Origin of the sequence: Delftia sp. WSY_10, from assembly GCF_043104705.1 — a bacterium.
Classification (GTDB): Bacteria; Pseudomonadota; Gammaproteobacteria; order Burkholderiales; family Burkholderiaceae_C; genus Comamonas; species Comamonas tsuruhatensis.
Map to the genome: position 1 here is coordinate 1 of NZ_JBICKY010000056.1, position 56,687 is coordinate 56,687.

Consider the following 56,687-nt stretch of genomic DNA (forward strand, 5'->3'; position numbering starts at 1 on the left):
TGGGAAGACCATTTCTATCCCGAGATCATCGACCCGGACACGGGCGAGGTGCTGCCCGACGGCAGCGAGGGGGAGCTGGTCTTCACGTCGCTGTCCAAGGAAGCCATGCCCATCATTCGTTACCGCACGCGGGACCTGACGCGGCTGCTGGCGCCGACCTCGCGCAGCTTCCGGCGCATGGGCAAGATCGTGGGGCGCAGCGACGACATGATGATCATCCGCGGCGTCAACGTCTTTCCGACTCAGATCGAGGAAATCGTGCTGGCCAATGCCAGCCTCACGGGCCTGTACCAGATGCACATCAGCCGTGAAGGCCTGCTGGACACCGTCGAGGTGCACTGCGAGCTGCAGCCGCAGCGGCGCGGCCTGGGCGATGCCGAGCGCGGCGAGATCGCGCAGTGGGTGCAGCAGCGCATCAAGACCCTGGTGGGCATTTCCACGGCGGTGCGCGTCTTCGATCCCGACACCATCGAGCGCACGCAGACCGGCAAGGCCCGGCGCGTGTACGACAGGCGGCCGCGCTGAGGCACCGCCGGCCGTCGTCAACCATTTCATTGAAGGAGATCGCACATGTACACCCAGGCCATGGACACCATGGGCAAGGAAGCGGGCGATGGCGGCAAGGCCGTGCGCTCGGCCGACGAAATGCGCCTGCAGCAGCGCTTTGACGAGCGCATCGATGCCGGCGAATTCATCGAGGCCAAGGACTGGATGCCCGACAACTACCGCAAGACGCTGCTGCGCCAGATCAGCCAGCACGCGCACAGCGAGATCGTCGGCATGCTGCCCGAGGGCAACTGGATCAGCCGCGCGCCCACGCTCAAGCGCAAGGCCATCCTGCTGGCCAAGGTGCAGGACGAGGGCGGCCATGGCCTGTACCTCTACGCCGCCGCCGAGACGCTGGGCAGCAGCCGCGACCAGATGCTGCACGCGCTGCACACGGGCAAGGCCAAGTACAGCTCCATCTTCAACTACCCCACGCTGACCTGGGCCGACATGGGCACCATCGGCTGGCTGGTGGATGGCGCGGCCATCATGAACCAGGTGCCCATCTGCCGCTGCTCCTATGCACCCTATGCGCGTGCCATGGTGCGTATCTGCCGCGAGGAGAGCTTTCACCAGCGCCAGGGCTACGAGGCGCTGCTGACCATGATGCAGCAGGGCACCGAGGCGCAGAAGGCCATGGTGCAGGACGCCGTCAACCGCTGGTGGTGGCCGTCCATCATGATGTTCGGCCCGCCCGACGACCAGTCGCCCAACAGCGCGCAGTCCATGCGCTGGGGCATCAAGCGCATCTCCAACGACGCGCTGCGCCAGAAGTTCATCGACGCCACGGTGGACCAGGCCAAGGTGCTGGGCGTCACCCTGCCCGACCCCGACCTGAAATGGAACGAGGCCCGCCAGGCCCATGACCATGGCCCCATCGACTGGGACGAGTTCTGGCGCGTGATCGCCGGAGACGGCCCCTGCAACCGCGAGCGCCTGGGCGCACGCGTCAAGGCCTGGGACGAAGGCGCCTGGGTGCGCGAAGCCGCGCTGGCCCATGCCCGCAAGCAGACACAGAGAAACCAGACCCGCAAGGAGGCCGCATGACCACCGCCGAACAGAACATCACCAACGAATGGCCGCTGTGGGAAGTCTTCGTCCGCAGCAAGGCCGGCCTGGACCACAAGCACTGCGGCAGCCTGCATGCGGCCGACCCGCAGATGGCGCTGCAGATGGCGCGCGATGTCTACACGCGGCGCCAGGAGGGCGTGAGCGTCTGGGTGGTGCGCTCGGACCAGATCGTGGCCAGCGACCCCGGCGACAAGGACATGTTCTTCGACCCGGCCCAGGACAAGGTCTACCGCCATCCGACCTTCTACCAGCTGCCGCCCTCGGTGGACCACATGTGAGCGGGGAGCTGCCATGAACGCCTCCGCCTCCTCCATCGCCATCGACGCCCGCCCCGAGGTGCAGTACCTGCTGCGCCTGGGCGATACCTGCCTGATCCTGGCCCAGCGCCTGGGCCAGTGGTGCGGCCACGCGCCCATCCTCGAAGAGGACATCGCCATGACCAACATGGCGCTGGACCTGGTCGGCCAGGCGCGTGCGCTGCTCACGCGCGCCGGCCAGCTCGAAGGCCGCGCGCACGACGAGGACCAGCTCGCCTTTCTGCGCGACGAGCGCGACTACTTCAACGCCACGCTGGCCGAGCTGCCGCGCGGCGACTTCGCCTTCACCGTGCTGCGCAACGCCATGGCCGCCACCTGGCTGCGCCTGATGTGGGAACGCCTGGTGCACTCCAGCGACGCCGAGCTGGCCGCCATCGCCGCCAAGGCGCTCAAGGAGGCGCGCTACCACGAGCAGCACGCGGGCGACTGGGTGGTGCGTCTGGGCGACGGCACCGAGGAATCGCGCCAGCGCATGGAGGCGGCGCTGGCCCAGCTGTGGCGCTATGCGGCCGAGCTGTTCACCGACGACGCCACGGACGCCGCCGCACGCGCCAGCGGCCTGGGCCCGGCCTGGTCCGAACTGCGCGAGCCCTGGCAGGCCGAAATGGCCGCCCTGCTGCAGGAGGCCACGCTGGACATGCCGGCTGAATCCGCCTTCCGCAGTACGGGCCGCAACGGCGTTCACAGCGAGCACATGGGCTTCATCCTGGCCGAGATGCAGCATCTGCAGCGCGCCTATCCGGGCGGGGTGTGGTGATGGCTGCCGCACGGCTTGTGGCCGTCACATCCGCCTCGGCCGAGCGCGAGCGCCTGGCCTGGGCCGCGCTGCAGGACGTGCCCGACCCCGAGGTGCCCGTGATCTCGGTCTGCGAGCTGGGCATCGTGCGCGAGGTCCATGCCCTGCCCGAAGGCCAGGGCATGGAGATCGTGCTCACGCCCACCTACTCGGGCTGCCCGGCCACCGAGGTCATAGAGCGCAGCGTGCTCGAGGCCATCGAGGCCGCCGGCCTGGGCCCTGCGCGTGCCGTGCTGCGCCGCGCCCCGGCCTGGACCACGGACTGGATCAGCGACGACGGCCGGCGCAAGCTGCGCGAATACGGCATCGCGCCGCCCGGGCGCTGTGGCGACGCCGGCCTGCCGGAGGGCACTTCGCCCATCCGCCTGGTGCGCCGCCGCCAGGGCATTGCCGCGCCCGAGCCCGTTGCCTGCCCGCACTGCGGCAGCGTGCACACCGAGCGGCTGTCGGCCTTCGGCGCCACGGCCTGCAAGGCCCTGCACCGCTGCCTGGACTGCCGCGAACCCTTCGAACACTTCAAGCCGATATGACCACGACCACGATGTTCCACCCGCTGCGCGTGCGCAGCATTGCGCCCGACACGGCCGAGGCCGTGGTCGTCTCCTTCGACGTGCCGCCCGCGCTGCGCGAGGTCTTCGGCTTCACCCAGGGCCAGTACCTGACGCTGCGCCACCAGATCGACGGCCAGGACCTGCGCCGCAGCTACTCCATCTGCGCAGGCGTGGATGACGGCGAGCTGCGCGTGGGCGTGCGCAAGGTGCGCGGCGGCCAGTTCTCCAACTGGATCAACGAGCATCTGCGCCCCGGCGACACGCTGCAGGTCATGGCGCCCCAGGGCCGCTTCTTCGTGCCCATCGAGCCCGGGGCCGCGCGCCACCATGTGGGCATCGCCGGCGGCAGCGGCATCACGCCCATCCTGTCCATCATGAAGACCGTGCTGGCGCGCGAGCCCGCCAGCCGCTTCACGCTGATCTACGGCAACCGCCAGCTGCAGTCCACCATGTTCAAGGAGGAGATCGAGGACCTCAAGAACCGCTACATGTCGCGGCTGTCGCTGCAGCATGTGTTCTCGGACGAGCACACCGACCTGCCGCTGAACATGGGTGTGATGGACCGAGCCAAGATCGCCGAATTCCTGCAGGGCGTGGTGCCGGCCGCGCACATCGACCATGTCTACATCTGCGGACCCTTCCAGATGAACGACGAGGCCGAGGCCGCCCTGCTGGCCGCCGGCGTGCCCGAGGAGCGCATCCACATCGAGCGCTTCGGCGTGGCCCTGCCGGCCGCAGGCCAGGGCACGGTGGGCGCCGTGGTGCACGAGGCCCAGCCCGGCGACGCCGCCACCGCCCGCATCACCCTGGTGCGCGACGGCCTCTCGCGCGAGATCCCCTTCACGCGCGGCCAGGCCAGCATCCTGGACGCGGCCTCCTCGGCCGGGCTGGAAGTGCCCTATTCCTGCACCTCGGGCGTCTGCGGCACCTGCCGCGCCAAGGTGGTCGAGGGCGAGGTGCGCATGGAGCGCAACTTCGCCCTCGACAAGAACGAGGTCGCCTGCGGCTTTGTCCTGACCTGCCAGGCGCATCCGCTGACCGAGCGCGTGGTGCTGTCGTTCGATGAGCGTTGAGGGCGCCTGCGTTCTGGCGCAGGGCAGGAAGACTCAGGGAAACAGTGTCGAAAGCATGTGCTTTGGCACTGGCAGCCCATCAGATGCTTCGATGAAATGCAGACCCTTGGATGCGGGCTGTATGGACTGAAACGCGGAAGGAAAGCGCGGCAGCTGCACATGGTGCTTGCTCTTGCATTCCTCGCAGGCGTGGAACTGCGGCTGGAAGACTTTGTTTTTATGGCTTCCCACGGGACCGTTGGCATCCCAGACGGCCAGCGATGCCTCGGTGGAAACCGGCTTGCACAGGTTCTTCCAGTCCAGTGCCCCGTGCACGACCATGTAGAAGCCAATCAGGTTGGAAACCAGGTCTTCCTGGCTGAATCCACTGTCTGTGAGGAGCGACATGGATGCCTGCAGGCTCTCGAAGCCCATGGAAACCTCCATGAATATGGCCAGGGCCACGGAGCGCTTCGCTGAAAGAGACAGGCCTTTCTTGACGAGATAGAACTTGGCAAATTCCTGGGTCAGGCCAAAGCGCCCCATGGATTGCTTGTATTGAATCAGATGGCTGTCGGAGTGACCGGGAATCCCGATGCCGCGCTCATGCAGTATGTCTTTCCAGAGATAGGCCGCACTGGCGTAGCGATTGCGGTGGCTCTCGACCGATTGGAGGTGGCCCAGGTCAATCCATCCGCAGTTGCAGGTATAGATGAGTCTTCGGGGTATGTGGGATCTGCTGGACATGTTCAGTCGTAATGGGTGAGCGTGACCTTGCACAGGCCTGTTGCGATTGCCTGGGTGACCGCCAGTACGGCAACTTCGCCGGCCGATGACGCGTATTGCGCGTATTGGACAAGGCGCTCTCCCTCGGGGACAAACGATGCGGCGGCATTTCCGGCATCGATGGATCTCTGGTGGAAATCCTTCTGGCGCAGGTAGCTGGTGAGGGCCGCAGTGGCCTCGGTGATGTCCTTGGCGCTGGTCTCGAAGGTCATCTCGGACTGCGGTGGCTTGTTGCCATCACCGACGGAGCCGAAGTAGGTGGGCTGCGCCATCGTCCCTGTCGCTGGCGCATTGCGTATCAGGGAAGAGATGCCTACGTAATATCTGAGCGATCCCCGCTCAGGCGAGTAGTCCTCCTGGGAGATGAGAAACCCATACACGGCCAACCAGGATGCGGATGCGGCAAAGACCAGGAGGACAAGGCCCAAGATAACGGATCTGAGTCGCATGGAAGAGATGGAACGGGTTCGGGGAGGTGACGGCGGTCCAGATCCTAAATGAGCGGGCTGAAATCTTTATTTCAAAAGAGTAACTCTTTGAAATAGAGAATTTACTGAATGACCCATTCGATATTTGGCGGATTTCTCTTTGCGAAAGAGCAGACCGCGTCTGCCTCAGGAAAGCAAGCGGTCTGCCAGCGCTGGAAAACCATGCCCGGGGCAGGTTTCCTACTCGATGCCGATATCCAGCCGTGACACCAGTGCCCGGCCGTGTTCGTTCAGGCCCGTCACCTCGACCGTGCTGCCGTGCTTGCGCAGGCGCTGGCAGACCTTGTCCAGCGCATTGACGGCCGTGATGTCCCAGAAATGGGCGTTGGTCAGTTCGATGCGCACCGGCCGGCCTTCGATGTCCCGCACGTCGAAGGCATCGACCAGCAGGTCGGCCGAGGCAAAGAAGACCTGGCCCGAGACGCGGTAGGTCAGGCCTGCGCCGTCCTGCGTCTTCTCGACGGACAGCAGCCTTGAGACCTTGAAGGTGAAGAACACCCCGCTGAGCAGCACGCCGACGCCCACGCCGGCGGCCAGGTTGTCCGTGGCCACGGTGACCACCACGGTGGCCAGCATCACGGCGCTGGACAGCTTGGGGTGCCTGAGCAGGGCGCGCGCCGATCCCCAGTCCAGCGTGGAGGCCGACACCATCACCATGATGGCCACCAGCGCCGCCACCGGCACCTGGGATACCCAGGGCTTGAGCAGCACCATCAGGATGAGCAGGAAGGCGCCCGCGAACAGCGTGGACAGCCGGCCGCGGCCGCCGTAGCGCACATTGCCCACGGTCTGGCCGATCATGGCGCAGCCGGCAATGCCGCCGAACAGGCTGGCCGCGATGTTGGCCACGCCGATGCCGCTGCACTCGCGGTTCTTGGAGCTGGGCGTGTCCGTGAGTTCATCGACCACGCTGGCCGTCATCATGGACTCCAGCAATCCCACCATGGCGATCGCCAGCGCGGGCAGGGCGATCAGGCGCAGCGTCTCCAGCGACCACGGCACCTGCGGCATCCCGAAGCTGGGCAGGCCGTCCGGCAGCAGGCCCAGGTCGGCGACCGTCTTCAGGGGCAGGTCCAGCCAATTCGCCGCCACCGTCAGCACCACGATGCAGACCAGGGGCGAAGGCACCGCCGTGGTCAGCCGGGGCAGGCCGTAGATGATCAGCAGGCCGGCGCCCACCATGGCCCAGGTGGCGGCATTGGCGCCGATCAGGTGCGGCATCTGGGCCGAGAAGATCAGGATGGCCAGCGCATTGACGAAGCCCGTGCGCACCGAGCCGGACACATAGCGCATCAGCACGCCCAGGCGCAGCAGGCCGAACAGGATCTGCACGGCTCCCGCAAGAATGCCGGCCGCAAAAAGGTACTGCACGCCATGCGCATGCACCAGCGGAGCGGCCACCAGGGCGACCGAGCCCGCAGCCGCCGACACCATGGCCGGGCGCGCGCCCGTGAAGGCGATGACGATGCTGATGATGAAGGAGGCGAACAGGCCGACGGCGGGATCGACCCCGGCCACGAAGGAGAAGGCGATGACCTCGGGGATCAGCGCAAAGGTGGCCACGGCGCCGGCCATGAGCTCGCGCGGAATGCTGGGCGCCCACTCGGCGCGAAAGGGATGGGGGTGTTTCGACATGGAAATGGCCGACCCCGCCGCGCTGGGTGTGACAAGGCGGGGCAGGATTTTGTAGACGGGAATGAACATGCCGGGCGTCGGGCGATGCCCGAAACAACCTGGCGGCTTGTACGGTTCGGCCGTGCTACGGCGGCGCCAGGCGGGTGCAGCCCGAGCGCCGGCTCTGCGAGCCGCGCGCGATGCGGGCCAGCGTGAAGCTGTGAAGGCGTGCGGCATCGCGGCTGCGCGCATGGCGAGCCCCGGGTTGACGGTGCCGGTGGACTGAAATCACGGGCGCGATTGTACGAGGGGGTGCTGCCTGCCGCGGGATGGGCCCCTGGCCGCAATCAGTCGTAGTGCGCCATGGTGGCGCGGTAGCGCACAGGGCCTTGCTCGGCCGACGAGGCCTGCACCACTTCCACGTAGACGACTTGGCCCGAAGACGCCGTGTACCTGGCATGGCGAACGCGCCGCCCCATGCCGTAGGAGGGGCCGGGCGTTTCGTCGTCCGCAGTCCGGGAATAGCCTTTGCCGAGCAGGTAGGCATCGAAGGCGTGCGTGGCGGGGCCAATGCTTGCGAACTCCACGTCATAGGACACCAGGCCGTGTGGCGGCTTGTTGCCGTCGCCCACGGTGCCGAAGTACTCCGCCTTGCCCAGCGCGCCCACCAGCGGCGCATGGCGCACCAGGGACGAGATGCCGATGTAGTAGGTGAAGCTGCCGGGCTCGGGCGTGTAGTCCTCCTGCGAGATCAGGCATAGGGTTGCAGCCAGCCAGCCGAACACGGCTAGCGGCAGGCACAGGACAAGACTCCACAACAGGGTTCTGGCACGCGGCAGGAGCATGGGATTTGTCGTCGGGCGCCTGGAAAAACAAAACCCGCTTTCCGGGGAAAGCGGGTCTGGATGCTCAAGAACCTTGATGGTCCGAATCAGAACGGAATGTCGTCATCCATGTCGTCAAAGCCCGAGGCCGCGCGCTGCGGCGGGGGTGCCATGGGTGCGGGAGCGGGGCGCTGGGCAGGGGCCTGGCGCGGTGCGGGCGCTGCCATGGGGGCAGGGGCCGGGCGGCGCTGTTGCTGCTGGGGAGGGGCGTCGTAGCCGCTGTCGCCATAGCCTTCATCGCCATAGCCGCCGCCTTGCTGGCCACCGCCGCCGCCTTGGCGGCTGCCCAGCATCTGCATGGTGTCGGCGCGGATTTCGGTGGCGTAGCGTTCCTGGCCGGAGGCCTGGTCGGTCCACTTGCGCGTGCGCAGGCTGCCTTCGACATAGACCTGGCTGCCCTTGCGCAGGTACTGGCCCACGATTTCGGCCAGGCGGCCGTTGAAGACCACGCGGTGCCACTCGGTGGCTTCCTTGTTCTCGCCCGTGTTCTTGTCGCGCCAGCGGTCGGTGGTGGCGATGGTCACGTTGGCCACCTGATCGCCACTCGGGAAGGTGCGCATTTCGGGGTCGCGCCCGAGGTTGCCGACGATGATGACCTTGTTGACGGATGCCATGAGTGAAATACCTTTACAGAGAGAAGTGGCCCGGGCATAGAAGGATGGATCCCGGGCCAGACGCGCCATTGTGCCGCAAGCCGTCCGCCGTTGGCAGGGGGCGGATATGCCGGTGCAGCGGCTGGCTGCAGCAGTTTGTAACCGTCGGAAAACTGCCGTTCAGCCGTGGCGGCCCACGGGGCGCAGCGGCCAGGTGACGACCAGCCACAGCACGGCCAGGACGCTCGTCAGGGTGAACAGGCCCGGCATGCCGGCCCATTTGGCGACGGCGCCGCCCAGCGCGCCGCCTGCGAACAGGCCCAGCGATTGCAGCGTGTTGTAGGCGCCCAGCGCCGCGCCGCGCAGCGGGGCCGGGGCCATGCGAGAGACCAGGCTGGGCTGGGTGGCCTCCAGCGCGTTGAAGCCGCAGAAGAACACGAACATCAGCACGGCCATGGCCCACAGCGGCGGCTGCGCGCCGCCGGCCGCCAGCAGGCCCAGGCCGATCTGCACGAGGGTGATCAGGGCGATGGCGCCCAGCAGGGCCGCGCGCAGGCGCCCGCGCCGCTCCATGGCGAACAGGCCGCCCATGGCGGCGAAGGACAGCACCACGGCCGGCAGGTAGACATGCCAGTGCGCCTGCTTGTCCAGGCCTGCCTGCACCAGCATGGCGGGCACGGCCACCCACATGGACATCTGCACGGTGTGCAGCACGAAGACACCCAGGTTCAGGCGCACCAGGTCGCCATGGCGCCACAGCTCGGCCATGCGGCCGCGCGGCTGGTCGGCGTGGCGCGCGGGCTCGGGAGGGACGACCCAGAGCACGACGGCAATGCCCGCCAGCGCCAGGGCGCAGGTCAGGCCGAAGATGCCGGGCAGCCCGCCCCAGGCCGCCAGCAGGGGGCTGAGCACCAGGGCCAGCGCAAACATGAGGCCGATGCTGCCGCCCACCATGGCCATGGCCTTGGTGCGCACGCTGTCGCGCGTGAGGTCGGCCAGCAGCGCGGTCACGGCGGCCGAGACGGCGCCCGCGCCCTGCAGGCCCCGGCCCCACATCAGGCCCAGCAGCGAGTCGGCCGTGGCCGCCAGCAGGCTGCCCGCGGCAAAGACCAGCAGCCCGGCGACGATGACGCGCTTGCGCCCGAACCGGTCCGAAGCCAGGCCCAGGGGCAGCTGGAACACGGCCTGGGTGAGCCCGTACAGGCCCATGGCCAGGCCGATCATGGCCGGATCATCCCCGCCCGGGTATTTGCGCGCCTCCAGCGCGAACACCGGCAGCACCAGGAACAGGCCCAGCATGCGCAGCGCAAAGATCAGCGCCAGGCTGGCGCTGGATCGGCGTTCCTGCGAGGTCATGCGGCCCGATGCGGCCGAGGAGGGGGCTGGCGCCTGGGCGCCGTGGACGGGTGTGGGGGAATCGAGCACGGGGTGCACTGTTGTGGGGGCAAGCAATCCGCCATTCTCGCCCATAGGCCGGCGCTGCGGGGTGGCTGGGTTATGCAAGGCAGTGCAAGACAGTTTTGTGAAGGGGCGCCGCGGCAGACCCTGCCGCCCCGCAGACCGAGCCGCCATGCGGTGGCACGGGTTCTGACCTATCATGGCGGGTTCGCCTTCGCAGGGGTTTTCCCGATGCCTGGTTCCCACACGATTTCCGAAGACGGCGGCCTGGACCGGGCCGCCGACTCCCGCTCCCAGCCCGACGGCCGCTACCTTGGCCTGGCGCTGGCGCAGTCACGCATCGCCATCCGCGGTGCGCGCACGCACAACCTCAAGAACATCGACCTGGATATTCCGCGCAACCGGCTGGTGGTGATCACCGGGCTGTCGGGCTCGGGCAAGTCCAGCCTGGCCTTCGACACCCTGTACGCCGAGGGCCAGCGCCGCTATGTGGAGAGCCTGTCGGCCTATGCGCGCCAGTTCCTGGGGCGGCTGGACAAGCCCGATGTGGACCTGATCGAGGGCCTGTCGCCCGCCATCAGCATCGAGCAGAAGGCCACCAGCCACAACCCGCGTTCCACCGTGGGCACGGTGACCGAGATCAACGACTACCTGCGCCTGCTGTTCGCACGCGCCGGCACGCCCTACTGCCCCGACCACAACCTGCCGCTGCAGTCCCAGACCATCAGCCAGATGGTGGATGCGGCCCTGGCCCTGCCCGAGGACACGCGCCTCATGGTGCTGGGGCCGCTGGCGCGCAACAAGAAGGGCGAGTTCGCCGAGCTGTTCGCGCAGATGCAGGCCCAGGGCTATGTGCGCTTTCGCATCGACGGCAAGATCCACGAGTCCCATTCCCTGCCCGCGCTGGAGAAGAACGAGCGCCACGACATCGACGTGGTGATCGACCGCCTCAAGGTGCGTGCCGACGCCCAGCAGCGCCTGGCCGAGAGCTTCGAGGCCGCCCTGCGCGCGGGCGGCGCCGACGCCGGCGGCCGCGTGATCGCCCTGGAGATGGACAGCGGCAAGGAGCACCTCTTCAGCGCCAAGTTCGCCTGCCCGCTGTGCAGCTATTCGCTGCCCGAGCTGGAGCCGCGCCTGTTCTCGTTCAACTCGCCCATGGGCGCCTGCCCGGGCTGCGACGGCCTGGGCTGCACGGAGTCCTTCGATCCCGAGCGCGTGGTGGCCTTTCCCACGCTGAGCCTGGCCAGCGGCGCCGTCAAGGGCTGGGACCGGCGCAACGGCTACTACTTCTCCATGCTGGAGAGCGTGGCGCGCCACTATGGCGTCGATGTGGAGCTGCCCTTCGAGGAGCTGCCCGAGAAGGTGCGCAACGTGATGCTGTGGGGCTCGGGCGAGGAGGAAATGCCCTTCACCTATGTCTTCGACAGCGGTGCGCGCAAGGGCGAGACCCTGGTCAAGAGCCATCCCTTCGAGGGCATCATCCCCAACATCACGCGGCGCTGGCGCGAGACCGAGTCCAGCGTGGTGCGCGACGACCTGGCGCGGCTGCGCAGCGTCGCCGTCTGCCCCGACTGCGGCGGCACGCGGCTGCGCCGCGAGGCGCGCTTCGTGCGCATCGGCGAGGGCGAGCAGGCCCGCGCCATCTACGAGGTGGGCCATGCCACGCTGGCCGAGGCCCATGCCTGGTGCGCGTCCCTGCAGCTGTCGGGCGCCAAGGCCGAGATCGCGGGCAAGGTGGTGCGCGAGATCGCCTCGCGCCTGCTGTTCCTCAACGACGTGGGCCTGAGCTACCTGAGCCTGGAGCGCGGGGCCGACACACTGTCCGGCGGCGAGGCCCAGCGCATCCGCCTGGCCAGCCAGATCGGCAGCGGCCTGACGGGCGTGATGTATGTGCTGGACGAGCCCAGCATCGGACTGCACCAGCGCGACAACGACAAGCTCATCGGCACGCTGCAGCATCTGCGCGACATCGGCAACAGCGTCATCGTGGTCGAGCACGACGAGGACATGATGCGCGCGGCCGACCAGATCATCGACCTGGGGCCGGGCGCGGGCGTGCATGGCGGCCGCGTCATGGCCCAGGGCAGCTACGAAGAGGTGCGCGCCAACCCCGATTCGCCCACGGGCCGCTACCTGGCGGGCACCCAGCGCATCGAAGTGCCTGCGCGGCGCACGCCCTGGCAGCCCGTGGTCGAGGCGCCGGCCGAGGGCGAGGTCCGGTCTCCTGCCAAGGGCTTCCCCGCACGCACGGGCCAGCATCCGGCCGAGGCCGGTGCGGCTGCGCCGCAACTGCAGGCCCTGCGCGTGGTGGGTGCACGCGGCCACAACCTCAAGGGCGTGACGGCGGATTTTCCCGTGGGCCTGCTGACCTGCGTGACCGGCGTCTCGGGCTCGGGCAAGAGCACCCTGGTCAACGACACGCTCTATACCGAGGCCGCGCGCCAGATCCACCGTGCCGGCGGCGAGGCCGCGCCGCACGACGACATCATCGGCATGGGCTATTTCGACAAGGTCATCAATGTGGACCAGTCGCCCATAGGCCGCACGCCGCGCAGCAACCCGGCCACCTACACGGGCCTGTTCACGCCCATCCGCGACCTGATGGCCGAGACCAACACCGCCAAGGAGCGCGGCTACGGCCCCGGGCGCTTCTCCTTCAACGTGGCCGGCGGCCGCTGCGAGGCCTGCCAGGGCGACGGCGTGGTCAAGGTGGAGATGCACTTCCTGCCCGATGTCTACGTGCCCTGCGACATCTGCAACGGCCAGCGCTACAACCGCGAGACGCTGGAGGTGCAGTGGAAGGGCCGCAACATCTCCCAGATCCTGGAGATGACGGTGGAGGACGCCCATGCCTTCTTCAAGGACGTGCCCACCATCGCCCGCAAGCTGCAGACCCTGCTGGATGTGGGCCTGTCCTATATCCGGCTGGGCCAGAGCGCGACCACGCTGTCGGGCGGCGAGGCGCAGCGCGTCAAGCTGGCCCAGGAGCTGTCCAAGCGCGACACGGGGCGCACGCTCTACATCCTGGACGAGCCCACGACGGGCCTGCACTTCGCCGACATCGCCCTGCTGCTCAAGGTGCTGCAGCAGCTGCGCGATGCGGGCAACACCATCGTGGTCATCGAACACAACCTGGACGTGATCAAGACGGCCGACTGGATCATCGACATGGGCCCCGAAGGCGGCTCGGGCGGCGGCCAGGTGGTGGCCACGGGCACGCCCGAGGACGTGGCGGCCAACCCGGCCAGCCATACGGGGCGCTACCTGCGGCCCTATCTGGAGGCAGCGTCGGTGTCGGCTCCTGCAGCGGCCAAGGCTGGTCGCCGGAAAGCACAGTGAGGCCGGCCATGGACAGCAGCATCCTTGATTTCGTGGTGGTGGGCGCGGGCATGGCCGGTGCCTCGGTGGCCTGGCAGCTGGCGCGCGATGGCGGCGCCTCGGTGCTGGTGCTGGAGCGCGAATCCCAGCCCGGCTACCACAGCACGGGCCGCTCGGCCGCGCTGTATGAGGAGCACTATGGCCCGCTGCAGGTCCAGGCGCTGACGCGCGCCAGCCGCGCCTTCTACGAGCAGCCGCCGCAAGGCTTTGTGCAGGCGCCCATCCTGGCGCCGCGCGGCGTGCTCTATGTGGGCACGGCCGCGCAGAAGGACCTGCTCGATGCCGCCCATGCCGAGGCGCTCCTGCACTCGCCCCAGGCGCGGCGCCTGGGCCCCGATGAACTCAAGGCCCTGGTGCCCTGCCTGAACACCGCGCTGCTGGTCGATGGCTTTGCGGACGACGGCGCGCGCGACATCGACGTGCATGGCCTGCACCAGGGATTCCTGCGCGGCCTGCGCCAGTGCGGCGGCGAGCTGCGCTGCAGCGCCGAGGTCCGCGCGCTGGCGCAGGACGGCGGTGTCTGGACCGTGGACCTGGCCGACGGCAGCCAGGTGCGCGCGCGCTGCGTGGTCAACGCGGCCGGCGCCTGGGCCGATGCGCTGGGCGCACTGGCGGGCGCAGCGCCCATCGGCCTGGTGCCCAAGCGGCGCAGTGCCTTCACCTTTGCCGTGCCCGAAGGCATGGACGCCGCGCACTGGCCCGCCGTGATCAGCGCCGACGAGGGCTTTTACTTCAAGCCCGATGCAGGCCAGCTGCTGGGCTCGCCCGCCAACGCCGACCCCGTGGCGCCGCAGGACGTGGCGCCCGAGGAACTGGACGTGGCCACGGGCATCTGGCGCATCGAGGAAGTGACCACGCTGCAGATTCGCCGCCCCTCCCACACCTGGGCCGGGCTGCGCAGCTTCGTGGCCGACGGCGAGATGGCCATTGGCTGGGATGCCTCGCCTGCGCCGCTGCCGGGCTTTTTCTGGGTGGCCGCCCAGGGCGGCTACGGCATACAGAGCGCCTTCGGCTACAGCCTGCTGGCGCGCAACCTGCTGCGCGGCGAGCCGCCGGATGCGCGCCTGGCCGCGCAGGGCGTGCAGCCTGAACGGCTGTCGCCTGCGCGCTGCCAGCGCGGCTGAGGTTCGGTTGAAGCGTGCCGCTCAGAGCGGCGAGCGCCGCGCAAAGCGCACCACGGTCACGCCCGCGCGCGCCTGGCGCACCGAGGGCATGACCAGCACGCAGTCGCCATAGGGCGTGATCACCGGCTCGCCATCGTTGTCGCCGATCACCGTGCCGGCCTTCTCGAAGCGCTCCAGCCCCGTGAACGGCGCCGTGAAGCGAAAGCCGCTGCTCTTGGCCACCACGGGCGCCGTGACTTCCAGAGCCCACTGGGCCGGTGCGTCGGCCTGCTTCCAGCCGGGCAGGGCGGCGTGCAGCGCGCCGTTGTCGAAGATGGCGGCCACTTCGAGGAAACGCAGGCATTGGTCGTGCGCCACGTCGCGGCTGGCCAGATCGCCGTGGAAGCCGCATTCGATCAGCAGCGAGCGCGAGTCGCCGGCCTCGGCGTCGGGCAGGCCGAAGCGCCCGTAGTCGCGCAGCCGCGTGCCGTCCTTGTGACCGGCATCCACGACGATGTTCGCCGGCGCGCCCATCTGGCGTGCCAGATCGCGGTTGCGCGGCTGCATGCCGGTCAGCAGCAGCGGGGCCGAGGGCTCGTGCATGGAGTGCAGGTCCAGCAGCCAGTCGGCCTGCTGCACGAAGGGGCGCAGCGCGGCGGCGCGGCGGCGCTCGCGGGTATTGCCCTCGTCGATGCGTGCGTCTATCCACTGGCGGTTCATGTCCTCGTCCACGAAGCGCGAGGCATCGTGGCTGGCCGCGTCGAAGCGGTCGAAGGCATCGAGGTTGGCCAGCACCAGGGTCAGGCGGCCGTTGTCCAGCGCCAGGCCGTTGTGCAGGGCCTGAAGCAGCCCGGACACGGCCCAGGCGCCGCAGATCTCGTTGCCGTGCACCAGCGCGGAAATCATCACGTGGCGGCCCGGGCGTCCCGAGTCGAATTGCCACACGCCCTCGGTACCGGTATTGCCCGCGCGCCAGGCGCTCAGGTCGGGCAGGGGAAGGTCAAATCGCAAAGCGTCCATGGCTGGCTCAGTTCTCGATGTGGGCAAACTGGACGATTTTTGTGTACTTGGCGATCTCGGCGTTGATGTACTTGCCGGCATCCGTCTTGGGATCGGCCACGACCGAGCCCGACTCTTCCATCTTCTTGCGGAACTCGGGCGAGGCCATGGTCTCGTCCAGCGCCTTCTTGACCTTGGCGGCCACGGGTGCGGGCAGGCCCTTGGGCGCCATCAGCGCGAACCAGACGTTGATGTCCACGTTCTTGTACTGGGGCAGCTCGGACAGGGCCGGGATGTCGGGCGTGATGGCCGAGCGCTTGGCCTCCGTCGTGCCCAGGGCGATGACCTTGCCCGCGCGGATCTGGGGCAGGCCCGAGGACAGCACGAACATGCCGAACTCGATGTTGTTGCCCACCAGGTCCGTGGTCAGGGGCGCCACGCCGCGGTAGGGGATGTGGGTCATGTGCAGCTTGCCCTGCTCCTTGATCATTTCACCGGCCAGGTGCAGTGCCGTGCCCACGCCCGAGCTGCCGTAGCTGAACTTGCCCGGGTTCTTGGCCACCAGGGCGCTGAACTCGGCGGCGGTCTTGACGCCGGCCTTCTGCGAGGCCACCAGCACCATGGGCTGGGAGCCGATCATGCCGATGGGCGTGAAGTCGCCGATGGAGTACTTGATGCTCTTGTTGATCAGCCGCGCGATGGCCAGCTCGTTGTTGGCGCCCACGAACAGCGTGTAGCCGTCGGGCGTGGCCTTGACGGCCTTTTGTGCGCCGATGGCGCCGCCTGCGCCGCCCAGGTTTTCCACCACCACGGGCTGGCCCAGGCGCGAGGCCAGGCCATCGGCCACGAAGCGGCCCACCAGGTCGGTGCTGCCGCCAGCGGGGTAGCCCACGATCATGGTGATGGCGCGGTTGGGGTAGCTGGCGGCGTCGTCGGCGAAGGCGCTGCCGGTGGCGGCGATCAGCAGGCCGCAGGCCAGGGCGGTGCGGCGCAGGAGGGAGTTGCTGGGCATGGGGTTATTCCTGAAATGTATGGGATTGATTGTGCGAAGGACTACCCAGGCATTTGGTGCTGATTCGGCACGAGGCGGAGCCATTGCAGCACCAAAACCCGCTTGTTCCACAGCGCGGTGCGGGTTTGCACCAGGAGGGCGCATGCATGCACCCGTCAGGCGCCCGTGATGTCGCTCCAGAACTGCTCGGCCGCGGGGCCCAGGTGGCGCTTGGGACGGTACAGGCGCACGTCGAAGTGCACTTCCAGGCCCGGGTCGCCGGCCACGGCCAGGCGGCCGGCCTGGCAGTCGCCGCGCACCATGGACCACGGCATCCAGGCCAGGCCCAGGCCGCGCAGCACGTATTCGTAGTGGGCGTCGGCCGAGTCGCAGTCCACGCAGCGGCGCAGGCGCGGCGCCAGCGGATGCCGGGCCAGGTGGTCTTCCACCAGCCGGCCCAGGGCCATGCTGTGGGAGAAGGCGAGGTAGGGCACGGGAGCGACGGGCTGGTGGCTGGCCGACAGCTCGTACAGCGGGCGGCCCTGGGCATCGGCGCGGGCCACGGGCACCAGCCTGTCCTGCATCACCGTCAGGTAGCTGAACTGGCGGCCGTCCAGGCGCACGCCAATGGCGGCGTGGTGGTAGACCAGCGTGAAGCTGACTTCGCCGCGCTGCAGCATGGCCACGGTCTCGTCCAGCGTGCGCGTGACCACGCGCAGCTCAGCCGTCTGCAGCACGCTGCCGTGGCGGGTCAGCCAGTCGGCCACGATGGTGCGCGCCAGCGTGCGCCCCGTGGCCAGGGTGATCACGCGGGCCTGGCGCCCGGCCACGGCCTGCAGTTCATCATGCGACTGGGCCAGCGTGCGCACCAGTTGCTCGGCCGTATCGCGGAAGGCTTCGCCGGCCGGCGTCAGCCGCACGGGGCCGCCGCCGGGCTCGACCAGGGGCGTGCCGGCCCAGGCCTCCAGCGCGCGGATGCGCCGCCCGAAGGCCGGATGGGTGACATGGCGCAGCTCGGCCGCGCGCGTGAAGCTGCGCTCCTGGGCCAGCAGCAGGAAGTCTTCCAGCCATTTGCCTTGCATGGCCGGGCTTCCCTGCCGTCTCAGGCAGCGGCTGCGTCTTGCAGCGTCTGGCGCGTGGCCTGGGCGGCGGTGCGCGCGGCGGCAGCGAAGTCGTCGCCCTGCGATGCATAGAGCACCGCACGCGAGGAATTGATGATGATGGGGCCGCCGCCGATGCGCGCCGCCTTGACCGTGGCCACGGCATCGCCCCCCTGGGCACCCACGCCGGGAATCAGCAGCGGCAGCGAGGGCGCGAATTCACGCACGCGTTCGATCTCCTGCGGGCGCGTGGCGCCCACCACCAGGCCGAGCTGGCCGTTGGTGTTCCAGGGGCCTTGCGCCAGGCGCGCCACATGCTCGAACAGGTGGGGCTGGCCCGGCAGGTCGGCCAGGCGCTGGGCCTGCAGGTCGTCACCGCCGGGGTTGGAGGTGCGGCACAGCAGGAAGGCGCCCTTGCCCTCGTACTGCAGGTAGGGCGTGATGGAGTCGAAGCCCATGAAGGGCGACAGGGTCACGGCGTCGGCGCCATAGCGCTCGAAGGCTTCCTTGGCGTACTGCTCGGCGGTGGAGCCGATGTCGCCGCGCTTGGCGTCCAGGATGATGGGTACATGGGGCGCGACGGCGCGCATGTGGGCCATGAGCTTTTCCAGCTGGTCTTCGGCGCGGTGGGCCGCGAAGTAGGCGATCTGGGGCTTGAAGGAGTTCACCAGGTCGGCCGTGGCCTCGACGATGGCGGCGCAGAATTCGTAGATTTTGCTTGCATCGCCGCGCATGGCCGCAGGAAAGCGGCTGGGTTCGGGGTCCAGGCCCACGCACAGCATGGATTGGTTCTGGGCGGTGGCATTGCGCAGCATGTCGAGAAAGGTCATGGGGCGCGATTTTAGCGATCGGCCCTTCCCGGGGCCTGTCGCCGGGCATCCAGCGGGTTTGGCGGCCCATGGGCACAATCGGCGGCCTATGCCTGCCTTCACCGCCCGACAAATCCTTTTGCTGATCGCGCTGACCCTGATCTGGGGCATCAATTGGCCGGTGATGAAGCTGGGCGTGCAGCATTTCCCGCCGCTGAGTTTCCGCATGGCCTCGATGTGGGTGGGGCTGCCCATCCTGGCGGCCTTCGTGGTCTGGCGCCGCCTGCCGCTGGCCGTGCCGCGCGCCTGTTGGCCCCGGCTGGCGCAGCTGACGCTGTTCAACATGGTGCTGTGGAACAGCCTGATCATCATTGCCATCCCCATGCTGTCCAGCGGGCGGGCGGCCATCCTGGGCTACACCATGCCCATCTTTTCGGCCGTGCTGGGCAGCCTGTTCTTCCATGACCGGCTGGCGCCGCGTGCCTGGGCGGGTGTGGCGGCGGCCTTGGCGGGCGTGCTCCTGCTGCTGTGGCACGAGGTCGGCGCCCTGGGCAGCCGCCCCATCGGCGTGGGCCTGATGCTGGCCGCCGCGCTGAGCTGGGCCTTCGGCACGCAGAAGCTGCGCCGCGCCGAGGTGCCCGTGCCCCTGCTGACGATGACGCTGTGGATGGTGGCGCTGACCGCGCTGACGCTCACGGTGCTGGCCTTCGTCTTCGAGCGCCACCTGTGGCACTGGCCCGATGCCCAGGCCACGGGCGCCATCGTCTTCAACGGCGTGCTGGTGCTGGGCTTTGGCCAGACGGTCTGGTTCTTCCTGGCGCGCAGCCTGCCGCCCGTGGCGTCCACGCTGAGCGTGATGATGATCCCCGTGCTGGGCGTGTTCAGCGGCGCCTGGTGGCTGGGCGAGGTGCTGCACTGGCAGGACTGGACGGCCGTGGCGCTGATGGTGGTGGCCATTGCCTCGGTGCTGTGGCCGGCGCGCGGCCGCTGAGGGCAAGCAGGAGAAGGTCGGGAGAAGAAGATGCAGCCTGACTGCGCACACGGGCGCAGTCAGGCTGCAGGGCCTCAGCGTTGCGCCGTGGCCGGGGCGCCCAGCAGGCGCTGGATGTCGATGTTGTTGGGCAGCGCGTAGTCGTGGCTGCGCACGATGCGGCTGTCGTCGGTGCGAACCAGCTTCAGGCTCACATAGGTGTACTTGGCAGCCGCCGAGTACGTGCCCACCAGGACCAGGGCCGCATTGTGGTTGCGGGCGATGTCCTTGATCTCGCGCGACAGCAGCAGCTCGCCCGTGCCTTCCTTGACGTACACATCGCCGCGCAGCTTCAGCTCCTTGACGTTGTAGCCCTTGGCGGACAGCTGGGAGGCGTACAGCTCGCTGAGCGTGCGGCCCAGCGGGGCCGAGCGCGTCAGGTCGTTGACGTTGACCACGGTGGCCACGAGCACGGGCGCCTCGCCCAGTTCCTCGGTGTTCAGGCCCTTGACCAGCTCGTCCACGGCAGCGCGGCTGCTGGCGATGAAGGGGTTGGCTGCGGCCGACTGGTAGGTGGGCTCGCCACGGCGTGCGGCCGAGAACTCGGGCGAAGGCGCGGGGGCGGGCACGGCGCAGGCGGACAGCAGGGCCGCCGCAGCCAGCGCGGCCGGCAGGAGGGGCGTGCGCAGCGTCATTGGCCCACCACCTTCAGGTTCTTGGCGGGGAATTCGGGGCGCTCGTCCTCGGCCGTGAACAGCACGGCGTCGCTCTTTTCGAGGTAGTAGACGTCGGTCTTGCGCGCCAGGTACTGGTTGTTGCGCACCACCGTCGTCGTCAGCACGAGTTCGGGGTTGGGCAGGCGCTTGCCGTGGCGCACGACCTGGGTGCCGTAGCTCACCTGCAGCTGGGCCTGGGCCGGCTGCAGCATGACGGTCACGCCGCTTTGCACGAGCTTGGTGATGATCAGCTCACGAAAACCCTTGTCGAACGGGCTGGGCTCGGCCGGCAGGGCCACGTGGACCGGCGTGGTGCGCTCGATGCCGGTCTTTTGCAGTGTCTCCAGCGTCTTGGCGACGACATCGTTGGCCACGGAGTCCCAGTGGCCGGCAGCGCCGATCTTGGGCTGGGCCGTGGCTTCGAAGTAGCTGGTCATCGGTGCATTGACGCAGCCCGCCAGGGCCAGGCAGAGGCCCGCCAGGGCCAGGCCGCCGGCGGATTTGAACGATCGCATGGATTTCTCCTCGGTGCGGGGGCGCGCTGCGGCGGATTGCTGCAGCTGCGCAAAGTGTCGATTGTGGCTTCGCCGCGAGGCACTGACAAGAAAGTGCCCCGTATCCGGATGTTGCCGTGCTCAGCCGTTGGCGCGCTTTTGCAGGATCTCGAAGGCAGGCAGGGTCTTGCCTTCCAGCACCTCCAGGAAGGCGCCGCCGCCCGTGGAGATGTAGCCGACCTTGTCCTCGATGCCGTACTTGGCGATGGCGGCCAGGGTATCGCCGCCACCGGCGATGCTGAAGGCGTCGGACTCGGCAATCGCCTGGGCCACGACCTTGGTGCCGTTGGCGAACTGGTCGAACTCGAACACGCCCATGGGGCCGTTCCAGACGATGGTGCCGGCCTTGCGCAGTTGCTCGGCCAGGCGGGCGGCGGTCTCGGGGCCGATGTCCAGGATCATGTCGTCGTCAGCCACTTCGGTGGCCTTCTTGACGGTGGCGGGCGCGTCGGCCGCGAAGGTCTTGGAGACCACCACGTCGGTGGGAATCGGCACCTCGGCGCCGCGTGCGGCCATGGCGTCGATCACGGCGCGGGCCTCGCCGACCAGGTCGGCCTCGGCCAGGCTCTTGCCGATCTTCAGGCCCGCCGCCAGCATGAAGGTGTTGGCAATGCCGCCGCCCACGATGAGCTGGTCCACGTTCTTGGCCAGCGACTGCAGGATGGTCAGCTTGGTCGAGACCTTGGAGCCTGCCACGATGGCGGCCAGCGGGCGGCGCGGGTTGGCCAGGGCCTTGGTGATGGCGTCGATCTCGGCCGACAGCAGCGGTCCCGCGCAGGCAATGGGCGCGAACTGGGCGATGCCGTAGGTGGTTCCCTCGGCACGGTGGGCAGTGCCGAAGGCGTCGTGCACGAAGATGTCGCACAGCGCGGCCAGCTTGCGGGCCAGTTCTTCCTTGTTCTTCTTCTCGCCCACGTTCACGCGGCAGTTCTCCAGCAGCACGACCTGGCCGGGCGCCACCTGCACGCCGTCCACCCAGTCGGCGACCAGGGGCACTTCGCGGCCCAGCAGCTCGCCCAGGCGGCGGGCGACGGGCGCCAGCGAATCGGCGGGCTTGAACTCGCCTTCGGTGGGACGGCCCAGGTGGCTGGTCACCATCACGGCGGCGCCGGCCTTCAGTGCCATCTCGATGGCGGGCACGGAGGCGCGCACGCGCGTGTCCTCGGTGATCTCGCCAGCATCGTTCAGGGGCACGTTGAGGTCGGCGCGGATGAAGACGCGCTGGCCCTGGGCCTTGCCCTGGGCGCACAGATCGGAGAAGCGGAGAATGTTCATGACGGCGGCGTTGCGATCGGTGGCGATCGCCATGGAATTGAAACGAAAAAGAGGTAAAGCGCGGCCATTGTAGGCGGCGTGCCCGCCCCGGCAGCGGGCGGGCGCACCGGCGATCCGGGGCATCGGGAGCGCCTGTAATCCGGTTTCAGCCGGGCAGCCGGGCGCTCTCGGTCGCTCTGGGCCGCGCTGCGCCTACCAGCCCAGGCCGATATGCAGTGGCAGATAGACCGCCATGCCAAGCGCGATCGTTCCCATGATGCTGCGCTTGTAAAAAAAATACATGACCGCGCAAGCCAGGGCCGGCAGGCGCGCATCGACCACGGTGGAGATCAGCCGGCCGTTGGTCATCACGATCTCGGGCGCAATCACGGCCGCCAGGGCCGCCAGCGGCGCATACTTGAGGCCGCGCTTGAGCCATTGCGGCAAGGGCACCTCGCGCTCGGGAATCAGGAAGAAGGCGCGTGTGAACAGCGTGATGGCCGCCAGGCCCACGCAGGCCAGCCAGGGCCACAGCCAGGACAGATCCATCAGAGCGTTTCCTTTTCCTTGGTTTGCACGGGCCGGGCGTCTTCGTCCAGCGGCAGCCGGGCATGGCGCTCGCCATATGCTGTATCGGGCGGGAGAATCACCGGGCCTGGCTCCTCTTTTTCAGGCGCCTGCAGTGCGCGCAGGCGCTGCTGCAGCGATTCCGCCAGCAGGCCTGCGGCCACGGCTGCCGCGATGGCCACGAGGATATTGAGCTTGAGCGGCAGCGCAAAGGCCGCCACGGCCGCGCTGGCTGCAACCACGCCTGCCACCCAGGTGGCACGGTCGTTGAGCATGGACAGCAGCACGCCCATCAGGGCCAGCACGCCCGCAAAGCCCAGGCCCCAGGACAGGGGCACCTGGTCGGCCAGCAGGATGCCCAACGTGGACGGGATCTGCCAGGCCAGCCAGTTGGTCGATGCGGCACCCCAGAAATAGGGCAGCTGCTCGGGCTGGGGCCGGGCATCGGGGTAGCGTTTCATGAAGCCCACGAAGATCACGTCGCCGCTGAAATAGGCGATGGCCAGGCGGTGGCGCAGGCGCAGGTGGGCAAAGTAGCTGCGCCACATGCTGCTGAGGATGACGAAGCGCAGGTTCACGCAGATGGCCGTGAACCAGACCACCCACATGGGCGCGCCCACGGCCATCAGCGGCAGCACGGCCAGCTGGGCACTGCCGGCATAGACCAGCAGGCCCATGAACAGCGCCAGGGGCAGGGACATGCCGCTCTTGATCATGGCCACGCCCGTGACCAGGCCCCAGGCGCCGATGCCCAGCGCCGTGCCCGACATGTCGCGCACGCCGGTCATGAAGGCGGGATCGCGCGCAATGCCGCGTGCGCGTTCCACCAGGGGCTGCAGGTTCATGGCGTGCCGCCGCTGGCAGCACCGTCCAGGATGGCTCCTTCAGGCAGATCGAAGCCGCGCAGGAAATCGCCTGCCGCCAGCCGCTTGCCGCCCGCGCGCTGCAGCAGCGTCATGCACAGCACGCCCTGGCCGCAGGCCACGCGCACGCCGTCGGCGCCTGCGGACAGCACGGTGCCGGGCACTGCCGCCGCCACGGCGGCGGCGGCGGGGTCGGCGTGAGCCTCCCAGACCTTGATGGATTCATCGCCGTACTGCGTGGCGCCGCCCGGGAAGGGATTGAAGGCGCGCAGGCGCCGGGCAATGGCCTCGGCATCCTGGCGCCAGTCGATCTGGCTTTCGGCCTTTTCGATCTTGTGCGCGTAGTTCACGCCCTCGGCAGGCTGGGGCGTGCGCGGCAGGCCGCCGCAGGCGCTCATCTCCAGCGCCTCGACGATAAGGCGTCCGCCCAGGTCGGCCAGCTTGTCGTGCAGGCTGGCCGTGGTGTCGTCGGCGGTGATGGGCAGGCGCTCGACCAGGCACATGTCGCCCGTGTCCAGGCCCGCGTCCATCTGCATGATGGTGACGCCGGTCTCGGCATCGCCGGCCTCGATGGCGCGGTGGATGGGGGCGGCGCCGCGCCAGCGCGGCAGCAGGCTGGCGTGGATGTTCAGGCAGCCGCGCGGGGGCGTATCGAGCACCCACTGCGGCAGGATCAGCCCGTAGGCGGCCACGACCATGACATCGGCCTGGGCCGCTTCGATGGCGGCGCGGGCGGCGGCGGCCTCTTCGGGGTATTTGCCGTCCAGGCGCAGGCTGCGCGGCTGGGCCACGGCAATGCCATGCTCCAGCGCGCACTGCTTGACGGGCGAGGCCTGCAGCTTCATGCCGCGCCCGGCAGGACGGTCGGGCTGGGTCAGCACCAGGGGGACGGTGAAGCCCGCGGCGAGCAGGCGTTCAAGGGCAACGCGCGCGAACTCGGGCGTGCCGGCAAAAATGACTCTCATGCAATCCAGTAGGGACGGTGGGGACGGTGTGCAGGCTCAACGCCGATCGTCGTCATTGAACACTTCGTCGGTGAACATCACGCGGCGCACCACGCCGGCGGGGTCGATATGCACATGGGCCTGGCGGCGAATGCCATTTTCCAGGATACGGTAGGTCCAGATGTCGCCGTTGAAACTGTAGACCCTCTCGATCAGCGCAGGCGGGCCGAAGAGCTGGCGCACGCTTTCGCGGGTGTCCTCGCCATTGCGCAGGGCGTGGAAGCGTTCGATGGTGAGTGCCTGCTCCACGCGCACCAGGCGCTGGCTGGCGTCGAAATCCATGTGATAGACCTGCTGGCCTGCAGGCTGCCAGCTGTAGACCAGGCGCGTGCCGCCGCCGTCCAGCGGCAGGCTCAGGGTCGGGCGGCCCATGGATCGCTCGATGTCGGCCCGTGGCGTGCCGGGCTTTTGCCACTCGGGTACGGTGCAGCCGGCCAGCAACAGGGACAGGGCCAGCAGCGCCCAGGCAACGAGGCCCGCGCCGTCCATCTTCCAGCGCGGCATGAAGCGAGGCGCTGGCAGGCGGGTCATGCGCGTTCTGCCTGTTTCTGCTGCTTGAGCAGCTTGGTCTTGATGCGGTTGCGCTTGAGCGGCGACAGGTATTCGACGAAGACCTTGCCCATCAGGTGGTCCATCTCGTGCTGGATGCAGATGGCCTTGAAGCCTTCGGCCTCGATGATGCGTTCGTTGCCGTTCTCGTCCAGCGCCTTGACCTTGATGGCCGTGGAGCGCTCGACACCGTCGTAGATGCCGGGCACGGACAGACAGCCTTCCTCGCCCAATTGCTTCTCGTCGCTGGCCCAGAGCAGCTCGGGGTTGATCAGCGCAAAGGGCTCGTCGCGGCCTTCGGAGACATCGACCACGACCACGCGTTCATGCACATTCACCTGGGTGGCGGCCAGTCCCACGCCCTGGGCGTCATACATGGTGGCGTACATGTCCTGGACCAGTTGGCGAATGCGGTCATCGACCTTGGCGACCGGCTTGGCGACGGTGTGCAGGCGGGGGTCGGGATAGCAAAGAATGGGCAGAATGGACATGGCGTGGTCGGTGAATGTCGTTATTTTCGCCACTTTTCTGCCTGGGCGCAGCGGGACGACGCAATAAGCGTTGCCCTCTCATGGCCTTGCACGCAGAATCTTTGCTGATTTGTAAGACCTGTATGGCCGTTCATGACAAGATCGGCCGTGCCGCAGTGCCTAGGAGGGACGCTGTGTCAGACACAAGAAGAGGAATTCCATGACTGCATTCGCCACAGCTCGTACCTGGACTGTTGCCTCGGCCCTGATCGCCGCGTGTGCGGCGGCCCACGCGCAGCAGTATCCGGTGACGCCATCGCAGCGCTCGGCAGCCCAGCAGGTGGCGCAGCAGGGCGTTCCCGTGGGTGAGCTGGCGCCCGATGCGCCCGACAGCTACACCGTCAAGCGCGGCGACACGCTGTGGGGCATCTCCGGCATGTTCCTGCGCCGTCCCTGGCGCTGGCCCGAGCTGTGGGGCATGAACATGCAGGCCATCGCCAACCCCCATCTCATCTATCCGGGCCAGGTGCTGTACCTGGACAAGCGTGACGGCTACGCCCGCCTGAGCACGGCCCGCCCCATGGGCGATGGCGGAGAGCCCGGCGTGGTCCGCATCACTCCGAGCACGCGCAGCGAATCCCTGGCCCAGGCGGCCCTGCCCACGCTGCAGCCCCATCTGATCGAGCCCTTTCTTGCCGAGCCCCTGGTCGTCGATGCCGAAACGCTGCTGCGCGCGCCACGCCTGATCGCCACCACGGACGAGCGCGTGCTCATGGCCAGCGGTGACCGCGCCTATGCCCGCGGCATGGCCGAGGCGCCGCTGCGCAAGGGCGACGGCCTGCCGCGCCAGTACCGCGTCTTCCGCGATGCCGTGGCGCTCAAGGATCCCATCTCCGGCGAGGTGCTGGGCTATGAGGCCAAGTACCTGGGCCTGGCCGATCTCATCGAGGGCGAGACCACGCTGGAGATCGTCGACAGCAAGGGCGAAAAGCACCAGCAGAACTCTCCCGCCACGGTGGACCTGTCGCGTTCCAAGACCGAAATGCGCGCCGGCGACCGCCTGCTGCCCGCGCCCGAGCGCACCTACATGAACTACGCGCCCCACGCGCCGCAACAGGCAGTGAAGGCCCATGTGGTTTCCCTGTACGGTGATCAGGCCGTGCGCTGGGCGGCCAACAACCAGGTCATTGCCATCAACAAGGGCACGCAGGACGGCATGGACGTGGGCACGGTGCTGGAGCTGATACGCCGCGGCGCACGCATCGTGGACAAGACGGGCGAGAAAAAGGAAGAGGTGCAACTGCCCGACGAACACAACGGCCATGCCATGGTGTTCCGGACCTTCGATCGCGTCTCCTACGCGCTGATCCTGGAGGCGCGGCGCGGTGTCGAGGTCGGCGACAGCCTGACCTCGCCGGCTCCTTGAGCCACCACGGCCTGCCGGCAGCGCCATGGCGGCCGCCCTGCAGTCCACGGACCGGTTGGCTCCTGACGAACTCTCTGCCTGGCTCCGGCTGCTGCTGACGCCCGGCGTGGGCCGCACCACGGCCCGGCGTCTGTTGGCGGCCTGCGGTGGTGCGCAGGACATCTGGAGCGGCCCGCCGTCCGCCTGGCACGGACTGGTGACCGCCGCTCAGGCCCATGCCCTGCAGACCGTGCCCCAGCGCCTGGACCAGCTTGTAGCGGCCACGGCGCAATGGCTGGACAAGCCCGCTTCCGGTCAATTGCACGCCGTGCTCGTGCTGGGCCACCCCCAATATCCGCAGGCGCTGCTGCAGACGGAAGATCCGCCACTGCTGCTGCATGTGCAGGGCAGCGAGCGCTGCATGGCAGGGCCGGGGCCCTGGTTCCCCTATCCCCAATCCCTGGCCATGGTGGGCAGCCGCGGGCCGACGGTCCAGGGCGCGGCCAACGCGCGTGCCATGGCGCAGGCGCTGGCCGAGGCCGGCCTGTGCATCGTCTCCGGACTGGCGCAGGGCGTGGATGGCGCGGCCCATGAAGGCGCGCTGCGCGCGGCGCCACGCCTGGGCGGGCTGGGTGCTCCCGTCACCATTGCCGTCGTCGGCACGGGCCTGGACCAGGTCTACCCGCGGCGCCATGCCGCCCTGGCCCGCGAAGTGGCCAGCCACGGGCTGATCGTCAGCGAATATCCGCTGGGCACCGGCCCCATGGCCGCGCACTTTCCACAGCGCAATCGCATCATCGCGGGCCTGTCCCAGGGCACGTTGGTGGTTGAGGCGGCCCTGCAGTCGGGCTCGCTGATCACGGCCAGGCTGGCCAGCGAACAGGGCCGCGAAGTCTTTGCCATTCCTGGCTCCATCCACGCGCCCCAGTCGCGCGGCTGCCATGCGCTGTTGCGCCAGGGCGCCAAGCTCGTGGAAACGGCGCAGGACGTGCTCGATGAGCTGCAGGGCACGGCCGCGCGCCTGCCGCTTCCCAAGCCTGTATCGGCAGCGGCAGCTGTCCAGTCCGCCCAGGACCCTGAGAGCGACGCCACCCTGCGCGCCCTGGCCCACGACCCGCTGTCGCTGGACGAGCTCATGGACCGCACAGGCATGGACGCCGCAGCCCTGCAGGCCCACCTGCTGGAGCTGGAACTGGAAGGCCGCGTGGAACGCCTGCCCGGCGGCCTGTTCCAGCGCCTGGCCCAGGCCTGATCTCAAAAACTGGCGCGTCCCCAAGCGGGAGATGCCGAGCAAGAGCCGCCTCGCGGTGGGGGCGCCTAGCCGAGGGCATCGTCCCCCTCCCCCGCGAAGCGGGTAGAGAGGCGCCGTGCCCCGGGGGGAAGGCGCGTAGCGCCTCAGGGGGAGCTTAGCCTTTCAGGGTTCGCCTGAATCTTCTGCAGCGCATCCCGCGTCGCGCGCACGGTGAGCGCCTCCTCGTCATGCACGGCCAGCAGTCCGGACTGCAGGTAGGAGGCCATGCGCCGCAGCTGCAGCAGGTGGCAGGTGCCATCGAGCGCGGCGAACAGGTGCAGTTGCTTGCGGCGGCTGCGCCAGGTGTATTGCACCTGGATGCGCGCGCCGTTGTGGTCCAGGGTGAACCAGCGGCCCGTCTCCAGAGAGGCCGCCCATTCCAGCATCACCGGCTCCACGGCCGTGTTCGTGCTCGGGATGACGTTGAGGCCGGCCGTATCCACGCCCAGGATCATCTCGATGTTCTCGGGCGACAGCGGCATGTCCTCGTCGAGCATGCCGTCTTCATTGATGTACTGCTCCAGATGGGCCAGCCGCTGCGCCATGGCCTCGATGCGGGCCGGGGCGATGGTCGCGGTCTTGGAGACAAAGGCCTCGGCCAGCGTGTCGGTGACCAGCTTGATGCGCGTGGACTGGGCGTCGCCCGTGACACCGATCAGGGCCAGTCCTTCGCGCAGGGTCTGCAAAAGCGTCGGCAGCGTCTGGATCACGCGCGAGCGTTCCTGGCGCGTGGGCTTGGCGCTGGCGGCCCAGACCAGTTCGCTGGCGGCCTGCTTGAAGCGCATGGTGCGCGCGTCCTTGGCGCCGTGGCGCACGGCGGCCAGGGCCAGCACCTCGGTCCAGGTCTTGAACAGGAACTCGCGGATCTCCTTGCGCACCGGCATGTCGGTGAGCAGGTGGCGCAGCTCGATCGTGTATTGGATGGCCAGGGTTTCCTTTTGCTCCACCTGCTGGGCCACGGTGACGATCTTGGCCTTGTCCTGCGACTGGGTCAGGTAGCGCGCCAGGAAATCCTCGAACTCGCGCAGCACCAGCACGAACACTTTCTGGCCCGTTTCGGGGTATTGCTCGATGACCTGGACGATGCGCCGGATCTCGGACTCCAGCGCGCTGCCGCTGATGCTGGAAGCGTCGAATCCCATCACGCAGGAGCCCAGGCGGTCGATCAGCAGCCGGGCCGGATGGCGCAGGTTGCTGAAGAATTCCGGCTCGGCCAGTGCCACGCGCAGCACCGGCACCTGCAGCCGGGCAAACCAGACCCGCACCGAGGGCGGAATGCGGTCCTCGGTCAGGATGGCCTGGAACATCAGGGCCACGATCTCGATGGTGGCCTTTTCGCCCGAGGTGGTGGCCTTGCGCTTGAGGTCGGCCGAACGTTCGCGCACCTGCCCGACCAGCTGGCCGATGGCAGCCGGACTGACATCGATGTGCAGCGTGGTCAGGCCCTGGGCCAGCATCTGCTGGTACTGCGTCTGGGCCACCACGCGCTGCTCCAGCAAGGCCTGGGTCAGCGCGGCCGATGCGGGCGCCTGGGGCATGCCTGCGCCCACACCGGGCACCAGGCCCTGCACGCCCACGCCCGGCTGCATGAGCAGGCGGCGCAACTGGCCCACGACTTCCTGGGCGCGGTGGCGTGCGCGCGAAAGGGTTGTCAGGCCTACGGGCATGGCGGGCATCGCCGGCATCTGGCCATGGGGGGGTACCGCAGTGTCGGGCGGGTAGGCGGCAGCGCCGGGCACGCCGCCCATCTGCGTGGGCGCATAGGCCGAGGAATGCTGTGATGCAGTGGCATGCTGCGAGGCCGCAGCAGGTGGCGCGGCGTTCTGGCCCAGGCCCATGGCGCGCGTGGAGTTGCCCGCCTCGGTGCGCCGCACGCGCATGGCCACGTCCTGCGAGCGGGTGACGCCCTGGCCGTCCAGCAGCACATGGGCTGCCTGGTACTCGGTCACCAGCACGGGCGCCAGGGCCGTCTGCAGCAGGTCCAGCACGCGCTGCAGATCACCGCGCTGCAGGCCCGTGGCCAGCCATTGCTCGACCAGGTGCCGGCACACGGTTTCGGTGCGCAGGATATCGTCCGAGGGCAGCTCGCGGCCCTCGATGAACTGCATGCGCAGACGCAGCGTGTCGAAGGCCGGCGCTGCGGTCTCTCCCATGGCCAGGGCCATGCGGGAGGCCAGGATCTTGTTCTCCACCACATCGTCGCTGAGCAACTCGAACTGCAGCGCGCCGCGCTGCGGCACGGCGGCAGGCGCGGCTTTGGCCGGCTGCAGCGCGCCTTGCAGGGCCTGCATGCTGGCGTTCAGCCAGGCGCTCTGGTGCTGGCGGTAGTTGCCCCAGGCTTCACGCCGCTCCTGCATTTCGCGCTGCGTGCCCACGGCCTGGGCCTGTTGCTCCATCTGCGCCAGCAGCTGCTGGGCCACGCCGGGCAGGCCCTTGCACAGTCCTCGCACCCAATGCAAACGCGCCTGCTGGCCCAGGGAGGACTGGGGGCCAGCAGGCGCGTTGGAAGGGTGGGGCAGGGAGGGCATGCCCGGGAGTGTAAGCCGGTCCAGGGCTAAAACATCCGCTTACACGGTGGCGCCGGCGTTGGGGTCGTTGGGGTCCGTGGAAGCCTTGGGCGCCTTGATCAGATCCTCGCGCTTGACGCCCAGCCACATGGCGATGGCGGCGGCCACGAAGACCGAGGAATAGATGCCGAACAGGATGCCGATGGTCAGCGCCAGCGCGAAGTAGTGCAGGCTGGGACCGCCGAAGAAGAACATGGACAGCACCATGGCCTCGGTGGAGGCGTGGGTGATGATGGTGCGGCTCATGGTGCTGGTGATGGCGTGGTCGATCACCTCGGTGGTGCTGAGCTTGCGGAACTTGCGGAAGGCTTCGCGGATACGGTCGAAGATCACGACCGACTCGTTGACCGAGTAGCCCAGCACGGCCAGCACGCCGGCCAGCACCGACAGCGAGAACTCCCATTGGAAGAACGCGAAGAAGCCCAGGATGATGATCACGTCGTGCAGGTTGGCGATCACGGCGGCCACGCCGAACTTCCACTCGAAGCGCATGGCCAGGTAGATCACGATGCCCAGCACCACGAAGCCCAGGGCCATCAGGCCGTTGTGCATGAGCTCGTCACCCACCTGCGGGCCCACGAACTCGGTGCGGCGCAGCGTGACTTCGGCGTCTTCCTTCTTGAGTGCCGTGAGTACTTGCTCGCTTTGCTGGGCCGAGGTCACGTCCTTTTGCACGGGCAGGCGGATCATCACGTCGCGCGATGTGCCGAAGTTCTGCACCGTGACATCGGCGTAGCCGAGGCCGGCGACCGTGTCGCGCACCTTGGCGATGTTGGCGGGCTGGGTATAGGCCACCTCCATCACGGTGCCGCCCGTGAATTCCACGGACAGGTGCAGGCCGCGGGTGAGCAGGAAGAACACGGCCAGCGCGAAGGTGATGAAGGACACCGCGTTGAGGATCAACGCGTACTTCATGAAGGGGATGTCTTTGCGGATGCGGAAGAACTCCATGGTCTTCCCCCTTTCAGTTGTTGGCGCCGGAATCGGCGACGCTGGATCCCTTGGCCGTCACCGAGCGCAGCTGGCTGGTGTCTTCAGGCTTCCAGACCTGGCCGATGGAAATGCTCTTGAGCTTCTTGCGGCGGCCGTACCAGAGGTTGACCAGGCCGCGCGAGAAGAACACGGCCGAGAACATGCTGGTCAGGATGCCGATGCAGTGCACCACGGCGAAGCCGCGCACCGGGCCGGAGCCGAAGGCCAGCAGCGCCAGGCCCGCGATCAGCGTGGTCACGTTCGAGTCCAGGATGGTGTGCCAGGCGTTCTCGTAGCCCGCATGGATGGCCGCCTGCGGCGAGGCGCCGCCGCGCAGTTCCTCGCGGATGCGCTCGTTGATCAGCACGTTGGAGTCGATGGCCACGCCCAGCGCCAGCGCCATGGCGGCGATGCCGGGCAGGGTCAGCGTGGCCTGCAGCATGGACAGGATGGCCAGCAGCAGCAGCACGTTGACCGACAGGGCCACCGTGGAGATCACGCCGAACAGCAGGTAGTACACGCACATGAAGGCCGCGATGGCCACCAGGCCCCAGACCACGGAGTGGATGCCGCGGTTGATGTTGTCGGCGCCCAGGCTGGGGCCGATGGTGTATTCCTCGATGATCTCCATGGGCGCGGCCAGCGAGCCGGCGCGCAGCAGCAGGGCCGTGTCGTTGGCTTCCGCCGTGGTCATGCGGCCCGAGATCTGCACGCGTCCGCCGCCGATCTCGGTGCGGATCACGGGAGCCGTCACGACCTCGCCCTTGCCCTTTTCGAACAGGATGATGGCCATGCGCTTGCCCACGTTCTCGCGCGTGATGTCCTTGAAGATGCGTGCGCCCTTGGCATCCAGCACCAGGTTGACCGTGGGCTCCTGGGTCTGGCTGTCGAAGCCGGGCTGTGCGTCGGTGAGGTTCTCGCCGGTCAGCACGACCTGCTTTTGCACGATCACGGCCTGGGCGTTGCGGTCCAGGTAGCGCTCGGAGCCGAAGGGCACGGGGCCCGAACCCAGTTCGGCGCCGCGCGCCTCGGAGGATTCGTCGACCAGGCGCACTTCCAGCGTGGCCGTGCGGCCCAGGATGTCCTTGGCCTTGGCCGTGTCCTGCACGCCGGGCAGTTGCACGATGATGCGGTCCAGGCCCTGCTGCTGGATCACGGGCTCGGCCACGCCCAGCTCGTTGATACGGTTGTGCAGGGTGACGATGTTCTGCTTGAGCGCCTGCTCCTGCACCTTGCGCAGGGCTTCGGGCTTGATGGAGGCCAGCAGCTTGAAGCCTGCGCCATCCGGCTCGGAGGTGGCTGCCAGATCGGGGAACTGGTCGGAGACCAGGTTGCGCGCGGCCGTGAGCATGGCTTCGTCGCGCACGCGGATCTCGACGGTGTTGCCGTTGCGCGAGACGCCGCCGTGGCGGATGTTCTTGTCGCGCAGCGAGCTGCGCAGGTCGCCGGCAAAGGAGTCTGCCTTCTTGGTCAGGGCGGCGGCCATGTCCACCTGCAGCATGAAGTGCACGCCACCGCGCAGATCCAGCCCCAGGTACATGGGCTTGGCGCCGACGGCCGTGAGCCATTGCGGCGAGCGCGACACCAGGTTCAGGGCCACGATGTAGGCCGGGTCGTTGGCATCGGGGATCAGGGCCTTCTGGATCACGTCCTTGGCCTTGAGCTGCTCGTCGGGCGTGTTGAAGCGCGCGCGCACCGAGGTGCCTTCGATGGACAGGACGTCGGGCTTGACATCGGCAGCCTTCAAGGCCTCTTCGACTTTCTGCAGCACGGCGTTGTCCACCTTGATGGTGGCCTTGGCCGAGGAGACCTGCACCGCAGGCGCCTCACCGAAAAAATTGGGCAGGGTGTAGAGCACCCCTACCAGCAGCGCGATCACGATGATCGCGTACTTCCAGACCGGATATCGGTTCATGATCGCGCTCTTCGCTCTTTGTAGACAGCAACGCACAAAAGGGTGTGCTGCCGCCTGCGCGGTCCGCACACCCGCAAGACAGGGACAGCGCTTACTTCAGCGTGTCCTTGGGCAACACCTGGACGACGGCGCTGCGCTGGATCTGGACTTCCACACCCGAGGCGATCTCGATGTGCAGGAATTGCTCGGACATGCGCGTCACGCGGCCGATGATGCCGCCGGCCGTTGCCACTTCGTCACCCTTGGCCAGTGCCTCGATCATGGAGCGATGCTCCTTCTGGCGCTTCATCTGCGGACGGATCATCACGAAGTACAGCACCACGAACATCAGCGCCAGAGGCGCCATGCCCATCAACTGCGACATGAAGTCGCCACCGGAGGCTGCTGCTGCGGGTGCGGTCTGGGCAAAAGCGGAAGAAATAAACACGGGCAAGACTCCAGGATTGGAAGGTCGAAAAAGGGTCGCTGCGCACGCCGATATGCACGGGCCCGCGCAGGAGAACGGAGCATTGTATGCGTCAGCCCTGACCCACATGGGCTGCCAGGATCTGGCTGCTGCGGGTTTTTCGGCGACGATGGCTGCAACTGGCGGCCATCTGCCGTTTTTAAAGGGGCGGAGCGCGGTTTTTCGTGGTTTTTGCGCCCGGCGTGACGGCACTTGAAGCGGCCCCGGAGGCAACCGCGCCGCCCGCACCTGACGGTACGGGCGGCGGCCGCGATCTTACAGGACGCCCCTGTGGCGGGGCGGTCCGTGTGGTTTCAGGCCACGCCGACTGCGGGCTGTCCCGTGCTGCCCGCGCCCCGTGACGGGGCGTTCCAGCGTGCCATCAGCGCCTTCCACTTGGTGCGGGCCGCAGCCAGGTTGCGCTCCTTGACGTGGCCGTAGCCGCGGATGTCCTCGGGAATGCTGGCGATCTCCACGGCCAGCGCCAGGCGCTCGGGCGTGAGCTCGGACAGCAGTCCTTCGATGCACTGGCGGTATTCCTGGATCAGGGCGCGCTCGGTGCGGCGTTCCTGCGTGCGGCCGAAGGGGTCCAGCGCCGTGCCGCGCAGGCCCTTCATCTTCGCCAGCACTTCCATGGCCTTGCGCATCCAGGGACCGTAGGACTTCTTGACCAGATGGCCCTGCTCGTCCTTGGCGGCCGACGACGGCGGCGCCAGATGGTGGACCACGCGGTAGTCGCCCTCGAACATGCTGGCGATGCGCTGGCTGAAGGCCGCATCGGTGTGCAGGCGCGCGACCTCGTACTCATCCTTGTAGGCCATGAGTTTGAACAGATAGCGGGCCACGGCTTGCGACAGGCGCGTGCCCGAGCCCGCCACGGCGCGCTCGGCGGCATGGACCTTGTCCACGAAGGCCTGGTACTCGGCCGCATAGGCGGCGTTCTGGTAGGCCGTGAGGAAGTCCACGCGCTTGGCCACCATCTCGGTCAGCGAAGGCTTCTTGACGAACTGGATCACCTGGGCCGTCTGGAACAGGGCGCGCACGGCAGCCAGGTCATGGGCGCAGCGGCGGCCCCACTCGAAGGCGGCCTTGTTGTTGTCGGCCTGCACGCCGTTGAGTTCGATGGCGCGCATCAGCGCCGCATGCGACAGCGGCACGCGGCCCTTTTGCCAGGCGTAGCCCAGGATCAGCGGGTTGGTGTAGATGCTGTCGCCCAGCAGCTGCACGGCCACCTGCTCGGCGTCGAAGCTGCCCAGCAGCTCGGGGCCCACGGCCTGGGCCAGTGCGCTGGCGCAGCGGTCGTCCGGTGCCTGCCAGTCAGGGTTGGTGACGAAGGCTGCCGTGGGCGAGCCATGGCTGTTGAGCGCCACGAAGGTGCGGCCCGGCTGCATCACCGACATGGTGGTCGGCGTGGCCGTGACGATGGGGTCGCAGCCGATCACCAGGTCGGCCTTGGCCATGTCCACCTTGGTGGTGTAGATGGCCTCGGGGCGATTGGCGATCTGGATGTGGCTCCAGGTGGAGCCGCCCTTTTGCGCCAGGCCGGCCGCATCCTGGGTGATCACGCCCTTGCCCTCCAGGTGGGCGGCCATGCCCAGCAGCGAGCCGATGGTGATCACGCCCGTGCCGCCGACACCGGCCACGACGATGCCCCAGGCCTGCTCGGCCACGGGCAGCACGGGCTCGGGGATGCCCGGCAGCACGGACAGGTCGCCCTTCTTCTCCTTCTTGGGCTTCTTGAGCTGGCCGCCTTCGATGGTGACGAAGCTGGGACAAAAGCCCTTCACGCAGGAGTAGTCCTTGTTGCAGGTGTTCTGGTTGATGCGGCGCTTGCGGCCGAACTCGGTCTCCACCGGCTCGACCGACAGGCAGTTGGACTGCACCGAGCAGTCGCCGCAGCCCTCGCAGACCAGCTCGTTGATGACCACGGACTTGTCGGGCGTGGCCAGCGTGCCGCGTTTGCGGCGGCGGCGCTTTTCGGTGGCGCAGGTCTGGTCGTAGATGATGGCCGTGCAGCCCTTGAGGGTGCGGAACTCGCGCTGGATGCGGTCCAGCTCGTCGCGGTGGTGCACGGTCACGCCCTCGGCCAGCGGCACGCCGTCGTACTTGGCGGGTTCGTCGGTGACGATGACCAGTTTGGCCACGCCCTCGGACTTGAGGCTGTTCATGATCTGCAGCACCGAATGGCCCTCGGGCCGCTCGCCCACGCGCTGGCCGCCCGTCATGGCCACGGCGTCGTTGTACAGCAGCTTGTAGGTGATGTTCACGCCGGCCGCGATGCTCTGGCGTATCGCCAGCAGGCCGCTGTGGAAGTAGGTGCCGTCGCCCAGGTTGGCGAAGACATGGGCGTCCTTGGTGAAGGGCGCCTGGCCCACCCAGGTCACGCCCTCGCCGCCCATCTGCGTGAAGGTGCTGGTGGAGCGGTCCATCCACACCGTCATGTAGTGGCAGCCGATGCCGGCCACGGCGCGGCTGCCCTCGGGCACGCGGGTGCTGGTGTTGTGCGGGCAGCCGCTGCAAAACCATGGCACGCGGTCGCCCGTGGGCTGGCTCTGGGCCACCTTGAGCGCGGCCTCGCGGGCGTCCAGCACGGCAATGCGCTCGTGCATGCGCTGGGCGATGTGTTCGGGCACGCCGATCTTGGTCAGGCGCTGGACGATGGCGCGCGCGATGAGGGCCGGCGTCAGGTCCGCATTGGGGCGCAGCAGCCAATCCTGGCTGGGATTGGGCACCGACCATTCGCCGCCGTGTTCGTCGCTGAACTTGCCGACCACGTTGGGCCGCACGTCGGAGCGCCAGTTGTACAGCTCTTCCTTGATCTGGTATTCGATGACCTGGCGCTTTTCCTCCACCACCAGGATTTCCTGCAGGCCGCGCGCGAAGTCGCGCGTGATGGTGGCCTCCAGCGGCCAGACCACGTTGACCTTGTGCACGCGTATGCCCAGCTGGCGGCAGGTGTCGTCGTCCAGGCCCAGGTCGGCCAGGGCCTGGCGCATGTCGTTGTAGGCCTTTCCGCTGGCGATCAGGCCGAAGCGGTCGTTGGGGCCCTCGATCACGTTGTGGTTGAGCCGGTTGGCGCGCACATAGGCCAGGGCCGCATACCACTTGTAGTTCATCAGCCGCTGCTCCTGCTCCAGCGGCGCATCGGGCCAGCGGATGTGCAGGCCGCCGGGCGGCATCTGGAAGTCCTCGGGCAGGATGATGTTCACGCGGTCCGGCTCCACCGACACGCTGGCCGAGGACTCGACCACCTCCTGGATGGTCTTCATGCCCGACCACAGGCCCGAGAAGCGGCTCATGGCAAAGGCATGCAGGCCCATGTCCAGGATGTCCTGCACATTGCTGGGAAAGAACACCGGCGTGCCGCAGGCCTTGAAGATGTGGTCGCTCTGGTGGGCGGCGGTGCTGCTCTTGCTGATGTGGTCGTCGCCGGCCAGCGCGATCACGCCGCCATGCCGGGCCGTGCCCGCCATGTTGGCGTGCTTGAATACGTCGGAGCATCGGTCCACGCCCGGGCCCTTGCCGTACCACAGGCCGAAGACGCCGTCGAACTTCTTGGTCTCGGGATAGAGATCCAGTTGCTGCGTGCCCCAGACTGCCGTGGCGCCCAGCTCTTCATTGACGCCGGGCTGGAAGACGATGTTGTTGGATTCGAGGTGCTTTTTCGCCGCCCATAGCGCCTGGTCATAGCCGCCCAGCGGGGAGCCCCGGTAGCCGCTGATGAAGCCTGCGGTATTCAGGCCCGCTGCAGCGTCGCGCTGGCGCTGCAGCATGGGCAGGCGCACAAGGGCCTGTACTCCGCTCATGAACGCACGGCCGTGCTGCAGAGCGTATTTGTCGTCGAGGGTGACCGTCTCCAGGGCGCGGCGCACGTCTTCGGGCAGTGGGGCATTCATGGCTTGTCTCCATCGATGGTCGGCGCCCTGTCATGTCCTGCCCGGAACGGGAAAGAGGCATGCACGGCACTCGTTGTCTGAACCAAATCGCCTTTTTTCAGTGTATTCGTGCTCGTCTGATAGGTCTTTGCTTTCTTTGCGCTGTTTCAAGTATCCTGAGCAAGGATCTTTCTTGAAAACGGTGTTTTGTGCAAACTTTGGACAAATTCGACATTGCCATCCTCGGCCACCTGCAGGCCGACGCACGCTTGACCAATGCCGAGCTGGCCCAGCGCGTGGGCCTGTCGGCCGCGCCGTGCTGGCGCCGCGTGCGGGCGCTGGAAGAAGCGGGCTTCATCCGCGGCTACCACGCCGACATCGACCGCCACAAGATCGGCCTGGGCGTGCTGGCCTTCGTGCGGCTCGATGCCGTGCGCACGGCCGGCACGCTGACGCTGGAGATGGAGGACGCCATCCGCAAGCTGCCCGAGGTGGTCACCTGCCACTACATCAGCGGCACCGGCACCTTCGAGCTGCAGGTGGTGGCGCGCGACCTGGACAGCTTTGCGCAGTTCGCGCGCAACACGCTGCTGAACCTGCCCAACGTGAAGGACATGCAGACCAGTTTCTCGCTGGGCGAGATCAAGTCCAGCCATGCGCTGCCGCTGTCCCAGCTGGGACCCATGGCGGGCCAGGGACTGCCGGGCCAGTAGCCGCAGGCCGGCGGACTGGCCTATGAAGGTCGCGCCGAAGCGACAGTGTGCTCCTGTAACAGGAGCGAAAAACGGTTGTCGTACAAGGCGGTGATCGTGGTTATTAGTAAGGCAACCATTTCTGGCGCCACCCCGCGTTTGGCCCGAGAATCGGGACACATGGCCGTAGAACAATCAACACCAGACCCCGCCCAGTCACCCGCCTCAGAAACCGAGCCTTCCACCCAGCCCCCGGCCGAGCCCTCGGGCGCGGGGGCGCCGGGCACCCTGCTCGAGGACCCGTCCGGCATGGCCGCTGCCGACAGGGCGGCCGCCGAGGCCGAAGGCCAGAAGACGGCCCAGGCCCAGCAGGGCGTCTGGGCGCCGCTGTCCGGCCCCACCTTCCGCATGCTCTGGCTGATCTGGATGGCGGCCAATACCTGCATGTGGATGAACGATGTGGCGGCGGCCTGGCTCATGACCTCGCTGACCACCTCGCCCGTGCTCGTGGCCCTGGTGCAATCGGCCTCCACGCTGCCCGTCTTCCTGCTGGGCCTGCCCAGCGGTGCGCTGGCCGACATCCTGGACCGGCGCCGCTACTTCATCGTCACCCAGTTCTGGGTGGCGGCCGTGGCCCTGGTGCTGTGCCTGTTCGTGCTCTCGGGCCGGATGACGGCGCACTGGCTGCTGGTGCTGACCTTTGCCAACGGCATCGGCCTGGCCATGCGCTGGCCCGTGTTCTCGGCATTGATTCCCGAACTCGTGCCCAAGCACCACCTGCCCTCGGCCATGGCGCTCAATGCCGTGGCCATGAACGCCTCGCGCATCATCGGCCCCCTGGTGGCAGGCGCCATCATCGCCAGCCTGGGCAGTGCCTGGGTGTTCGTGCTCAATGCCGTGCTGTCCGTCATCTCGGGCATCGTGCTGATCCGCTGGAAGCGCCGCCACGTGGCCAACCCGCTGGGCCGCGAGCGCCTGCCCTCGGCCATGCGCGTGGGCCTGCAGTTCGTGCGCGAGTCGCCGCGCATGCATGCGGTGCTGGCGCGCACGGTGTGTTTCTTCCTGCAGTGCACGGCGGTGATGGCCCTGCTGCCCCTGGTGGCACAGCGCCTGCACGGCCCGACCGAGGGCGGGGGCGGCGCCGAGACCTTCACGCTGCTGCTGGCCTCCATGGGGGCGGGCGCCATCGTGGGCGCCATGTTCCTGCCGCGCCTGCGCCAGGCCATGTCCAAGGAAAGGCTGATCCGGTCGGGCTCTGCCGTGCATGCGCTGGCCACGCTGGCCGTGGCCCTGTCGCCCAATGTCTACATGGCGGTGCCGGCCATGATGCTGGCCGGCATGGCGCTGATCTCCACGGCCAACGTGCTGGGCGTTTCGGCCCAGATGGCCCTGCCCAACTGGGTGCGGGCGCGCGGCATGTCCATCTACCAGATGTCCATCATGGGCGGCACGGCGGCAGGCGCCGCGCTCTGGGGACAGGTGGCCAGCATGGTGGGCGTGCGCGGCAGCCTCATGGTGGCGGCCGCCAGCGGCGTGGCCTGCATGCTGCTGGTGCAGCGCCTGGTGCGCGACCGCCAGATCGAGGAGGACCTGAGCCCCTCCAAGGCCTTCCAGCGCCCCGAGGTCAACATCCCCGAAGCCGGCCGCGTGGTCGTCACCATCGAGTACCAGATCGACCCCACCCAGGCCGAGGCCTTCCGCGCCCTCATGCAGGAAAGCCGCCGCAGCCGCATGCGCCAGGGCGCGCTGGGCTGGAGCCTGCTGCACAGCATGAGCCACCCGGAGCGCTACGTGGAGCAGATCATCGACGAGTCATGGACCGAGCACCTTCGCCGCTTCGACCGCGTCACCGCCGCCGACGTGGCGCTGCGCGACCGCAAGCTGGCGTATCACAAGGGCAAGGAACCGCCGCGCGTCACGAGGTACTTCGATACCCCCTGAGGCGCTGCGCGCCTTCTCCCTCCCTCGCGAAGCGAGTAGAGAGGAGGAAGCGGCGTAGCCGCTCAGGGGGTCACCTCAAGTGCGGTGCCTGGCTCGCCAGGGCGCGCGGCCAGAAGGCCCACAGGCGCAGGTTCTGCTTGATGCGGCCTGCCAGGTCGCCGGCTTCGGGGCCCCAGCCCATGAAGTAGTCGGCGCGCACGGCGCCGACGATGGCGCTGCCCGTGTCCTGGGCGAAGACCAGGCGGTTCAGCGCCACGGTGGGCCCGGATGTGGACAGCCAGACCGGTGTGCCGTAGGGGATGCTCTGCTTGTCCACGGCGATGGAGCGGCCTGGCGTCAGGGCCACGCCCTGGGCGCCCTTGGGGCCGAACTGCAGGTCCAGGCCTTCCAGCGGCTCCTCACGGAAGAAGACGTAGCGCGGGTTGCTCCACAGCATTTCATTGACGCGGCCGGGGTTGGCGGCCACCCAGGCGCTGATGCCGGGCCAGGTGGCGTCGCGCACCAGTCCCTGGTCCAGCAGCCAGCGGCCCACGCTCTTGTAGGGCTGGTCATTGGTGCCCGCAAAGGCGACGCGGATCGTGCGTTGCGCGCCTGTAGGCTCGGTGATGTTCAGGCGCCCCGATCCCTGGATGTGCAGCACCATCGCATCGACGGGGTCGCGCAGCCAGGCGATGGCGCGGCCTGCCAGGGCCGCCTGGGCCTCTGGCAGGGTCTCGATCTGCTGGCGCGAGAACCAGGGCTTGCGGCTGCCGAAGCCGGCGCCGGCCGGCGTCTTGTACAGCGGCACGTTGAATCCGTCGCCGGGCAGGCGCCGCGCCTCGAACAGCGGCTCGTAGTAGGCGGTCAGCATGCCGTCCGGGCCGCCGCCCAGCGCCTCGATGCGGTAGGGTTGCAGATTGGCCATGAGCCAGGCGCGCTGCTCGTCGCCCGTGGCGATGCTCAGCTGGCGCACATCGCGGCACAGGCCTGCGAAGACCGAACTGGGTCGTTCGCAGTTCTTGAGCCAAGCATTCCAGGCTTCGTGCAGCGCGTCCTCCTGCAGGCCGGGCAATTCGCTCCAGTCGGCCGCGATCCAGCGGCTCTTGGTGGGCGTGTTGGTGACCAGCGGGGGCCTGGGCGTGACGGCGGGAGAGCCGCCCGGCTGCAGATCGGGTACGGGCGAGGGGTCGTAGACCGGCTTGGTGGTGGTCGTGCAGGCGACCAGCGTCCCTACAATCAGCGCCATCGCGGCATGGCGCAGGAGGTGGAAATTCATGGGGTTGATTTTGCTCGAAGCACTGCTGGCCTTGGTGATTCTGGTCGCTATTGTGTGGTGGACCATGTTCTCCGGACGCCGCAAGGGCGAGTTGCCCGTGGACACGCCACGGGATTCGCATCCGTCTCCAGACAAACCCTCTCCCGGGCAGGATCGCAGCGGCCCGTGACGGCCGTGGAGGCAGCCTCGCGGAGCGGGCGCCGTCCTACGGGTATGCCCTGCCCGCACTGATAGGCTGTGCGCAGCCTGCTTTCCACAATGGGGACCCTGGCGCTACCGCACGGTGCGTTCCCAAGATTCAAAAGGAGTTTCCAATGCGCAAGCACATCGTTCTGGCCGCCGCAACGGCGGCCGCACTGTTCATCTCCGGCTGCGCGAACATGAGCGACACCCAGCGCCGCACGGCCACGGGCGCTGGCGTGGGCGCTGCAGCCGGCGCCGTGCTGGGCGCCGTCACCGGCGGCAGGGCCGGCACGGGTGCCGTGATCGGCGCTGGCGTGGGTGCACTGGGTACCTACATCTGGTCGCAGAACATGGAAAAGCAAAAGCGCGAGATGGAGCAGGCCACCCAGGGTACGGGCGTGAACGTGAGCCAGACGGCCGACAACCAGCTCAAGCTCGACATTCCCAGCGACATCTCGTTCGATACCAACCGTTCCGACATCAAGGGCAACTTCGCTCCCATCCTGGACCGCTTCGCCGAGGGCCTGCGCAACAACCCCAATGCCGAGGTGCGCATCATCGGCCACACGGACAGCACCGGCTCTGACGCCATCAACAATCCGCTGTCGCTGGACCGCGCCAACAGCACGCGCAACTACCTGACCATGCGCGGCGTCTCGGGCGCCCGCATCGCCACCGAAGGCCGTGGCTCGCACCAGCCCGTGGCTTCCAACGACTCGGCCAGCGGCCGTGCCATGAACCGCCGCGTGGAAATCTTCGTGGGCGAGATCCCGCAGCAGCACCAGCAGCAGCCCCAGTATCAACAGCAGCCGCAGTACCAGCAGCCGCAATACCAGCCCCAGTACCAGCAGCCCCGCTGACCCGGGCTCTGTGCCAGATGCAACGCCCCGCAACGCGGGGCGTTTTTGCGTGGGCGGGCACCGGCATTGCCCTATGCTGGCTCCCATCCATCAATGGGGAGTCGTATGAGTGAAGCAAGCACAGCGGGCGCGGCCGACGTGGTCAGCCCGCTCGACAAGGGCCTGGGCGCGCTGTCCGCCCCCTGCACGCCGCAGGACGCTGCCGCGCAGGGCTGGAATCTGCTGCGGGAAGACTTGAGTTTGCCTGTGGCTGTGCTGTCGCAGTCGCGCCTGTCGCACAACCTGGCCTGGATGCAGCGCTTTGTGGATGCCTACGGCGCCCAGCTCGCGCCCCACGGAAAGACGACCATGGCGCCCCGCCTGTTCCGCCAGCAGATCGACGCGGGCGCCTGGGGCATCACGCTGGCCACCGCTCAGCAGACGTGCGTGGCCCATGCCCATGGCGTGCGCCGCGTGCTCATGGCCAACCAGTTGATCGGCCGGCGCAACATGGCGGCCGTGGCCGAGCTGCTGGCCGATCCCGGCTTCGAGTTCTTCTGCCTGGTCGATTGTGCCGAGCAGGTCGAGCAGCTGGCCGCCTTTTTTGGCGCAGCGGGCCGGTCCGTGCAGGTGCTGATCGAACTGGGCCCGCCCGGCGGGCGCACGGGCGTTCGCTCCGATGCGCAGATGCAGCCGCTGCTGGACGCGCTGGCCCGGGCCGGTGCCGGCGTGCGACTGGCCGGGATCGAGGTCTACGAGGGCGTGCTCAAGGAAGAAGAGCCCATCCGCACCCTGCTGCGGCGCGCCGTGGACTGGCTCCAGCGGCTGGCGGGCGAGGGCCGGCTGCAGCGCAGCCCGGCCGTGCTCACCGGCGCCGGCTCGGCCTGGTATGACGTGGTGGCCCAAGAGTTCGGCAAGGCCGACATCGGCGGTCCGCTGGATCTGGTGCTGCGCCCGGGCTGCTATCTCACGCATGACGCGGGCATCTACCAGGCAGCGCAGCGGCGCATCGACCAGACCAATCCCGTGGCGCAGCAGATGCGTGCCAGCCTGCAGCCTGCGCTGCAGGTCTGGGCCTATGTGCAGTCGCTGCCCGAGCCCGGCCGCGCCATCGTGGCGCTGGGCAAGCGCGATACCGCCTTCGAGGCCGTGCCGCCCCGGCCCGCGCTGCGCTACCGCCCCGGTGATGCCGCGCCCGTGGCGGCGCCACCGCATTGGGAGGTCACGGCCATGATGGACCAGCATGCTTTCCTGAAGGTGGCCGAGGACGATGGCCTGCGCATAGGCGACATGCTGGCCTTCGACATCTCCCACCCCTGCCTGACCTTTGACAAATGGCGGCAGTTGGCCGTCGTCAATGACCGCTATGACGTGGTGGACGTGATTGCCACGTATTTCTGAAGGGGTCAGCCGTGTGTGCGCAGCAGGTTGGCCAGTTCAACGGCCGACTTGACCTGCATCTTGTCGAAGACGCGCGCGCGGTGGACCTCGACGGTGCGCACGCTGATGTCCAGCTGGTCGGCGATGAGCTTGTTGGGAATGCCCTCGACCACCAGGCGCATCACGTCACGCTCGCGCTCCGTCAGCTCGTTGAAGCGTGCACGCACGGCTTCGCGCGCACGGGTTTCGGCCTGGTGCTGGGCCGACAGTTCCAGCGCCTGTTCGATGCGGTCCACGAGGGCATTGTCCGAGAAAGGCTTCTCGCAGAAGTCGAAGGCGCCGCGCTTGACGGTGTCCACGGCCGTGGGCACGTCGGCATGGCCGGTCAGGAAGATCACGGGCATGCCTGCGATCTGGTTGCGTTCCAGCATGAGGTTGAACAGCGCCAGCCCGCTCATGCCGCCCATGCGCATGTCCAGCAGCAGGCAGCAGGGATTGCGTGGCGGTGGGCGCGACTGCAGCATGGCGTCGAAGGCCTCTGCGCTGTCATAGCATTCGCTGAGCAGGCGGCGCGAGCGCAGCAGCCAGGCCAGCGCTTCGCGGACATCGGTGTCGTCGTCGACGATGTAGACGGTGGCGTCGGGTACAGGTTCCATGGGCCTATTGTTCCATTTGTTCCATTGGTGCCATCTATGCCTGCACCTGCGCAGGGCTGTGCGCCGGCAGCGTGAAGGCGAAGACGGTCCCGCGCGGGCTGTGGGGGCTGTGCTGCAGGTGGCCGCCATGCTGCTCGACCACGGTACGGCACAGGCTCAGGCCCAGGCCCATGCCCTCGTTGCGCGTGGTGAAAAAGGGCGTGAACAGTTGCTCCGCCACATGCTGGGGAATGCCGGTGCCGCAGTCGATGACGGCGAACTCCACCCAGCTGCGGCGCGTGCTGGCGGCCGCACGGCGCACGCGCAGCTGCAGCTCGCGCTCCATGGTCTCGGGCGAGTCCATGGCCTGCATGCCGTTGCGCGCCAGGTTGAGCAGCACCTGCTCGATCATGGTCGGATCGCACAGCACGGGCGGGAGGCCGGGCTCGATGTCGGTGGTCACGCGCACGCCCAGGTTGCGTGCCTGCAGGCTGATCAGCGGCAGCACGGCGTCTATGAGTTCGGCGGCGCCTATGACTTCGCGGGACTGGTCGCGCCGCCGCACGAAATCGCGCACGCTCTTGATCACGCGGCCTGCGCGGTCGGCCTGGAAGCTGATGCGCTCCATGGCCATGCGCAGGTCCTGCAGTTGCTGGCGCAGCCGGGCTTCATGGTCCGAGATGGCGCTGCCCGCACCCGCACCTGCACCTGTGCCCGTGCCCGTGCCATCGTCGCTCCCCAGCATGTTCAGCGATCCCGTGGCGTAGCTGGAGATGGCCACCAGCGGCTGGGTGAGTTCATGGCTCAGCAGCGAGGCCATCTCGCCCACCGTGGCCAGGCGGGCCGTGGCCTGCAGGCGCTCCTGCGAGGCGCGTGAGATCTCTTCCATGCGCTTTTGCTCGCTGATGTCGATGAAGGCACTCATCCAGCCGGTGTGCTGGCCCTGGGCATTGATCAGCGGCGCCTCGAAGATCAACACCGGAAAGCGCGTTCCGTCCTTGCGCATGAAGATGCTTTCATGGCCCTCGCGCGGCGGCGGGGCGTTGCCGGACAGGCGGCTGTCGCGCCGGCGCGCGTAGATCTCGGCGCGCTCGGGCGGCCAGTAGGGCGCAATGCTCAGTCCCAGCAGTTCCTCGGCCGTGAAGCCCACCATGCTGCAGAAGGCCGGGTTCACATAGCTGATGCGGCCCTGCAGATCGCGCGCGCGCAGGCCCGTGACCAGCGAGTCCTCCATGGCCTTGCGAAAGGCCAGCGCATCGCCCAGATCGCGCTCGGCGCGCAGGCGTCGGCGGTTGTCGCGCACCAGCACGGCGACCACGGACACCAGGGCGATGGACATCAGCGTCACCAGGGCCGTGAGCACGTTGGGGAATACGCTGGGCGCGCGGTGCCAACTGTCCATGCGCAGCACCAGGGTGCTGCCCGGCAGGTCCAGCAGCTGCTGCGCCGTGAACATGCGCGTGCCACGCCAGGAGGCGCCCAGCAGGGCCAGGCGCGTGCCGTCCGGCTCGGTGAAGGACACTTCCTGGGTGCGCGGCAGGTTCTTGCTGACCTGGGTGATCAGCAGGCTTTGCAGGCTGTAGGTGCCGATGACAAAGCCGATGATGTGGCCGCTTTGCGTCAATGGCAGGCAGACCTCCATCATCTCCGTGCCCAGGCCTTCGGCCAGCAGCTGGAAGTAGCTGGGCGAGTAGGCCGGGCCGTTGAGGCGGCGCGCGTGGGTGCAGGTCAGCACGGCCTCCGGATGGGTGTTTTGCGTGCGCAGCTGGTCTTCCCACTGCACGTTGCGGTAGGGCGTCTCGGCATGGGAGCGGATCTGCAGGCCCGCATCGCGCCATTCGATGCGCATCAGCTCGCGGCGCACCTGCAGCAGCTCGGCGGCGCGGGTTTTCCACTCGGCAGGGTCGTTGTCGGGCGCGTTCAGCGCCTGCAGGTCCTGCAGGTTGCGGTTGAGGGCGGCGCGTATGTCTGCCACGGCATTGGCGGTGTCGCGCTCCAGCTTGTCCTGGACCTGGGAGGCCTCATAGCGTCCGGCCAGCCAGACCATGGTGATGAGCATGCTGGCCACCAAAGCGACCAGCAGGCTCCACAGCGACCAGCGCCGCCAGGCAGTGCGCCAGCGGCGCCAGGGCCAGCGGCCTTCGGCAGGGGCGGGCGTGGACAGGTGCAGCGGATTCACAGGACGCGGTGCTCCAGGGCCGGCAACTGGCGGCGCACATGCGCCAGGCGCTCGCGCTTGATCTCGCCCAGCACCACGCCGGCACCCTCGGCCTGCTGCGCCAGCACCATGCCCCAGGGGTCGGCCAGCAGGCTGTGGCCCCAGGTGCGGCGGCCGTTCTCATGGTGGCCGCCCTGGGCGGGCGCCAGCAGGTAGGCCTGGTTTTCGATGGCGCGGGCGCGCAGCAGCACCTCCCAGTGGGCCAGGCCCGTGATGTGGGTGAAGGCGGCGGGCACCAGCAGCAGGTCGGCACCCTGCTCGGCCAGTCGGCGGTACAGCTCGGGAAAGCGCAGGTCGTAGCACACACTCAGGCCCAGGCGCCAGGACTCGCCCTCGCGCGAGGTGATGTCGCAGGTCACGGGCGTGTGGCCGGCCTGGACCACGGCGGCCTCTGTGTAGCGCTCGCGGCCGTTGTCGTAGTGGAACAGGTGGATCTTGTCGTAGCGCGCCACGCATTCGCCCTGGGGCGAGAACACCAGCGAGCTGTTGAGCACGTGGGCATCGTCATCGGCCACCAGGGGCAGGGTGCCGCCGACGATCCACAGCTGCAGCTCGCGCGCGGCGCGGCCCAGGAAGTCCTGGATGGGGCCTTGGCCGAAGCTCTCGCGGTAGGCCAGCTTGTCGGTATCGCGCAGGCCCATGGCACAGAAGTATTCGGGCAGGGCCGCGAGTTCGGCTCCCTGCTCGCGCGCCTGGCGCAGCAGGGCCATGGCCTGGTCGAGGTTGGCGCGCACATCGGGTTCCGACACCATTTGCAGGGCTGCGATTTTCATGGGTTCTCTCCTGAAGGGGCTGACTCGGTGGCGGTGGAGGGCGTGCGCGACGGTGTGTCAGAGGGCGTTGCGGCCCGGCGGCGCGGCAAGGCAGTGACCTGGGGATCATCCCAGCTGCCGTCGATGCGGAATTCCTTGGTGGCTGCCGCAATCAGCGGGCCCCGCAGCAGCACTTGCGCCAGAAAGCTGCCCAGGCCGATCACGGGGTTGATGGCCGTGGCCACCAGGGAGGCGGTCATCGCGTTGATCTCGGGCACCACCACCACGTGCAGATTCTGCGTCTCCTGGACCAGGTCTGCCGTGCCTTCCATCAGCACGGCGGCGTTGACGCCCTTCATCTGCATGTTGTTGGTGCGCGCCACGCCATCGGTGATCTGCACGTCGCCGCGCATGAAGTCGAAGGCAAAGCCGTTGCTGAAGACATCGCGGAAATCCAGCGTCAGCCGGCGTGGCAGCGCCTGCAGGCTGAGCACGCTCAGCAGCTTGGCCAGGCCCGGTTCGGCCTTGAGGAACTGGCCGGTCTGCACATCCAGGTGCATGGAGCCCGAGAGGCTGCGGAAATCGGGCGTGATGGGCGAGCCCGTCCATCCCGCCGAGCCCTGCAGGCTCCCCTTGCCATTGCCCACCACGCCGGGCATGTCAAAGCGCGTGAGCAGCTTGCCCACGTCGCGCAGGTCCAGCTGGAACTGCAGCTGGCTGCGCCCCGGATGCTCGGACTGCCCCTGGGGCAGGCGCCACTGGCCGTTGGCCGTCAGCGTGGCCTCGGGCGTGGAAATGTTGAAGCGCGACAGCTGCCATTCGCGCGCCGCCGCGTTGCCGGGCACGGGGCGGTTGCGGGCCTCGACCTCCAGGCGGCCCAGCGCGTGGCCCGACAGGTGCATGTCGTCCACCACGATCTGCAGCGCCGGCAGCTGGCGCGGCCCTTCGTTGAACAGGGCGTCCACGCGTTCGGACTTGGCCTCCGGCACCGTCAGGCGGGACAGCCGGGCGACCAGTTGCCCTTCGGGCTGGGCGTCCGTGCCTTCGCGAAAGCCTACATAGCCATCCAGCTCCTGGGAGGTGAGGTTGCTGTGCCACGAGCCGCCATCGCGCGAAATGCCCGCCACCACATCGTGCAGCTGCCGCCCCTTGGCCTGCAGTTGCTTGACGCGCAGGCTCAGCCGATCGGGAAGGTATTCGCGCGCAGGGTCCGTGGCGGCGTCGGCGGGCTCTGGCCTGGTGCCGTTGGACTGCGGCGCCAGCGCCAGCCAGTCGTCGATATTGAAGAGCGGCAACTGCACATGGGCCTGCACGCCCTGGCCCGAAGTGGGGGCGGTGCCCGCTTCCTGGCCGATGAGGATGCTGCCGTGCAGCACGCGGCTGTGCTTGCCACTGATGTCGCGCTCATAGAAGACCGAGCCCGTGTCGCCCAGTTGCACGCTGATCTGGTCGCGCAGCGGGGCATCGGGCGCGGCGAAGCTGGCAGGCGCGAGCTGGTGGCTCACGGCCAACGGCTGGATGGACTCGGCGGCCTTGCCCAGCGGAGCCGGCAGGTTGATGCGCATGCCCTGCAGGCTGGACTGGACCTGGATTTCGGGCGTGCCACGGCGCACCTTCAGCAGCAGGGAATAGGGCGACTGGCCCTCGGCATGGCGGGCCAGGTCGGCCACCCAGCCCAGTTCCCTGGCATCGCGCAGCCCCTGTGCCGTGGCCGTGCCCTGCACCCGCACCTTGACGGACGATTCGGTGGCTGGCGCATTGCGCGCCAGCGCCTGCATGCCGCCATCGGCACGCAGTTCACCGCCCAGGGCCCGCGCCTGCAAGCCCACCAGCGAGAAGCCGGTGTCGGAGAATTTGACTGCGCCACGCAGCTGGCTCAGGTGCGGTGTCTCGTCATCGAGCTGCAGCGAGTTGCCCGCCAGCGTGACCTGCCCGGACACCTTGCTGCGGTCCAGATGGTCGATGGGCAATTGCAGTTGCAGGGCCAGTTGCGCGGCGCCCGTGGCCTCGCTGCCGTCCAGCACGTGCCCGGTCAGCGCCGACAGGGCCGAGGTCTTCACCACCCCCAGCATGTCGGCCAGCGGGCCCTGGCCCTTGGCGGTGACGGCCACCTCGGTGTGGGCCAGGTTGGGAATGCTGGCCTGGATGTCGCGCATCTGCAGCTGCGGATAGCCGGCGAACTGGCCGCGCGCATTGCGCACGGCCATGGAGGAGCGGTCAAACACCAGCTCGCCGGACAGATCGACCAGGGCCGGCCAGGGCGCCTCGCCATGCGTGAGCAGATGGGGCGGCACATATTCATAGTGCACGTCATGCAGCTTGGCCGCGATGTGGAACTCGCCCTGGCTGGGCTTGTCGGCCGGTACGTGGTCCAGGTTGCCGCGCACCTTGAAGTTCACCGTGCTCGCGCGCCCGGCGTGTATGGCCTCGCGCACATAGTGGCGCGCGTCGGCGGGAATCTCCAGCGGCAGGTAGCGGTGCACGCGCGTGCCGTCTGCGTTGCGCAACTGGCCCTGCAGGTCCAGCACGCCGGGAAAGCGCGGCTGCCTGTCGCTGCCGTCGCCGGTATGCCATTGCGCGCGGGCCTCGCCTTCGGTGTCGTCGTTGGCAAAGCGCAGGCTGGGCACCTGCACGCTGATGGCCTGGCCGCGCAGTTGCCAGCGCAGGCTGGCCTGCAGGCGGTGCAGCGGGATCTCGGGCTCCTCGAACACGCCGGGGAACGACAGCGACGCCGGCCGCTGCTCTGTGCCCTCCATCTCCAGCTGGGCCTGGCCGCCGTCCTGGTCCAGCGAGAAGCGCGCGTTCAGGCCCTTGAGGCCGGGCATGCCCGGCGCCGCGGGGCCTTCGGACGATGCCACGCCGTTGATCGACAGTTGCTGCAGTTCGCCACTGGCCTTGTACTGCTGCAAGGACTCCAGCGGGCCGCGCCAGCTTCCCTGGAACTGGTGCAGACGGCCGGCCGGTGCCAGATCGGCCAGGTGCTGCTGCACCTGCTCTGGAAGCGGCAGGCGCTGGCCCAGCTGGGCGAGGATGGCCAAGTCAATGCCATCGGCCTGGAACTCGCCGTGCTCACCCAGCGCCCCCTGCGTGCTGGCGCCGGCGGGGTTGTAGCGCGCGCGCAGATTGCCAGCCGGCCAGTGCAGGCCGTCGCCCGTGGAAAATTCCAGGTTCTGCGCAGCGAAGCGCCAGCCGTCCTGGTGTTGCACGCTCAGCCTGCCCGTCAGGGCCTGCAGCTTCAGCGGCTGCAGGTCTTCGCGCCACTGCAGCTGCAGCGCGTTCACGGCCACGTCGGCCATGGCGCCCACGGGCTGGCCCTGGCGCAGGTCTATCCAGGCGCGCAGCGCGCCCCGGCCCTGCTGCAGGCGCAAGCCAGAGATGTCTATGTACTGGCCAAGCTGGGACAGGTCGATCTGCGTGAACATCGCATGGGCCTGGCCGCTCCAGCGGCGCCAGTTGCCCTCGTGCGTGGACAGCAGCGGCTCGCGGAACAGGCCGGTCAGCATGAAGCGCTCGCCCCAGCCCTCGGGCGGCGTGGCATCCAGGCGCAGTCCGTGGCCCCAGCCCTTGTTGCGCAGCACCAGGTCCACATCGCGCAAGGCCAGCGGCGGAGCCTGGCGCAGTTCGTCCAACCACAGCAGGCTGCCGCCGCGCAGCGCCAGTTCGGTCTGCGAAAACAGCCAGTCGGCGGCGGCATTGTCCCCGCCGGCCGAAGGGCTGATCTCGATGCCGGCCACGAAGACTCGGCCATCGGCCGCGCGGCGCACCACGAGTTCAGGACGGTCTATGTAGATCTGTTCCACGCCCAGGCGCATCAGCGAGCGTGCCGAAACGGCGACCACCACGCTGGGCAGGCGCAGGGCGTCTGCCGAATGTTCGGGGTCTTGCACCACCACGTCGCCCAGCTCGAAGCGGGGGACCAATCCCTCGCTGCGGGCCGTGATGCTGCCTATGCGAACCGGTAGGCCCAGCGTGCGTGAGGCCAGGGATTCCAGCTGAGGACGCCATTCGCCGATTCGCGGCACAATCCAGCCATGGAGCACCCCCCACACGGAGGCGAGGACCAGCCAGAAGGCCAGGACCAGCCCCAGTGACCACCGCGCAAGGCCGGCCATCCAACGGGTCAGGCGTGTGGGGTGCGGTTTCGGTTCGATCATCGGCGGCATCAGCTATGACGGGAATTATGACCGGCGCCCTCAGGGCCTGGGCGGTAACCAAGGGTTGCTGCAATCCCTCTGCGCGTGAGTGGCCGCTTCTTTCGCGTTCCGTATGCAATCCTCAGTTCACGCAATGGCAGGTACGGCCTTGAATGTCCCCGCACAGGCCGCCTATTCCCGTTTTCACCAACGGCTGCACCGTCGCTATGGCGACGAGCTGAGCCTTTTGCCGCCGGGTCCGCCCGAGCGCGCGTCCATGGAGCAGGCCCTGGTGGCACTGCTGGAGCGTGGCCTGGACCTGTCGGCTGCGCTGCGTGTGCTGCGCCAGCTGGTCATGGAGCGCACCATGGTGCTCGACTGCGAGCAGCAGGCGCCGCTGGCCGTGGTCACGCGCGCCGTGACCGAACTGGCCGAGCTGGCGCTGGAGCGCGCCTGCATCCAGGCGCGCACCGAGCTCGACGCGCGCCATGGCGCGCCTCAAGGCCCCGACGGCCGGCCAGTGCAGCTGTGGATCATCGGCATGGGCAAGCTGGGCGCACGCGAGCTCAACGTCTCCAGCGACATCGACCTGATCTACGTCTACGAGCAGGACGGCGACACCGCCGGCCTGCCCGATGGGCGCGGGGTGATCTCCAACCACGAGTACTTCGCGCGCGTGGTCAAGGGCATCTACGGCCTGATCGGCGACACCACCGAGCACGGCTTTGTCTTCCGCGTGGACCTGGCGCTGCGTCCCAACGGGAACTCGGGGCCTCCGGCCGTCTCGCTGGCCTCGCTGGAGGAGTATCTGCAGACCCATGGACGCGAGTGGGAGCGCTTTGCCTGGCTCAAGAGCCGCGTCGTGGCGCCCATGGACTGCGTGCGCTCCCAGCAGGTGCAGGCGCTGCGTGCCGTGGTCCTGCCCTTTGTCTTTCGCCGCTACCTGGACTACGCGGTCTTTGATGCGCTGCGCTCGCTGCACCGCCAGATCCGCGAGCATGCGGCGCGGCGCAGCGCGGGCCATCCGGGCCGCTCCAATGACGTCAAGCTCTCGCGCGGCGGCATCCGCGAGATCGAATTCACCGTGCAGCTGCTGCAGGTGGTGCGTGGCGGCCAGTTCCCCGAACTGCGCTGCCGCCCCACGCTGGAGGCGCTGGGCCGCCTGGCGCGCGCCGGCCTCATGAGCCAGGAAGTGGCCGACGCCCTGGGCTCGGCCTACACCTTTTTGCGCCGTGTCGAGCACCGTATCCAGTACCTGGACGACCAGCAGACCCATGTGCTGCCCACCCGCGACGATGACCTGGAATGGATTGCGCGCACCATGGGCTTTGCCGATGCCTGCGCCTTTTTGCACCAGCTCGATGCCCATCGCGAAAAGGTGGCCGAGGAATTCGACACCCTGCTGGGCGGCTCGGCCCAGCCCCAGTGCGGCTCGGGCCGTTGCAACGGCGCGCGCAGCCCCGCCCAGGGCACGCCGCGCGAGATAGACGGCCTCATGGAGCAGTTGCCGCCAGCCCTGGCCGCCCATGTGGCCGACTGGCGCGGCAACGCCCGCATCGCCAACCTGCGCGACGAGGCGCGCGGCCGGCTGTTTCGACTCGTGCAGCGCACGGCGCAATGGGTGGCCGAGCGCAGCGTGCCCGAAGACGCCGCGCTGCGCTTTCTGAACTGGCTGGAGCCGCTGCTGCGCCGTGAAAGCTATCTGGCCCTGCTGCTGGAGCGCCCCGCCGTGCACGAGCGGCTGCTGGACCTGCTGGGCGCGGCACGCTGGCCCGCGCGCTACCTGCAGCAGCACCCGGGCGTGATCGACGAGCTGGCCAACGAAGCCATGCTGGGCGAGCGTTTCTCGCCCATGGACTTCGAGCATGAGCTGGCCCTGCGCCTGGCCGCGCTGCAGGCCACGGGCGAGGACGATGACGAAACCCTGCTGAACCTGCTGCGCCGCGCCCACCATGCCGAGGTCTTTCGCACGCTGGCGCGCGATATCGAAGGCCGCATCACGGTCGAGCAGGTGGCGGACGATCTCAGCGCACTGGCCGACTGCGTGCTGCGGGTGACGGCCAGCTGGTGCTGGAGCCGGCTCAAGAACCGCCACCGCGAGTCGCCGCAGTTCGCCATCATCGGCTACGGCAAGCTGGGCGGAAAGGAGCTGGGCTACGGCAGCGACCTGGACATCGTCTTCGTCTTCGATGACGAAGACGAGCACGCCTCCGAGATCTATGCCGCCTTTGTGCGCAAGCTCATCAACTGGCTGGCCGTCAAGACGGGCGAGGGCGACCTGTTCGAGATCGACACCGCGCTGCGCCCCAACGGCAACTCGGGCCTGCTGGTGACCAGCTTCGCCTCCTATGCCAACTACCAGCAGCAGCGCGGCAGCAACACGGCGTGGACCTGGGAGCACCAGGCCATGACGCGGGCGCGCTTCGTGCTGGGCAGTGACGATCTGCAGGCCCGCTTCGATGCCGTGCGCGAGGCTGTGATCACCGCGCCTCGCGACCCCTCGGCGCTGCGCGACGAAATCGTCGCCATGCGCGAACGCGTGCGCGGCGCCCATCCGGTGCGCGGCGGCCTGTTCGATGTCAAGCACAGCCCGGGCGGCATGGTCGATGTGGAATTCGCGGTCCAGTACCTCGTGCTCTCGCAATCGGCCTCGCACCCGGAACTGATGGCCAACCTCGGCAATATCGCGTTGCTGCAGCGCGCCGAACAGGCAGGATTGATCCCGGCCGGCGTAGGCCAGCAGGCGGCCCGGGCCTACCGCGAACTGCGCCGCCTGCAGCACGTGGCACGGCTGGATGAGCGCTCGGCACAGCTGGTGCCAGGGCAGGCCGAGCCGCTGAGTGCGCCCGTCAAGGCCTTGTGGGATGCGGTTTTCGCCAACGCCGTTGCGGCTTGACGATGTGAAGCAAAGAAGGCGGCTTGCGGCTGCGAACGCCTTCACTTCAGCATCCGTGGAAATTGGCCTACAGCAGGATCGCGGGCATCCTCAAAATGTTACATTTTTCCTGCCCACGACCCCTGGAACTTCTGCAAAAGTAGCTCATCTATTGAACAGCTTGTTGAGAGAGAGTACCCAGACCGAATTTCACGTTGCGAAGCCTCTGGGGCCACAGTCCTGAACTGTTCCGCCCGAAGCGCTTCTCCTCCCTCCCTCTCTTTATTCGTTTCGGGATGCTTCGCAACTTTTTTATGCCAGCAAAAAGGCCACCCATCGGGTGGCCTTTTTGCATTCCCGGGCTGGTGCGGCGTCAGGGCTGGGGAGGGCGCGTGGCTGCAAAACTGGCACGCTCGGCCAGCTTGGCCTGCAGTGCGGCCAGATTGGGGTGGTCGGCGCGCCAGTCCAGCTCGGGAAAGCGAAAGTCCAGCCAGCCCAGGGCGCAGCCCACGCACACGTCGGCCAGGGTGAAGTGGATGCCGCAGCAATACGGCTTGTCGCCCAGCCCCTGGGACATCACGTTCAGTGCAGCCCGCACCTTGGCAAGCTGGCGGTCTATCCAGGCCTGGCAGCGCTGTTCTTCGCTGCGGCCATCCCAGGTGGCTTCGAGGCGGGCCAGCGCCCCGGCATCCAGCAGGCCATCGGCCAGTGCTTCCCAGGTCTTGATCTCGGCGCGCTCGCGCCCCGTGCCGGGGATCAGCTTGCCTACCGGGGAAAGTGTGTCCAGATATTCGACGATCACGCGCGAGTCGAACATGGCATCGCTGCCGTCCATGACCAGGCGCGGCACCTTGCCCAGCGGGTTGCCGGTGCCGGGCGACAGCTCGCGGCTCCAGGGGTTTTCCTCGACGAACTGATAGTCGAGCCTTTTCTCTGCCAGTACGACGCGTACCTTGCGTACGTAGGCGCTGGTGGAGGAACCTATCAGTTTCATGGCAATTTTCCGTGGCGAAGAGGCGGCCCATGGGCGGGCAGCAGATTCTATGCGCTGCCCGACGATCTCCCCCTCGGCCCCCGTTTTTGCCGCGCGCACCTACAATCACGGCCCATGAATCTGCCGCACATCTCCGCCCTGTCCCCGCTCGACGGCCGCTACGCCGCCAAACTGTCTCCTCTGCGCCCGATCATGAGCGAGATGGGATACATGCACCGCCGCGTGCAGGTGGAGGTGACCTGGTTCATCGCCCTGTCGGATGCCGGCTTTGCCGAGTTCAAGCCCCTGTCCGAAGGCGCGCGCGTCTATCTGCAGGACCTGGTGAAGAACTTCTCCGAGGCCGATGCCGTGGCCATCAAGGACATCGAAAAGACCACCAACCACGACGTCAAGGCCGTGGAGTACTGGATCAAGGGCAAGTTCGACGGCCGTCCCGAGCTGCTCAAGGCCGCCGAATTCGTGCACTTTGCATGCACCAGCGAAGACATCAACAACACCAGCCACGCGCTGCAACTGCGTGCCGGCCGCGACAGCGTGCTGCTGCCCGCAATCTCCGGCATCACGGCCAAGCTGCGCGAGATGGCCCATGCCTATGCTGCCGTGCCCATGCTCAGCCGCACGCACGGCCAGACCGCCAGCCCCACCACCGTGGGCAAGGAAATCGCCAACGTGCTGGTGCGCCTGGAAAAGGCCTCTGCCCGCATCGCCGAGGTCAAGCTCCTGGCCAAGATGAACGGCGCCGTCGGCAACTACAACGCCCACCTTTCCGCCTGGCCCGAGTTCGACTGGGAAGCCTTCAGCAAGAACGTGATCGAGTCGCCCGAGCCCCAGGGTCTGGGCCTGAGCTTCCAGCCCTACTCGATCCAGATCGAACCGCATGACTACATGGCCGAGCTG

46 protein-coding genes and 1 pseudogene (1 of these 47 running past the window's edge) are annotated in these 56,687 nt (G+C 68.2%); 18 read left to right on the plus strand and 29 right to left on the minus strand.

Annotation, left to right across the window (positions count from 1 at the left end; genetic code table 11):
- The 6 genes and pseudogenes from ACF8ML_RS22605 to paaE form a co-directional block, all read left to right on the plus strand.
- A pseudogene (locus tag ACF8ML_RS22605) lies at positions 1-525 on the plus strand (phenylacetate--CoA ligase); the annotation flags it as partial.
- A gap of 45 nt (positions 526-570) precedes the next feature.
- Positions 571-1,593: a 1,2-phenylacetyl-CoA epoxidase subunit PaaA gene (gene paaA / locus ACF8ML_RS22610; RefSeq protein ID WP_012202742.1), complete on the plus strand. Its 1,023-nt coding sequence runs from the start codon at positions 571-573 to the stop codon at positions 1,591-1,593.
- On the plus strand, positions 1,590-1,895 hold the full coding sequence (paaB, locus tag ACF8ML_RS22615) for a 1,2-phenylacetyl-CoA epoxidase subunit PaaB (protein WP_013804631.1): 306 nt from the start codon (positions 1,590-1,592) through the stop codon (positions 1,893-1,895). The genes paaA and paaB overlap by 4 nt, the downstream gene beginning before the upstream one ends.
- A 13-nt stretch (positions 1,896-1,908) precedes the next feature.
- Positions 1,909-2,691 (plus strand): 1,2-phenylacetyl-CoA epoxidase subunit PaaC, encoded by a 783-nt coding sequence (paaC, locus tag ACF8ML_RS22620; RefSeq protein ID WP_043825951.1) that lies wholly within the window; start codon positions 1,909-1,911, stop codon positions 2,689-2,691.
- Complete coding sequence (paaD, locus tag ACF8ML_RS22625; RefSeq protein ID WP_353177274.1) at positions 2,691-3,260, plus strand: 1,2-phenylacetyl-CoA epoxidase subunit PaaD; 570 nt, start codon at positions 2,691-2,693, stop codon at positions 3,258-3,260. The genes paaC and paaD overlap by 1 nt, the downstream gene beginning before the upstream one ends.
- The gene (gene paaE, locus ACF8ML_RS22630) at positions 3,257-4,354 is read left to right on the plus strand and encodes a 1,2-phenylacetyl-CoA epoxidase subunit PaaE (RefSeq protein WP_016449341.1); all 1,098 of its coding nucleotides are present in this window, start codon (positions 3,257-3,259) and stop codon (positions 4,352-4,354) included. Before paaD ends, paaE begins: the two co-directional genes overlap by 4 nt.
- Before the next feature lie 33 nt (positions 4,355-4,387).
- Here the strand turns inward: paaE and ACF8ML_RS22635 are convergent, their stop codons facing one another.
- The 6 genes from ACF8ML_RS22635 to ACF8ML_RS22660 form a co-directional block, all read right to left on the minus strand.
- Positions 4,388-5,080 (minus strand): hypothetical protein, encoded by a 693-nt coding sequence (locus ACF8ML_RS22635; protein ID WP_016449342.1) that lies wholly within the window; start codon positions 5,078-5,080, stop codon positions 4,388-4,390.
- Positions 5,081-5,082: 2 nt separating this feature from the next.
- On the minus strand, positions 5,083-5,391 hold the full coding sequence (locus ACF8ML_RS22640; protein WP_223275368.1) for a hypothetical protein: 309 nt from the start codon (positions 5,389-5,391) through the stop codon (positions 5,083-5,085).
- A gap of 396 nt (positions 5,392-5,787) precedes the next feature.
- A complete protein-coding gene (locus tag ACF8ML_RS22645) occupies positions 5,788-7,242 on the minus strand; it encodes a SulP family inorganic anion transporter (RefSeq protein WP_392408084.1) in 1,455 nt (484 codons plus the stop codon).
- Between the two features lie 326 nt (positions 7,243-7,568).
- The gene (locus tag ACF8ML_RS22650; protein WP_392408086.1) at positions 7,569-8,066 is read right to left on the minus strand and encodes a hypothetical protein; all 498 of its coding nucleotides are present in this window, start codon (positions 8,064-8,066) and stop codon (positions 7,569-7,571) included.
- A gap of 86 nt (positions 8,067-8,152) precedes the next feature.
- On the minus strand, positions 8,153-8,719 hold the full coding sequence (ssb, locus tag ACF8ML_RS22655; protein ID WP_016449346.1) for a single-stranded DNA-binding protein: 567 nt from the start codon (positions 8,717-8,719) through the stop codon (positions 8,153-8,155).
- Between the two features lie 159 nt (positions 8,720-8,878).
- Positions 8,879-10,054 (minus strand): MFS transporter, encoded by a 1,176-nt coding sequence (locus ACF8ML_RS22660; protein WP_070080733.1) that lies wholly within the window; start codon positions 10,052-10,054, stop codon positions 8,879-8,881.
- A gap of 273 nt (positions 10,055-10,327) precedes the next feature.
- Here ACF8ML_RS22660 and uvrA point away from each other — a divergent pair, with 273 nt between their 5' ends.
- Positions 10,328-13,435 (plus strand): excinuclease ABC subunit UvrA, encoded by a 3,108-nt coding sequence (uvrA, locus tag ACF8ML_RS22665; protein ID WP_392408087.1) that lies wholly within the window; start codon positions 10,328-10,330, stop codon positions 13,433-13,435.
- A gap of 8 nt (positions 13,436-13,443) precedes the next feature.
- Positions 13,444-14,598: an NAD(P)/FAD-dependent oxidoreductase gene (locus tag ACF8ML_RS22670; protein WP_392408088.1), complete on the plus strand. Its 1,155-nt coding sequence runs from the start codon at positions 13,444-13,446 to the stop codon at positions 14,596-14,598.
- A gap of 21 nt (positions 14,599-14,619) precedes the next feature.
- On the opposite strand, the gene ACF8ML_RS22675 is transcribed toward ACF8ML_RS22670, so the two are convergent.
- The 4 genes from ACF8ML_RS22675 to pyrF form a co-directional block, all read right to left on the minus strand.
- Entirely contained in the window at positions 14,620-15,597 is a 978-nt protein-coding gene (locus ACF8ML_RS22675; protein ID WP_392408089.1) for a succinylglutamate desuccinylase/aspartoacylase family protein, read from the minus strand.
- Positions 15,598-15,604: 7 nt separating this feature from the next.
- The gene (locus tag ACF8ML_RS22680; protein ID WP_034389728.1) at positions 15,605-16,588 is read right to left on the minus strand and encodes a tripartite tricarboxylate transporter substrate binding protein; all 984 of its coding nucleotides are present in this window, start codon (positions 16,586-16,588) and stop codon (positions 15,605-15,607) included.
- Between the two features lie 155 nt (positions 16,589-16,743).
- Entirely contained in the window at positions 16,744-17,649 is a 906-nt protein-coding gene (locus ACF8ML_RS22685; RefSeq protein WP_012202755.1) for a LysR family transcriptional regulator, read from the minus strand.
- A 20-nt stretch (positions 17,650-17,669) separates the two neighbouring features.
- Positions 17,670-18,497: an orotidine-5'-phosphate decarboxylase gene (gene pyrF / locus ACF8ML_RS22690; RefSeq protein ID WP_016449352.1), complete on the minus strand. Its 828-nt coding sequence runs from the start codon at positions 18,495-18,497 to the stop codon at positions 17,670-17,672.
- An 88-nt stretch (positions 18,498-18,585) separates the two neighbouring features.
- Here pyrF and ACF8ML_RS22695 point away from each other — a divergent pair, with 88 nt between their 5' ends.
- Positions 18,586-19,467: a DMT family transporter gene (locus ACF8ML_RS22695; RefSeq protein ID WP_026062986.1), complete on the plus strand. Its 882-nt coding sequence runs from the start codon at positions 18,586-18,588 to the stop codon at positions 19,465-19,467.
- A 74-nt stretch (positions 19,468-19,541) separates the two neighbouring features.
- On the opposite strand, the gene ACF8ML_RS22700 is transcribed toward ACF8ML_RS22695, so the two are convergent.
- The 8 genes from ACF8ML_RS22700 to def form a co-directional block, all read right to left on the minus strand.
- Positions 19,542-20,141: a FlgO family outer membrane protein gene (locus ACF8ML_RS22700; RefSeq protein ID WP_017407706.1), complete on the minus strand. Its 600-nt coding sequence runs from the start codon at positions 20,139-20,141 to the stop codon at positions 19,542-19,544.
- The gene (locus ACF8ML_RS22705) at positions 20,138-20,677 is read right to left on the minus strand and encodes a hypothetical protein (RefSeq protein ID WP_047328044.1); all 540 of its coding nucleotides are present in this window, start codon (positions 20,675-20,677) and stop codon (positions 20,138-20,140) included. The genes ACF8ML_RS22700 and ACF8ML_RS22705 overlap by 4 nt, the downstream gene beginning before the upstream one ends.
- Before the next feature lie 120 nt (positions 20,678-20,797).
- Positions 20,798-21,991, minus strand: a complete 1,194-nt coding sequence (locus ACF8ML_RS22710) for a phosphoglycerate kinase (protein ID WP_026062985.1) — start codon at positions 21,989-21,991, stop codon at positions 20,798-20,800.
- A gap of 192 nt (positions 21,992-22,183) precedes the next feature.
- Complete coding sequence (locus ACF8ML_RS22715; RefSeq protein WP_012202761.1) at positions 22,184-22,519, minus strand: AzlD domain-containing protein; 336 nt, start codon at positions 22,517-22,519, stop codon at positions 22,184-22,186.
- The gene (locus ACF8ML_RS22720) at positions 22,519-23,382 is read right to left on the minus strand and encodes an AzlC family ABC transporter permease (protein ID WP_392408090.1); all 864 of its coding nucleotides are present in this window, start codon (positions 23,380-23,382) and stop codon (positions 22,519-22,521) included. The genes ACF8ML_RS22715 and ACF8ML_RS22720 overlap by 1 nt, the downstream gene beginning before the upstream one ends.
- Positions 23,379-24,365, minus strand: coding sequence for a methionyl-tRNA formyltransferase (gene fmt / locus ACF8ML_RS22725; protein ID WP_392408091.1), 987 nt, complete (start codon positions 24,363-24,365; stop codon positions 23,379-23,381). Before fmt ends, ACF8ML_RS22720 begins: the two co-directional genes overlap by 4 nt.
- 36 nt (positions 24,366-24,401) lie before the next feature.
- Positions 24,402-24,935 (minus strand): hypothetical protein, encoded by a 534-nt coding sequence (locus tag ACF8ML_RS22730; protein ID WP_016449359.1) that lies wholly within the window; start codon positions 24,933-24,935, stop codon positions 24,402-24,404.
- The gene (gene def, locus ACF8ML_RS22735) at positions 24,932-25,444 is read right to left on the minus strand and encodes a peptide deformylase (protein WP_016449360.1); all 513 of its coding nucleotides are present in this window, start codon (positions 25,442-25,444) and stop codon (positions 24,932-24,934) included. The genes ACF8ML_RS22730 and def overlap by 4 nt, the downstream gene beginning before the upstream one ends.
- Positions 25,445-25,643: 199 nt before the next feature.
- Here def and ACF8ML_RS22740 point away from each other — a divergent pair, with 199 nt between their 5' ends.
- Complete coding sequence (locus tag ACF8ML_RS22740; protein ID WP_026063004.1) at positions 25,644-26,849, plus strand: LysM peptidoglycan-binding domain-containing protein; 1,206 nt, start codon at positions 25,644-25,646, stop codon at positions 26,847-26,849.
- A 25-nt stretch (positions 26,850-26,874) separates the two neighbouring features.
- Positions 26,875-28,080: a DNA-processing protein DprA gene (gene dprA / locus ACF8ML_RS22745; protein WP_392408092.1), complete on the plus strand. Its 1,206-nt coding sequence runs from the start codon at positions 26,875-26,877 to the stop codon at positions 28,078-28,080.
- A gap of 143 nt (positions 28,081-28,223) precedes the next feature.
- Here the strand turns inward: dprA and ACF8ML_RS22750 are convergent, their stop codons facing one another.
- The 5 genes from ACF8ML_RS22750 to ACF8ML_RS22770 all read right to left on the minus strand — a co-directional run bounded on the left by ACF8ML_RS22750 (position 28,224) and on the right by ACF8ML_RS22770 (position 37,914).
- Positions 28,224-30,647 carry a DUF1631 family protein gene (locus ACF8ML_RS22750; protein WP_392408093.1) on the minus strand — a complete coding sequence of 808 codons (2,424 nt, stop codon included), beginning with the start codon at positions 30,645-30,647 and terminating at the stop codon, positions 28,224-28,226.
- A 39-nt stretch (positions 30,648-30,686) separates the two neighbouring features.
- Positions 30,687-31,637, minus strand: coding sequence for a protein translocase subunit SecF (secF, locus tag ACF8ML_RS22755; RefSeq protein WP_016449364.1), 951 nt, complete (start codon positions 31,635-31,637; stop codon positions 30,687-30,689).
- 13 nt (positions 31,638-31,650) lie between these two features.
- On the minus strand, positions 31,651-33,573 hold the full coding sequence (secD, locus tag ACF8ML_RS22760) for a protein translocase subunit SecD (RefSeq protein WP_016454252.1): 1,923 nt from the start codon (positions 33,571-33,573) through the stop codon (positions 31,651-31,653).
- Between the two features lie 91 nt (positions 33,574-33,664).
- Positions 33,665-34,000 (minus strand): preprotein translocase subunit YajC, encoded by a 336-nt coding sequence (gene yajC / locus ACF8ML_RS22765; protein WP_016449366.1) that lies wholly within the window; start codon positions 33,998-34,000, stop codon positions 33,665-33,667.
- 332 nt (positions 34,001-34,332) lie between these two features.
- A complete protein-coding gene (locus ACF8ML_RS22770) occupies positions 34,333-37,914 on the minus strand; it encodes an indolepyruvate ferredoxin oxidoreductase family protein (RefSeq protein WP_392408094.1) in 3,582 nt (1,193 codons plus the stop codon).
- Positions 37,915-38,102: 188 nt separating this feature from the next.
- Between ACF8ML_RS22770 and ACF8ML_RS22775 the strand changes: the two genes are divergently transcribed.
- Both ACF8ML_RS22775 and ACF8ML_RS22780 read left to right on the plus strand, forming a co-directional pair.
- A complete protein-coding gene (locus tag ACF8ML_RS22775; protein ID WP_016449368.1) occupies positions 38,103-38,606 on the plus strand; it encodes an Lrp/AsnC family transcriptional regulator in 504 nt (167 codons plus the stop codon).
- A gap of 159 nt (positions 38,607-38,765) precedes the next feature.
- On the plus strand, positions 38,766-40,526 hold the full coding sequence (locus ACF8ML_RS22780) for an MFS transporter (RefSeq protein ID WP_392408095.1): 1,761 nt from the start codon (positions 38,766-38,768) through the stop codon (positions 40,524-40,526).
- Positions 40,527-40,596: 70 nt separating this feature from the next.
- Here the strand turns inward: ACF8ML_RS22780 and ACF8ML_RS22785 are convergent, their stop codons facing one another.
- Positions 40,597-41,781, minus strand: a complete 1,185-nt coding sequence (locus ACF8ML_RS22785) for a murein transglycosylase A (RefSeq protein WP_017404060.1) — start codon at positions 41,779-41,781, stop codon at positions 40,597-40,599.
- Between ACF8ML_RS22785 and ACF8ML_RS22790 the strand changes: the two genes are divergently transcribed.
- The 3 genes from ACF8ML_RS22790 (at position 41,780) to ACF8ML_RS22800 (ending at position 44,204) form a co-directional block, all read left to right on the plus strand.
- Positions 41,780-41,950 carry a hypothetical protein gene (locus ACF8ML_RS22790; RefSeq protein ID WP_016449371.1) on the plus strand — a complete coding sequence of 57 codons (171 nt, stop codon included), beginning with the start codon at positions 41,780-41,782 and terminating at the stop codon, positions 41,948-41,950. The two genes, ACF8ML_RS22785 and ACF8ML_RS22790, sit on opposite strands and share 2 nt — an antisense overlap.
- Positions 41,951-42,095: 145 nt before the next feature.
- A complete protein-coding gene (locus ACF8ML_RS22795; protein WP_016449372.1) occupies positions 42,096-42,824 on the plus strand; it encodes an OmpA family protein in 729 nt (242 codons plus the stop codon).
- Positions 42,825-42,929: 105 nt separating this feature from the next.
- Positions 42,930-44,204, plus strand: coding sequence for an amino acid deaminase (locus ACF8ML_RS22800; protein WP_017404062.1), 1,275 nt, complete (start codon positions 42,930-42,932; stop codon positions 44,202-44,204).
- 5 nt (positions 44,205-44,209) lie between these two features.
- On the opposite strand, the gene ACF8ML_RS22805 is transcribed toward ACF8ML_RS22800, so the two are convergent.
- The 4 genes from ACF8ML_RS22805 to ACF8ML_RS22820 are packed head-to-tail and all read right to left on the minus strand — an operon-like array spanning position 44,210 to position 51,942.
- Positions 44,210-44,839 (minus strand): response regulator transcription factor, encoded by a 630-nt coding sequence (locus ACF8ML_RS22805; protein ID WP_012202778.1) that lies wholly within the window; start codon positions 44,837-44,839, stop codon positions 44,210-44,212.
- A 34-nt stretch (positions 44,840-44,873) separates the two neighbouring features.
- Entirely contained in the window at positions 44,874-46,997 is a 2,124-nt protein-coding gene (locus tag ACF8ML_RS22810) for a nitrogen regulation protein NR(II) (protein WP_047474562.1), read from the minus strand.
- Positions 46,994-47,809 (minus strand): carbon-nitrogen hydrolase family protein, encoded by an 816-nt coding sequence (locus tag ACF8ML_RS22815; protein WP_016454246.1) that lies wholly within the window; start codon positions 47,807-47,809, stop codon positions 46,994-46,996. The genes ACF8ML_RS22810 and ACF8ML_RS22815 overlap by 4 nt, the downstream gene beginning before the upstream one ends.
- Complete coding sequence (locus ACF8ML_RS22820; RefSeq protein WP_279493620.1) at positions 47,806-51,942, minus strand: YhdP family protein; 4,137 nt, start codon at positions 51,940-51,942, stop codon at positions 47,806-47,808. Before ACF8ML_RS22820 ends, ACF8ML_RS22815 begins: the two co-directional genes overlap by 4 nt.
- A 133-nt stretch (positions 51,943-52,075) precedes the next feature.
- Here ACF8ML_RS22820 and glnE point away from each other — a divergent pair, with 133 nt between their 5' ends.
- Positions 52,076-54,817 (plus strand): bifunctional [glutamate--ammonia ligase]-adenylyl-L-tyrosine phosphorylase/[glutamate--ammonia-ligase] adenylyltransferase, encoded by a 2,742-nt coding sequence (glnE, locus tag ACF8ML_RS22825; protein WP_392408347.1) that lies wholly within the window; start codon positions 52,076-52,078, stop codon positions 54,815-54,817.
- 352 nt (positions 54,818-55,169) lie between these two features.
- On the opposite strand, the gene ACF8ML_RS22830 is transcribed toward glnE, so the two are convergent.
- Entirely contained in the window at positions 55,170-55,790 is a 621-nt protein-coding gene (locus ACF8ML_RS22830) for a glutathione S-transferase family protein (RefSeq protein ID WP_016449378.1), read from the minus strand.
- A gap of 114 nt (positions 55,791-55,904) precedes the next feature.
- On the opposite strand from ACF8ML_RS22830, the gene purB reads away from it, so the two are divergent.
- Positions 55,905-56,687, plus strand: the 5' portion of a protein-coding gene (purB, locus tag ACF8ML_RS22835; protein WP_016449379.1) for an adenylosuccinate lyase. 597 nt of this gene lie beyond the right edge of the window; only the first 783 of its 1,380 coding nucleotides appear in the window; its start codon is at positions 55,905-55,907; its stop codon lies off the right edge, out of view.

What these genes read in the sequence shown, in the direction of transcription:
- paaA (WP_012202742.1), top strand. Translation starts at nt 571, where the DNA reads ATGTACACCCAGGCCATGGACACCATGGGCAAGGAAGCGGGCGATGGC.
- paaB (WP_013804631.1), top strand. Translation starts at nt 1,590, where the DNA reads ATGACCACCGCCGAACAGAACATCACCAACGAATGGCCGCTGTGGGAA.
- paaC (WP_043825951.1), top strand. Translation starts at nt 1,909, where the DNA reads ATGAACGCCTCCGCCTCCTCCATCGCCATCGACGCCCGCCCCGAGGTG.
- paaD (WP_353177274.1), top strand. Translation starts at nt 2,691, where the DNA reads ATGGCTGCCGCACGGCTTGTGGCCGTCACATCCGCCTCGGCCGAGCGC.
- paaE (WP_016449341.1), top strand. Translation starts at nt 3,257, where the DNA reads ATGACCACGACCACGATGTTCCACCCGCTGCGCGTGCGCAGCATTGCG.
- ACF8ML_RS22635 (WP_016449342.1), bottom strand. Translation starts at nt 5,080, where the DNA reads ATGTCCAGCAGATCCCACATACCCCGAAGACTCATCTATACCTGCAAC.
- ACF8ML_RS22640 (WP_223275368.1), bottom strand. Translation starts at nt 5,391, where the DNA reads ATGGCGCAGCCCACCTACTTCGGCTCCGTCGGTGATGGCAACAAGCCA.
- ACF8ML_RS22645 (WP_392408084.1), bottom strand. Translation starts at nt 7,242, where the DNA reads ATGTCGAAACACCCCCATCCCTTTCGCGCCGAGTGGGCGCCCAGCATT.
- ACF8ML_RS22650 (WP_392408086.1), bottom strand. Translation starts at nt 8,066, where the DNA reads ATGCTCCTGCCGCGTGCCAGAACCCTGTTGTGGAGTCTTGTCCTGTGC.
- ssb (WP_016449346.1), bottom strand. Translation starts at nt 8,719, where the DNA reads ATGGCATCCGTCAACAAGGTCATCATCGTCGGCAACCTCGGGCGCGAC.
- ACF8ML_RS22660 (WP_070080733.1), bottom strand. Translation starts at nt 10,054, where the DNA reads ATGACCTCGCAGGAACGCCGATCCAGCGCCAGCCTGGCGCTGATCTTT.
- uvrA (WP_392408087.1), top strand. Translation starts at nt 10,328, where the DNA reads ATGCCTGGTTCCCACACGATTTCCGAAGACGGCGGCCTGGACCGGGCC.
- ACF8ML_RS22670 (WP_392408088.1), top strand. Translation starts at nt 13,444, where the DNA reads ATGGACAGCAGCATCCTTGATTTCGTGGTGGTGGGCGCGGGCATGGCC.
- ACF8ML_RS22675 (WP_392408089.1), bottom strand. Translation starts at nt 15,597, where the DNA reads ATGGACGCTTTGCGATTTGACCTTCCCCTGCCCGACCTGAGCGCCTGG.
- ACF8ML_RS22680 (WP_034389728.1), bottom strand. Translation starts at nt 16,588, where the DNA reads ATGCCCAGCAACTCCCTCCTGCGCCGCACCGCCCTGGCCTGCGGCCTG.
- ACF8ML_RS22685 (WP_012202755.1), bottom strand. Translation starts at nt 17,649, where the DNA reads ATGCAAGGCAAATGGCTGGAAGACTTCCTGCTGCTGGCCCAGGAGCGC.
- pyrF (WP_016449352.1), bottom strand. Translation starts at nt 18,497, where the DNA reads ATGACCTTTCTCGACATGCTGCGCAATGCCACCGCCCAGAACCAATCC.
- ACF8ML_RS22695 (WP_026062986.1), top strand. Translation starts at nt 18,586, where the DNA reads ATGCCTGCCTTCACCGCCCGACAAATCCTTTTGCTGATCGCGCTGACC.
- ACF8ML_RS22700 (WP_017407706.1), bottom strand. Translation starts at nt 20,141, where the DNA reads ATGACGCTGCGCACGCCCCTCCTGCCGGCCGCGCTGGCTGCGGCGGCC.
- ACF8ML_RS22705 (WP_047328044.1), bottom strand. Translation starts at nt 20,677, where the DNA reads ATGCGATCGTTCAAATCCGCCGGCGGCCTGGCCCTGGCGGGCCTCTGC.
- ACF8ML_RS22710 (WP_026062985.1), bottom strand. Translation starts at nt 21,991, where the DNA reads ATGAACATTCTCCGCTTCTCCGATCTGTGCGCCCAGGGCAAGGCCCAG.
- ACF8ML_RS22715 (WP_012202761.1), bottom strand. Translation starts at nt 22,519, where the DNA reads ATGGATCTGTCCTGGCTGTGGCCCTGGCTGGCCTGCGTGGGCCTGGCG.
- ACF8ML_RS22720 (WP_392408090.1), bottom strand. Translation starts at nt 23,382, where the DNA reads ATGAACCTGCAGCCCCTGGTGGAACGCGCACGCGGCATTGCGCGCGAT.
- fmt (WP_392408091.1), bottom strand. Translation starts at nt 24,365, where the DNA reads ATGAGAGTCATTTTTGCCGGCACGCCCGAGTTCGCGCGCGTTGCCCTT.
- ACF8ML_RS22730 (WP_016449359.1), bottom strand. Translation starts at nt 24,935, where the DNA reads ATGACCCGCCTGCCAGCGCCTCGCTTCATGCCGCGCTGGAAGATGGAC.
- def (WP_016449360.1), bottom strand. Translation starts at nt 25,444, where the DNA reads ATGTCCATTCTGCCCATTCTTTGCTATCCCGACCCCCGCCTGCACACC.
- ACF8ML_RS22740 (WP_026063004.1), top strand. Translation starts at nt 25,644, where the DNA reads ATGACTGCATTCGCCACAGCTCGTACCTGGACTGTTGCCTCGGCCCTG.
- dprA (WP_392408092.1), top strand. Translation starts at nt 26,875, where the DNA reads ATGGCGGCCGCCCTGCAGTCCACGGACCGGTTGGCTCCTGACGAACTC.
- ACF8ML_RS22750 (WP_392408093.1), bottom strand. Translation starts at nt 30,647, where the DNA reads ATGCCCTCCCTGCCCCACCCTTCCAACGCGCCTGCTGGCCCCCAGTCC.
- secF (WP_016449364.1), bottom strand. Translation starts at nt 31,637, where the DNA reads ATGGAGTTCTTCCGCATCCGCAAAGACATCCCCTTCATGAAGTACGCG.
- secD (WP_016454252.1), bottom strand. Translation starts at nt 33,573, where the DNA reads ATGAACCGATATCCGGTCTGGAAGTACGCGATCATCGTGATCGCGCTG.
- ACF8ML_RS22770 (WP_392408094.1), bottom strand. Translation starts at nt 37,914, where the DNA reads ATGAATGCCCCACTGCCCGAAGACGTGCGCCGCGCCCTGGAGACGGTC.
- ACF8ML_RS22780 (WP_392408095.1), top strand. Translation starts at nt 38,766, where the DNA reads ATGGCCGTAGAACAATCAACACCAGACCCCGCCCAGTCACCCGCCTCA.
- ACF8ML_RS22790 (WP_016449371.1), top strand. Translation starts at nt 41,780, where the DNA reads ATGGGGTTGATTTTGCTCGAAGCACTGCTGGCCTTGGTGATTCTGGTC.
- ACF8ML_RS22785 (WP_017404060.1), bottom strand. Translation starts at nt 41,781, where the DNA reads ATGAATTTCCACCTCCTGCGCCATGCCGCGATGGCGCTGATTGTAGGG.
- ACF8ML_RS22795 (WP_016449372.1), top strand. Translation starts at nt 42,096, where the DNA reads ATGCGCAAGCACATCGTTCTGGCCGCCGCAACGGCGGCCGCACTGTTC.
- ACF8ML_RS22800 (WP_017404062.1), top strand. Translation starts at nt 42,930, where the DNA reads ATGAGTGAAGCAAGCACAGCGGGCGCGGCCGACGTGGTCAGCCCGCTC.
- ACF8ML_RS22805 (WP_012202778.1), bottom strand. Translation starts at nt 44,839, where the DNA reads ATGGAACCTGTACCCGACGCCACCGTCTACATCGTCGACGACGACACC.
- ACF8ML_RS22815 (WP_016454246.1), bottom strand. Translation starts at nt 47,809, where the DNA reads ATGAAAATCGCAGCCCTGCAAATGGTGTCGGAACCCGATGTGCGCGCC.
- ACF8ML_RS22820 (WP_279493620.1), bottom strand. Translation starts at nt 51,942, where the DNA reads ATGATCGAACCGAAACCGCACCCCACACGCCTGACCCGTTGGATGGCC.
- glnE (WP_392408347.1), top strand. Translation starts at nt 52,076, where the DNA reads ATGGCAGGTACGGCCTTGAATGTCCCCGCACAGGCCGCCTATTCCCGT.
- ACF8ML_RS22830 (WP_016449378.1), bottom strand. Translation starts at nt 55,790, where the DNA reads ATGAAACTGATAGGTTCCTCCACCAGCGCCTACGTACGCAAGGTACGC.